Genomic DNA, 57,671 nt, shown 5'->3' with positions numbered 1-57,671 from the left:
GCGCTCTTCGCTCAGGTCCACCTGGCCGCGCAACGCACCGCCACGAAAGATCGGCTGCAACAGCGAGGCGCCGACGCTGGTGACCAGCCCCGCCGAGCTCAGCCCGGACAACGCGGCATCCTGCAGGCTGGCCGAGGCGCTCAACGACAGGCTGGGGAACAGCGCGGCGCGGGCCGCGCCGATGTTGGCGTTGGCGGCGCGCAGCTGGGTTTCGGCGCGGCGCAGGTCGGGACGGCGCAGCAGCAGTTCCGACGGCAGGCCGGTGGCGATCGGGTCCGGCAGCAGCAGATCGTGCAGCGAGCGGGCTTCGATGCGTTCGGCAATGCCCTGCGGGGCTTCGCCCAGCAGCAGCGCCAGCGCCGTTTCGGCGGTCGCCACCTGCTGGCGCAACCCTGGCAGCGCCGCGCGGCGCTGCTCGACCAGCGTCTGCTGCTGCACCCGTTCCAGTTCGGTACCGGCGCCCAGCCGCACCCGGGCCTCCACCACGGCCATCACCCGCTCGGCGCTGGCCAGGTTTTCCTCGGCCAGACGCAGGCGCTCGCGCAGCTCCAGCACCTTGAAGTAGCTGGTGGCCACCGAGGCATTCACGGTCAGCGCCACGCTGTCGCGCTCGTAGGCGGTGGCCCGGGCGCTCAGTTCGCTGCTGGTGCGGCTGTCACGGTTCCTGCCCCACACATCCAGCTCGTAGCTGGCGGACAGGCCGGCGCTGTAGCGGGTGCTGGCGGCCCCGCCCTCGCTGTCCGAATGCGTGCCGCCCAGGGTGCCGTTCAGGCTGGGCAGCAGGGACGCACCGGCGATGCGCGCCTGGATATCGGCCTGGCGCACCCGGCTCATCGCGGTGGCCAGGTCCAGGTTGCCGGTCTGGGCCTGGAGCATGAGCCGATCCAGCTCGTCGCTGCCGAACAGCTTCCACCACTCGCTGATCAGCGCCTGACCGCCCGCCACCGGCTGGCCCCAGTGGGCCGGCAGCCGCAGCTCGGGCTCGTCGAAGGTCGGCGCCAGGCTGCAGCCGGAGAGCAGGATGGCCGAGGCCAGCAGGGTGAGCAGCGGTTTGTGCACAGCGATACCTCTACGAAGTCGAGTCATGGCGTCAGTCCGAGGCCAGCGCCAGCACCGGGTCCAGGTGCGCGGCCTTGCGCGCCGGCATCAGGCCGAAGATCAGTCCGGTGGCGAAGGCGCAGCCGAAGGCCAGCAGCACCGGCGCCAGGGTGAACTGCACGGCGGTGCCCAGGCTGCCGATCAGCGCGGCGCTGCCCAACCCCAGCAGCACGCCCAGCACGCCGCCGATGGCCGACACCACCAGCGCCTCGGTGATGAACTGCTGGAGAATGTTGCCGGTGCGCGCGCCGGTGGCCATGCGGATGCCGATCTCGCGGGTGCGCTCGGTGACGTTGACCAGCATGATGTTCATCACCCCGATGCCACCTACCAGCAGCGAGATCGCCGCGATGGAGCCGAGCAGCACGGTGAGGGTGTCCTGGGTGGCGGTCACCGCCTCCAGCAGCGAGGCGGTATTGCGGATCTGGAAATCCTCCACGCCGTTGTGGCGCGCCAGCAGTGCCTGGCGGATCCGCCCCTCGGTTTCCTCGACGCGCGCAACGTCGGTGATGTAGGCGGTGATGCTCTGCACGTAGCGCTGGCCGAACAGCCGCAGGCTGCCGGTGGAGAACGGCACCAGGGCCACGTCATCCTGATCCTGGCCCCAGGGCGTGGCGCCCTTCGGGCTCATCACGCCGATCACCTGGAACGGCACGTTGCCGATCATCAGGTAGCGGCCCACCGGGTTGGCCTCATTCGGAAACAGGTTGCCGGCCACGGTCTGGCCCAGCACCACCACCGAGGCGTAGGCGCGTTCGTCCTCGGCACTGAAGAAGCTGCCCATGGCCAGCGGCCACTCGCGCACGCGCGGCATGCCGGCGTTGGTGGCGGTGATGCTGGTGCGGTAGTCGATGTTGCCGACGCGCAGGGTCGCCGAGCCCTGCAGCTCGCCGAGGGCGTCGCCGACATTGTTCAGTTGCGCCACCGCGCGGGCATCCTCCGGGGTCAGGGTGGCGATCACGCCGCTGGCCGAACGCGGCATGTTTGGCGCGCCGGGGCGCACGGTCAGCAGGTTGGTGCCCATGGCGCTGATGCGCTCCACCACCTGCTGGCGGGCGCCATTGCCCACCGCCAGCATGGCCACCACCGAGGCGACGCCGATGACGATGCCGAGCAGGGTGAGCACGGTGCGGAACAGGTTGGATTTCAGCGCGCGCAGGGCCATGCGCACCGCCTCGCCGGTGTCGGCCAGGGCGATGCGCGCCGGCTGGTCGTCGATGTCCAAGGCCTTGACCGAGCCGTCCGCCGCAGCCCGCGCGCCGGAGTCGGCGACGATCCGGCCGTCCTTGAGTTCGATCAGCCGGTCGGCATGGCTGGCCACGTCACGGTCGTGGGTGATGATGATCACCGTCTTGCCCTGGGCGCTCAGCTCCTTAAGCAGCGCCAGCACTTCCCGGCCGCTCTGGCTGTCCAGCGCCCCGGTGGGTTCGTCGGCGAGGATCACCTCGGCGTCGTTCATCAGCGCGCGGGCGATCGACACCCGCTGCTGCTGGCCGCCGGACAGCTGGCTCGGCCGGTTACCCAGGCGCTCGCCGAGGCCCAGGCGGGTCAGCAGCGCCTCGGCGCGCTCGTGTCGTTCACCCGCCGGGCGGCCGGCGTAGATGGCCGGGATCTCGACGTTCTCCACCGCGTTGGCGCTGGGGATCAGGTGGTAGCTCTGGAACACGAAGCCGAACGCCTCGCGGCGCAGGCTGGCCAACTGGTCGCGGCCCAGCTCGCCGACGTTACGACCGGCGAAGCGGTAGTCGCCGCGGGTCGGCCGGTCCAGGCAGCCGAGGATGTTGATCAGCGTGCTCTTGCCGGAACCGGAGCTGCCGATGATGGCGACGAACTCGCCGCGCTGGATGTCCAGCGACACGTCGTGCAGCACCTGCACGGCGAGTTCGCCGCGGTTGTAGATCTTGTCGATGTGGCGCAGCTGGATGAGGGGTGTGCTCATGTCCACGTCCTCAGAAGCGCGGGCCGCCGCCCGGCCCCATGCGCCGCTGGCCACCCGGGCCGCCGACGTTGGCCGCCACCGCCGGTGCGCCGGCCGGCAGCACCACCTGCTCGCCTTCACGCAGGCCGTCGCGAACCTCGACATGTACCCGGTCACGCAAGCCCAGATGCACCTCGCGCTCCACCGGCGTGCCGTTCTCCAGCACCTGCAGGCGGAACAGCGGGCCCTGCGGGTTGCGTTGCGGGCGCAGCCCCTGCACCGCCGAAAGCGGCAGCACCGGCACATCGCGGGCCTGGGCGTTGACGAAGAACACCTGGGCGCTCATCTGGGTCATCAGCCGGCCGTCCGGGTTGTCCACGTCGAACTGCGCGTTGTAGAGCACCACGTTGTTGATGACTTCCGGGGTCGGCAGGATCTGGCCGAGGGTGGCCTCCCAGCGCCGCTCCTGGCCGAGGGTGGTGAAGTACACCGGCATGCCGGCCCTGAGCCGGCCGATGTCCGCCTCGGAGACCTGGGTCTTGACGGTCATGCTCGACAGGTCGGCGATCTGCACGATCACCGGCGCGCTCTGGTTGGCGTTCAGGGTCTGGCCCTGCTTGGCCGACTGCGACACCACGGTGCCGCTCATCGGCGCATAGATCTTGGTGTATTCCAGGTTGGCCAGGTCTTCCTTGAGGCTCGCCTCGGTCTGGGCGATCTGCGCCTGCAGCGCCTCGATCTGCGCGGCGGTGATCTGCGCCTGGGCCTCGGCGCTCTGCAGCGCCTCCTCGCTGGTGGCCTGCGCGGCGAACAGCGCCTTCTGCCGCTGGTGCTGCAGGTTGGCCAGGCGGTTCTGCGCCTGCTGCTGCTTGAGCTGGGCACGCTGGCTGGTCAGCTGCGCGCGGGTGGCGTTGACCTTGGCCTCGAACAGCGTCGGGTCGATCTCGGCCAGCAACTGGCCCTGCTCGACCGGGTCGCCCAGTTCCACGTACAGCTTGCGCAGCTGGCCGGAGACCTGGGTGCCGACATCCACGTAGTCGCGCGGCTGCAGGGTACCGAGGGCGGTGATGCTGTCCTCGATATCACCCCGGCTGACGGTGGCGGTGCGCAGGTTGGCGTTGGCCTGGGCGTCGTTGCGCAGCACCCAGAACACGGCCAGGCCAGCAAGCAACAGGACGATCAGCGCCAGCCACCAGAAACGGCGGGAGCGCAGGACGGAGAAGGCAGACATGAGGGGTTCCTGACAGCGAACGAGAATGGTTCCGAACGGCCGCCATGGTAGGCAGTCGGGTGTCAGGGGGAAACAGGGAGGGGGTAAAAGGAAGGTAAAGGTTGGGTGACGGGGCCGTGGGAGCGGACTTGTCCGCGAGCTCTGGAGCAGGCCCCACCCAGAAGCTCGCGAACGAGTTCGCTCCCACCAGCGGGGAGCGAACTATCCGCGACGGGACTTAGATGTAGTAGGACTTCAGCGGCGGGAAGCCGTTGAATTCCACCGCGCTGTAGCTGGTGGTGTAGGCACCGGTGGAGAACCAGTACAGGCGGTCACCGCTGGCCAGGTTCAGCGGCAGGCCGTACTTGTAGTTCTCATACATGATGTCGGCGCTGTCGCAGGTCGGGCCGGCGATGATGACTTCTTCCATCTCGCCCTTCTTCTCGGTCCAGATCGGGAACTTGATGGACTCGTCCATGGTTTCGATCAGGCCGGAGAACTTGCCCACATCGGTGTACACCCAGCGCTCCACGGCGGTACGCGACTTGCGCGCCACCAGCACCACTTCGCTGACCAGGATGCCGGCGTTGGCGATCAGCGAACGGCCCGGCTCGAGGATGATTTCCGGCAGGTCGTCACCGAAGTCTTCCTTGAGGAAGCGGGTGATTTCCTCGGCGTAGGTCTGCAGATCGTTGGTCTTGGCGATGTAGTTGGCCGGGAAGCCGCCGCCCATGTTGATCATCTTCAGCTGGATGCCGTCTTCTTCCTTGAGACGCTCGAAGATCACCTTGACCTTGGCGATGGCGGCGTCCCACACGTCGATGTCGCGCTGCTGCGAGCCGACGTGGAAGGAGATGCCGTAGGGCTCGAGCTTCAGCTGCTTGGCGAGGATCAGCAGGTCCAGGGCCATGTCCGGGTTGCAGCCGAACTTGCGCGACAGCGGCCAGTCGGCGGAATTGGAACCTTCGGTGAGGATCCGCACGTAAACCTTGGAGCCCGGGGCGGCCTTGGCGATGTTGCGCAGGTCGGCTTCCGAGTCGGTGGCGAACATGCGCACGCCCTTCTCGTAGAAGTAGCGGACGTCGCGGGCCTTCTTGATGGTGTTGCCGTAGCTGATGCGATCGGGGCTCACGCCGGCCTTCATCACCTTGTCCAGCTCGTAGATGGAGGCGATGTCGAAGTTCGAACCCTTGTCGCGCAGCAGCTCGGTGATCTCGGTGGCCGGGTTGGCCTTCACCGCGTAATAGATCTTGGCGAACGGGAAGCAGCTGACCAGCTGGTCGTAGGAATCGGCGATAGTCTGCTTGTCGATGACGACAAACGGGGTTTCCTGCTGGTCGGCGAACGCCTTCATGCGTTGGAATGTGGCGCGCGGGTAATAGTCTTCGACCTTGATCGACATGCGTTGGGACTCCAAATGGCAAAACAAACAGAACAAATGTGTGGAATGGCCTCAAGGGCCGCGAACGCCGGACAGTTTCCCCACTTTGGTTCGCCTACTTCCCAAGGCATGTCGCCGAGAATTGCCACGCGGTGCGCCGCAACCTCTCGTCGTCAGTACTTGAGCCGGATGGATCGTTTCCAGCATGGGCGTTCGGGCGCGCACTTTAGGACCAAGGCGGGCCGAGATCAATCGAAAATTACCCCGGGAAGGTGACGGTTTTTCGGTTGTCAAGTTTTTCCCACAAGGCGGCCGGAATGCTGCACAAACGAGCGTATGCCCGGCGATCACGACGCCCACGCGACGAGGCGTTTGCCGCTATAATCGCGCCCTTTTCTGACAGACCGACACAATCGTCGACGGGTTCCTTTTCCGATGACCACTCAGGCCGCCGAAGTCGCGAAGCGCCGCACGTTCGCGATCATCTCCCACCCCGACGCGGGCAAGACCACCATCACCGAAAAGCTGCTGCTGATGGGCAAGGCCATCGAAGTGGCCGGCACCGTGAAGTCGCGCAAGTCCGACCGCCACGCGACGTCCGACTGGATGGAGATGGAAAAGCAGCGCGGCATCTCCATCACCACCTCGGTGATGCAGTTCCCCTACCGCGAGCACATGATCAACCTGCTCGACACCCCCGGCCACGAGGACTTCTCGGAAGACACCTATCGCACTCTGACCGCCGTGGACAGCGCGCTGATGGTGCTGGACGGTGGTAAAGGCGTCGAGCCGCGCACCATCGCGCTGATGGACGTCTGCCGCCTGCGCGACACGCCGATTGTCAGCTTCATCAACAAGCTGGACCGCGACATCCGCGACCCGATCGAGCTGCTCGACGAAATCGAGGCGGTGCTGAAGATCAAGGCCGCGCCGGTCACCTGGCCGATCGGCTGCTACCGCGACTTCAAGGGCGTGTATCACCTCAAGGACGACTACATCATCGTCTACACCCCGGGCCACGGCCACGAGCGCACCGAGGTGAAGATCATCGAGAAACTCGATTCCGCCGAAGCCCGCGCGCACCTGGGTGACGAATACGAGCGCTTCATCGAGCAGCTGGAACTGGTGCAGGGCGCCTGCCACGAGTTCGACCAGGAGGAATTCCTCAAGGGCCAGCTGACCCCGGTGTTCTTCGGTACCGCGCTGGGCAACTTTGGCGTCGACCATGTGCTCGACGCCATCGTCGACTGGGCGCCCATGCCGCTGGCGCGCACCGCCAACGAGCGCGTGGTCGAGCCGGTCGAGGAGAAATTCACCGGCTTCGTGTTCAAGATCCAGGCGAACATGGACCCCAAGCACCGCGACCGCATCGCCTTCATGCGCATCTGCTCGGGCAAGTACGAGAAGGGCATGAAGCTGCGCCACGCCCGTCTGGGCAAGGACGTGCGCATCGCCGACGCGCTGACCTTCTTCTCCAGCGAACGCGAGATGCTCGAGGAAGCCTGGGCCGGCGACATCATCGGCCTGCACAACCACGGCACCATCCAGATCGGCGACACCTTCACCGAGGGGGAAAGCCTGGGCTTCACCGGCATCCCGCACTTCGCGCCGGAACTGTTCCGCCGCGTGCGCCTGAAGGACCCGCTGAAGTCCAAGCAGCTCCGCCAGGGCCTGCAGGAACTGGCCGAGGAAGGCGCCACCCAGGTGTTCTTCCCCGAGCGCAACAACGACATCATCCTCGGTGCGGTGGGCGTGCTGCAGTTCGACGTGGTCGCCAGCCGCCTGAAGGAGGAATACAAGGTGGAGTGCGCCTACGAGGCGATCAACGTCTGGTCGGCGCGCTGGATCGAGTGCCGCGACGAGAAGAAGCTCAAGGAGTTCAAGGACAAGGCCTTCGAGAACCTGGCCGTCGACGGGGGCGGTCACCTCACCTACCTGGCGCCGACCCGGGTGAACCTGGCGCTGATGGAAGAGCGCTGGCCGGACGTGAAATTCCGCGCCACCCGCGAGCATCACTAAGGCTTCTTCTGTAGGGCCGGCTTTACGCCGGCCAGCGGAGCCAAATCCCCACTCCGGCTCCGCTCCAGCCACCGTCGGCCGGCGTAAAGCCGGCCCTACAGGGGTGTGGCCGCAGGCACCGGGTCTCGCGGAATTGTAGGGCCGGCTTTATGCCGGCCAGCAGAATCAAATCCCCACTCCAGCTCCGCCCTGTAAAACCGGCCCTACATTCCCTACCCCTCCAGATCCGCACATTTCACGCACTTCTCCGCCATCGGCAGCGCCTGCAGGCGCGCCGCGCCGATCGCCTCGCCGCAGCGCGCACATTGCCCGTAGCTGCCTTCCGCCAGGCGCTCCAGCGCATGGTTCACATCCCGCAGCCCGTGCTCGGCCTCCAGCAGCAGCGCCCGCAGCACGTCATCGTTCTGCCGCTCCTGGGCCTGCTCGGCGAAATCCGGGTCGCGCTGGCTGGCCAGGTCGCGACGGATCGCCTCGGCGCGCTTTTGGTATTCCTCGGCCAGTTGCTGCAGCCGCTCACGGGTTTCAACAGGATTCATGCTCGGGACTCCGATTCGGGGTGTTCGCTGAAGTGTGGCCGCTGTTGGCGGTGCGCGCGCTGACTTCGATCAGCTCCGCCGGCCGGCCTTGCATCCGGACAACTTGGACTAGTCTGATCCCGTAGCCTTCAGCGCAGGGACGGCCATGCCCAGGGCGATACGGATATTCGTACGCAGCATCGACGCACTCACGGGTTTCGTCGGGCGCTGTGTCATGTACCTGATCTTCGCCATCATCGGCGTGCTGTTCTATTCCATCTTCAGCAAGTCGTTCGCCGATCCGGCCATCTGGACCCTGGAAATGGCGCAGTTCCTGATGGTCGCCTACTTCCTGCTCGGCGGCGCATACGCCCTGCAGCAGGGCGACCATGTGCGCATGGACCTGTTCTACAGCCGCTGGTCGCCACGCACCCGCGCCGTCGTCGACCTGTGCACGGTCGGCCTGCTGCTGGTCTACCTGGGCTTCCTGCTCTACGGCGGCATTTCCTCGACCCTCTACGCCCTCGAATACAACGAGACCAGCTACTCCGCCTGGTCGCCGCGCATGGCGCCGATCAAGCTCCTCATGTGCCTGGGCGTGCTGCTGATGCTGCTGCAGGTGCTGGCCACCTTCTTCAAGGACCTGGCCACCGCGCGCGGGGAGACGCTGTAGATGGCCTACGAACACATCGCCCTGCTGATGTTCTCCTCGATGATGGTGCTGCTGATCACCGGCAAGCGGGTGTTCGGCGCCATCGGCTTCGTGGCGGTGGTGGCGGCCTTCTGGCTGTGGGGCCAGGGCGGTTCGGAAATCGCCTTCAGCGCGGCCATGAAACTGATGAAATGGTACCCGCTGCTGACCCTGCCGCTGTTCGTGTACATGGGCTACATGCTTTCCGAGTCCGGGCTGGCCGAGGACCTGTACCGCATGTTCCATGTGTGGATGGGGCCACTGCCCGGCGGCCTGGCGCTGGGCACCCTCGGCCTGATGGTGGCGATCTCGGCCATGAATGGCCTGAGCGTCGCCGGCATGGCCATCGGCGCCAGCATCGCGCTGCCCGAGCTGCTGCGTCGCGGTTACGACAAGCTGATGGTCACCGGCGTGGTGCAGGCCGGCAGCTCGCTGGGCATCCTGGTGCCGCCCAGCGTGGTGCTGGTGCTCTACGGCATGATCGCCCGCCAGCCGGTCAGCCAGCTGTGGCTGGCCGGTGCGCTGCCTGGCCTGCTGATGGCCAGCCTGTTCGCCCTCTACGTGGTGATCCGCTGCCGCATCAGCCCACGCCTCGGGCCGCCGATGGCCGCCGAGGAGCGCCGCCGCGTCACCCGCCGCGAAAAACTCGCCTCGCTGCGGTCCGGCATCGCCCCGCTGTTCATCTTCTTCAGCATGACCGGGCTGTTCCTGCTCGGTTTCACCAGCCTGGTGGAAAGCGCCGCGGTCGGCGCGGTCGCCGCCACCCTGGTGGCGCTGGCCAAGCGCCGACTGAGCCGGGCGGTGCTGGAAGCCACACTGCGCAAGAGCCTGGGCATCACCTGCATGTTCATGTGGATCATCCTCGCCGCGCTGTGCTTCGGCGCGGTGTTCGATGGCCTCGGCGCGGTGACGGCCATCGAGAGCCTGTTCGTCGAGCGCCTGCAACTGAGCCCCTGGCAGATCCTGGTGCTGATGCAGCTCTCCTTCATCGTCATGGGCATGTTCCTGGACGACACCGCCATGCTGGTGATCGTCGCGCCGCTGTACATCCCGCTGGTCGGCGCGCTGGGCTTCGACCTGGTGTGGTACGGCGTGCTCTACACCATCACCTGCCAGATCGCCTACCTGACCCCGCCGTTCGGCTACAACCTGTTCCTGATGCGCGCCATGGCGCCACCCGGCATCGACCTGGGCGACATCTACCGCTCGGTCCTGCCCTTCGTGCTGGTGATGCTGCTGGCCCTGGCGCTGGTGATGGTCTTTCCGCAGATCGCCCTGTGGTTGCCGCAGTGGTACGCGGCCTCGGGAGGTGGCGACCTGTAACGAAACGCGGCTGCGCGCCGCGCCTGCAGTTGGAGTTGTTGCACCCCACTTTCCGGAGAACGCCATGACAACACGACGCAGTTTCCTCACCGGCGCCACCGCGCTGGCCGGCACCGCCGCCCTGGGCTCGGCGCACATCTATGCCCAGGAACCGAAGAAGATCACCTGGCGCCTGCAGACCTACGCCGGTCCGGCGCTGGGCGAGCACGTCATCAAGCCGTCCATCGAGGCCTTCAACAAGGCCGCCAACGGCGAAATGGAGATCAAGCTGTACTACGCCGACCAGCTGGTGCCCACCGGCGAGCTGTTCCGCGCCATGCAGCGCGGCACCATCGACGCGGTGCAGAGCGACGACGACTCCATCGCCGCGCCGGTGGACGTCTCGGTGTTCGGCGGCTACTTCCCGTTCGCCACCCGCCACAGCCTCGACGTGCCGGCGCTGTTCCACAACTGGGGGCTGAACGAGATCTGGGCCGAGGCCTACGGCGAGGTGCAGGGCGTCACCTGGCTGGGCAGCGGCGCCTGGGACCCCTGTCATTTCGCCACCCGCGAGCCGGTGCGCCGCCTGGCCGACCTCAAGGGCAAGCGCATCTTCACCTTCCCCACCGCCGGCAAGTTCCTCACCCGCTTCGGAGTGATTCCGGTGACGCTGCCCTGGGAAGACGTCGAAGTGGCACTGCAGACCGGTGAGCTGGATGGCATCGCCTGGTCGGGCATCACCGAGGATTACACGGTGGGCTGGGCCAACGTCACCAAGTACTTCCTCACCAACAACATCTCCGGCGCCTGGATCGGCTCCTACTTCGCCAACTCGGCCAAGTGGAACGAAGTGCCCGAGCACCTCAAGACCCTGTTCCGCCTGTGCATGGACAGCTCGCACTACTACCGCCAGCACTGGTACTGGGCCGGCGAGGCGCGCCTGCGCGTGGAAGGCCAGAAGCTGGAACTGACCTCCATCCCCGCCGAGGAATGGAAGACCGTGGAGGACGAGGCGCACAAGTTCTGGGACGAGATCGCCAAGACCAGCCCGCGCTGCGCCCGGGTGGTGGAGATCTTCAAGCAATACAACGCGCTGATGGCCAAGGCCGGCACGCCATACCGCTAGCCGCATAGCGCAGCACTCAACCACTTCCGCATCCGGGGGCCGTATGCTCGATCCACGCAATGTGAAGACCGTCGAGGACGCCAGGCGCATCGTCGAAGAACGCGGCCTCAGCCACGTCAAGGTGGGGCTGTTCGACATCGACGGGGTGATGCGCGGCAAGTACATCAACCGCAGCAAGTTCCTCTCGGCGCTGGAGCACGGCAGCGGCTTCTGCGACGTGGTGCTCGGCTGGGACGTCAAGGACAAGCTCTACGACAACACCAGCTACACCGGCTGGCACACCGCCTACCCGGACGCGCCGGTGCGCATCCTGCCGGCCAGCTGCCGGGAGATTCCCTTCGAGGACGGCATGTTGCTGTTCCTCGGCGAATTCGCCGAAAAGGCCGAGGCGGTGTGCCCGCGCAACACCCTGTTGCGGGTGATCCAGCGCTGCCAGGCGATGGGCTTCGACCCTTTCGCCGCGCTGGAGTACGAGTTCTTCCTGTTCGACGAAACCCCCAACTCGGTGCGCAACAAGGGCTTTCGCAACCTCAAGACCCTGACCCCGGACTGGTTCGGCTACTCGACCCTGCGCAACTCGGTGCATGCCGAGCTGTACCACGAGATTCTCGACCTCGGTCAGCGCATGGACTTTCCCATCGAAGGGCTGCATTCGGAGACCGGCCCCGGGGTGGTCGAAGCGGCGATCGCCGTCGACCAGGCCGAGGCCGCCGCCGACAAGGCGGCGCTGTTCAAGACCTTCATGAAGGTGCTGGCCCAGCGTCGCGGCTGCATGGCCACCTTCATGGCCAAGTGGTCGGAGGATTACCCCGGACAGAGCGGGCACATTCACCTGTCGCTGCGCGAGCGCGCCACCCAGAACGCGGCCTTCCATGATCCCGCCGACCCGCACGGCATCAGCACCCTGCAACGCCAGTTCATCGCCGGCCAGCAGCGCCTGATGCCGGAGTTCCTCAGCCTGGTGGCGCCCACGGTGAACAGCTACCGGCGCCTGATTCCCGGCTACTGGGCGCCTACCGACGCCACCTGGGGCGTGGAGAACCGCACCACCGCGCTGCGGGTAATTCCCGGCGGGGCCAAGGCGCAGCGGGTGGAGTACCGCCTGGGCGCGGCGGACGCCAATCCTTACCTGGCCCTGGCCGCCGCGCTGGGCTCGGGGCTGTACGGCATCCAGCAGGGCTGGGAGCCCACCGCACCGATCAGCGGCAATGCCTATGCCGTCCAGCATCCCGCCGAGCTGGCCTTGCCGCACACCTTGTGGGACGCGGCCCAGCGCCTGAAAACCTCCCAGGCCGCCCGCGAGCTGTTCGGTGACGCCTTCGTCGAGCATTTCGCCGCCACCCGCGAATGGGAGGAACGCGAGTTCCGCAAACATGTCAGCGATTGGGAGCTGGACCGCTATTTCGAAATCATCTGATCAGACAGGCTCCTTCATGAAGACTCTGCAATGCGTCTCCCCCATCGACGAATCCGTGTACGTGGAACGCCCGCTGGCCGAGGCGCGCGACATTGCCGCCGCCCTGGAACGTGCCGAGGCCGCGCGCGCCAGCTGGAAGGCCACGCCGCTCTCCGAACGCATCGCGCTGACCCGCGAGGCGCTGCGGCTGTTCGCCGCCCGCGAGGACCAGCTCGCCGAGGAGCTGTGCTGGATGATGGGCCGCCCGATCCGCTACGCCCCCGGCGAGATCCGCGGCTTCGTCGAGCGCGCCAGCCATATGGCGGAAATCGCCGAACAGGCGCTGGCCGACATCCGCCTGCCGGACAAGCCCGGCTTCACCCGTTTCATTCGTCGCGAGCCGCGCGGCCCGCTGCTGGTCATCGCGCCCTGGAACTACCCGTACCTGACGGCAGTGAACGCCGTGGTGCCGGCGCTGCTGGCCGGCAACCCGGTGCTGCTCAAGCATTCGGCGCAGACGCCGCTGTGCGCCGAGCGCATGGTCGAGGCGTTCCATGAAGCAGGCATGCCCTCGGGCGTCTTCCAGTTCCTGCACCTGGACCATGCCGACACCGAGCGGCTGATCCAGGCGCCGCAGATCCGCCACGTGGCCTTTACCGGCTCGGTGGCCGGCGGGGCGATGGTCGAGAAGGCGGCGGCCGGACGCTTCATCGCCACCGGCCTGGAGCTGGGCGGCAAGGATCCGGCCTATGTGCGCGCCGACGCCGACCTGGCCCACGCGGTGGAAACCTGCGTGGACGGCGCCTTCTTCAATTCCGGGCAGTCGTGCTGCGCCATCGAGCGCATCTATGTGCACGAGGCGCTGTACAGCGATTTCCTGGAACGGGCCATCGCCCTCACCCGTCACTACCGCCTGGGCCGCCCCGATACGCCGAAGACCAGCCTCGGCCCGCTGGTACGCCCGGCGGCGGCGGACTTCGTGCGCGGGCAGATCGCCGAGGCGGTGGCCGAGGGCGCCATCGCCCACATCGACCCGGCGGACTTCGACCTGGACTGCCCCGGCACGCCCTACCTGGCGCCACAGATCCTCAGCAACGTGCATCACGGCATGCGCCTGATGCGCGAGGAAACCTTCGGCCCGGCGGTGGGCATCCAGAAGGTGCGCGACGACGAGGAAGCCCTGGCGCTGATGAACGACAGCGTCTATGGGCTGACGGCGGCGATCTTCAGCCAGGACGCCGACGCCGTCCTGGCGCTGGGCGACCGCCTGGAGGCCGGCACGGTATTCCTCAACCGCTGCGATTACCTGGACCCCGCGCTGGCCTGGACCGGCGTCAAGCAGTCCGGACGCGGCTGCACGCTATCGGCGCTCGGCTATGAACAGCTCACCCAACCCAAATCCTTCCACTTCAAGACCGAGACCTGAGTCATGGACGCATCGCGCTACCGGATGAACTGGAACTACCCGACCACCATCCGCGTCGGCCCCGGCCGGCTGGCCGAGCTGCCGGAAGCCTGTCGCGAGCTGGGCATGCATGCGCCGCTGCTGATCACCGACCCCGGGCTGGCCGGGCTGCCGATGGTCGAAGAGGCCCTGGCGGAATGCCGGGCCTTCGGACTGCGGCCCGGACTGTTCTCAGCCATCAAGGGCAACCCGACCGGGCGGAACGTCAGCGACGGCGTGGCCGCCTTCAAGGCCGGGCGCCACGATGGGGTAATCGCCTTCGGCGGCGGCTCGGCGCTGGATGCCGGCAAGGCGGTGGCGCTGATGGTCGGCCAGGATCGGCCGCTGTGGGATTTCGAGGACGTCGGCGACAACTACCTGCGCGTCAACGTGACCCGCATGGCCCCGGTGGTGGCGGTGCCGACCACCGCCGGCACCGGCTCGGAGGTCGGCCGCGTTGCGGTGATCACCGACGAACAGGCGCAGCTCAAGCGGCTGATCTTCCATCCGCGCCTGCTGCCTTCCATCGTGATCCTCGACCCGCAGCTGTGCCTGGGCCTGCCGCCAAAGGTGACCGCCGCCACCGGCATGGACGCGCTGTCCCACTGCCTGGAGGCCTACTGCTCGCCACTGTTCCACCCCCTGGCCGAAGGCATCGCCCTGGAAGGCATGCGCCTCATCCACGATCACCTGCCGCGCGCGGTGGCTGATGGCAGCGACCTGGAAGCCCGCCTGCACATGCTGGTCGCCTCGACCATGGGCGCCACCGCCTTCCAGCGCGGCCTGGGCGCCATGCACGCGCTGGCCCATCCGCTCGGCGCGCTGTACGACTGCCACCACGGCCTGCTCAACGCCATCCTCATGCCCTACGTGCTGCAGGCCAACCGCGTCGCCATCGAGCGGCCCCTGTCGCGCCTGGGCCGCTACCTGGGCCTGGCGCGCTGCGATGCCCAGGGGGTGCTGGAATGGATCCTGCGCCTGCGCGAGCAGATCGGCATTCCGCACAGCCTGGCCGAAATCGGCCTGGATGACAGCCAGGCCGAGCGCATCGCGCAGATGGCCGAACTCGACCCGTCGGCGGCCACCAACCCGATCGCCTTTACCCGTGGAGAATACCGGCAGCTGTTCGAACGGGCGCTGCGCGGCACCCTGTAAGGCACGCACCCGGGGGCCACACTGGCTCAGAGAGATTGATCCAGAGCGGTTGCTCGCGTCTGTCGGCTCCCTATAATCGCCTCCCCGATGTATGGAGGCACTATGACATTACGCGCAATCATGACCGGCAGCGCCCTCAAGGGACGCCTGAACCAACTGGACCACCGCGAGCTGCGCAGCTCCGCCTACTGGCTCACCAACGCCCTGATGATCGTGGCCACCGTGCTGGGCGTTTTCCTGGCCGCCCGGGTGGGTCTGCAGCAGGCGATCGTGTTCGACGAAATCAACGGCCTGAAGCAGAGCTACAACCTGCAATCGACGCTGGCGGACGAGCTGGCCGAAAACCTGGAAGTCCTGCGCCACTACAACACCAACTACCTGAGCCGCGCCCTGCCGCAGCAGGAACTGCTGCTCAACAACCCCGGCATCAGCCATTTCGTCTGGGACACCATGAAGGCCTCCCCCCAGACCCTGGAAACCCCCGGCTATTTCCTCAACGAAGTGCAGCGCTTCTACCGCACCACCGAGCGCATCATTCAGGGGCGCGAGCAGCAGCGCTACGGCGCCAGCCAAGCCGGCAAACTGCTGACCGAGCAACTGGACCACATGGAACAGCAGGTACTGCCCCGCCTGCGCGGCAACATTCAGAACATCGGCCGGACCCTGGCGGGGTACGACGTAGTGGTCGCCGAGGAGGCGCCCCGTGCGCCGTAAGGTCTGCCCGCACTGCAAGACGTCATTCCTGACACCGACCTTTCATCAGGACACCGAGATCGACCTGTGCCAGTCCTGCGGCGGACTCTGGTTCGAACGGCAGAAACTGAACGAGCTGCTCTCTGCCCAGACGCCCGCGGCGGAGCCGGTGGACTACACCCGGCATCTGGGCGACCGGCTGGGACCGGCCGGCCTCAAGTGCCCGGACTGCCGTGGCCCGCTCAAGCACCAGCACCTGCTGCAGGACTTCGCGTTGGAAGTGGATGTCTGTGCGACGTGCCAGGGCGTCTGGGTGGAACATGACGAGATCGAGGCCGTCCAGCATTCGCCGCGCCTGCACGACGCCCTCGCCCGGGTCAACCGCAAGACCGGCGCGGTCGGCTGGCTGTTCCAGTTCCTGGCGCATCTGCCCGTGGAGTACAACATTCCGCCGCACCGCACCCCCTGGGTGACCTGGGCCCTGATCCTGCTCAACGTGCTGATCTTCGCCAGCTACGCCAACCACCCGGAGCTGATGGAGAGCCTCATCGTCCAGTTCGCCAACCGCCCCAATCTGATGGCGCATGGCGAACAGCTCTGGGGCCTGCTGACCTCGACCTTCCTGCACGGCAACCTGCTGCACCTGGCGGCCAACATGTATTTCCTGTGGCTGACCGGTGACAACATCGAGGACGCCCTGGGCCGCTGGCGCTTCCTCGGCCTGTACCTGCTGTGCGGCATCGGCGCGTCCGCCGTTTCGCTGCTGTTCAACTGGGGCAGCGAGATTCCCAGCCTGGGCGCCAGCGGTGCCATTGCCGGCCTGTTCGCCATGTACGGCCTGTGGTTCCGCCACGCCAGCCTGACCTTCATGATCTTCATCTGGCAGACCAAGCTGACGCCGATCTACTACATGCTCATCTGGCTGGGCCTGAACCTGTTCGGCATGCTGGTGGGCGAGGACGGCGTCGACTACTGGGGGCACCTTGGCGGCTTCGCCGTCGGCATGGTCATCGCGCTTTTGCTGCGTCGCCGGGTCATCGAGCACAACCCGCTGGTGCGTCTGATGTCGTCACCCTACGCGCGCATCCGCCGCTGAGGGGCTGACCGCAGGCGCCGCCCAGCGGCAGTCTGGCGGACCCCACGCTGGACCTCGGTTTTTTTCATGCCGCATGTGAATCAAAGGCCCTGATAACAAACTACGGCAAAGCTCGATCCAGAAAAATGAAGACATGTTCGCTGATTTTGATTTTCGCCCTGATTGGCAGCAAGGTCGCCCATGCCGACTCGCATTCGCCAGACAATCAAGCCGTGGAGCACGCAAGCTGTTATGGACATCTGACCGAGCTGGTCAGAAGCAGTGACTTCCCGTTTGGCCAGGTGGGCAACAGAAACGTCAATCTGATTATTGATAATGACACTGGAAACAGCGTGCTGGCCAAGCTGTTTTTTGACACGCACGGCACGGGCACAATCGGATGGATTGAGTACCATGTCGACGAACGAAAACTCTTCAATGTCTCGGCTTATCTGGATGAGCCTGAACGCCTTAACTTCAGCGAAGCTCACGCGGTCGAATACGAAGAATGCACTGATTAGCTCACCCGTCCCGCGGTTATCCAACCCAGCTTCGCTACCTGACCACGCCGCCGCCAAACAAAAAGGCCCGTGCATCGCTGCACGGGCCTTTTCAATATCGGCGAACACAGCCGGGTGGTTATTGGAAAGGAAAGAATATCGGCATCGCTGACCTCAATGCCATTGCGCAGAAAACCAGGGGATTTCGCAGAGATCAACCAAGCGTTGGAGGAAAAAAACCATGGCCAGAATCAGCCAACTTTCCCCAGCGAGAAGAAATGACGACGAAAGCTTTATTCAGCAAGCCCATATGCCTGCATAGCTATTATGGAAAAAAGTACTGGCCGCCGAGGAAATGTGCGCAGACCAAATAATCTGGGAAGTGCCTTAAAATCGGCAGCCGCACAAAAATTACAGCACCTGAACGTTCCGATACGCTGCTGCCGTATATCGCGCCGCAGCCATGACGACTGCGATCAGTCTTCGACCCGGGGTCCAAAAGGCAAGCAGCGGATGCAAGCGGGTCACCAGCTGGAAGCACTCCGTCCTGAACAACACGGCCGACACACCTGGCGACGGGTGCACCCCAACACATTCGAACTTTAAAAATGAAAATGAAAAAATACGCTCTCCCAATTTCATACCTTATCATTTTAGGACTCAGCTTTTTCAGCCTGACAGAAGAACTTTATCATCGCCAGCCGAGCGCAATCGTTATAAGTAAATCTGGCGATTACTTGATAGAGCACGTGCGTGCGACCGGAATTCTAAATCCACTCGGCGACATGTCCTATTTAAAAATAACCCGCATCTCCTCTCCAAAGAAAAGCTACCGAACCCCACTATTTAGATCATCCTATCTCGACATGCGCCCACATGAAAATGATCAGGCCATTGGCATAACCTGGATCGACTTCATTAAAGAAAAGAAGGCGTTTGAAATAGGCATACCCGAATGGAAAGAGCACTGGCTAAATATATTCATCAGTGACACGCCCTACGCAATACTTCCAAATTAGCCCTACAAACCAAGCACAAAGCACAAAGCACAAGCAAGTGTCGCTGTGTCATTCAATCACTGCTACCAGAGCGAGCTCACAGCGCTGCGCCGGTTCGGCGCCGAGCACCAGCACAGGCAACCCGACGATACCAAGCCTCCCCACCATTCAGCCTCTATTTAATATGAATGCATATCGAAAGAATATAATCTCTACAGCCTTATCCATATCAGCCATCACCCTATCCCAAGCAGCGGAGTCTCAGCCAACTCTGTGCCTGGCCAGTGAAAAAATCATATTCCAATTCGAAGTTCTACCCAGCAGAAAAATTGCCGCCATCTGCCAAGGCGGATCCGAACAATACTTGACATACCGATTCGGACAGCCATACAAAATCGAACTCCAGCACCCGAACAAATTGAACAACACAGCCTGGCAGGAATTCGAATTCGACGGATATTCCAGAGGAGGCGGTATCGAAAACGAAGCGATGGGGTCCTACCAGCTATCATTCTCCAAAAAAGACACCACATACACGTTATTCCAGGACTGGCATCTACCTACAGGCGAGTACAACATTGGGATCTTTATCCATTCGCCAAAAGGTAGATTCGTCCTGCGCGGCGATCAGAAAAGTCAAATCGGAGCACTGACCACGCTTGAAACCCAGCACCGATTAAAAGCGAAGCCCGATCCAGAAGAGCCGCTCTAGAGCAGCAATATTATTTATCTCGATGGGCGCTATTTCTGCAGTTCAAGCAGACCGGGCCTTGGCAGAAAGAAAGCGTTCTCTGCGATAGATCCGGAAGGGGGAAATGCAGGGTTGCGATTCGTTCTGGATAGCAACTAGGTCTGCCTCACTGGGGTGACATCCAGACGTACCGATCGATCGCCTCCGGGGAGTTCTGTTTCCTTCTGGAGGGCGACCGCTTCACGGGCTTCCGGACCACTTAAATGGACCAGCCCAGCTCCCGACTACTATGCCACCCCAAATGAAAAGGCCCGTGCATCGCTGCACGGGCCTTTTCGCTTACCGGCGGGGAGTGGTGATCAGACCACGCCCTGGGCCAGCATGGCGTCGGCAACCTTCACGAAGCCGGCGATGTTGGCGCCCTTCACGTAGTTGACGAAGCCGTTCTCTTCGCGGCCGTAGCTCACGCAGGCGTGGTGGATGGACTGCATGATGGCATGCAGGCGCTCGTCCACTTCACCGGCGGTCCAGGACAGACGCATGGCGTTCTGGGTCATTTCCAGACCCGAGGTGGCCACGCCGCCGGCGTTGGAAGCCTTGCCCGGCGCGTAGAGGATGCCGGCCTCGATGAACAGGTCCACGGCTTCCAGGGTCGAAGGCATGTTGGCGCCTTCGGCGACGCAGAAGCAGCCGTTCTTCAGCAGGATGCGGGCATCGTTGGCGTCCAGTTCGTTCTGGGTGGCGCACGGCAGGGCGATGTCGCACGGCAGGTTCCACGGACGCTGGTCGACCAGGAACTGCAGACCGAAGTGCTCGGCCATTTCGCGGATGCGACCACGACGGACGTTCTTCAGGTCCATCAGGTAGTCCCACTGCTCGTCGGTCAGGCCGGCCTCGGCATACAGGGTGCCTTCGGAGTCGGACAGCGAGATCACGTTGCCGCCCAGGTCCATGACCTTGCGCGCCGCGTACTGGGCGACGTTGCCCGAGCCGGAGATGGCCACGCGCTTGCCGTCCATGCCGCCCTTTTCCTGGTCCTTGAGCATCTCCTCGGCGAAGTACACGCAGCCGAAGCCGGTGGCTTCCGGACGGATCAGGCTGCCGCCGTAGCTGATGCCCTTGCCGGTCAGCACGGAGGTGGCTTCGTTGGCCAGGCGCTTGTATTGGCCGTACAGGTAGCCGATCTCGCGGCCGCCGACGCCGATGTCACCGGCCGGCACGTCGCAGTCAGCACCGATGTGGCGGTACAGCTCGGTCATGAAGGACTGGCAGAAGCGCATCACTTCGTTGTCGCTCTTGCCCTTCGGGTCGAAGTCCGAACCGCCCTTGCCGCCGCCCATGGGCAGGGTGGTCAGGGAGTTCTTGAACACCTGCTCGAAGGCCAGGAACTTCAGCACGCCCAGGTTCACCGAGGGGTGGAAGCGCAGGCCGCCCTTGTACGGGCCGATGGCGCTGCTCATCTGCACGCGGAAGCCACGGTTGACGCGGGTACGGCCCTGGTCGTCGACCCACGGTACCCGGAACAGGATGGCGCGTTCCGGCTCGACGATGCGCTCGATGATGCCGGCTTCGAGGTAGTGCGGGTTGGCCTCCAGGAAGGGCCACAGGCTGCGCAGCACTTCCTCGACCGCCTGGTGGAATTCGGGCTGGTCAGGGTCGCGACGCTTAAGACGCTCAAGGAAGGAATCTACAGTGATGCTCATAATGCGACGTCCGATGAAAAGGCAAGGCGTGGATTTTTGAGGGGCGTGACTTTATCAAGCGCGCCAGCACCACGGAAGTGCGAAATGTCGTTTTTATGAAACTTTTTGGTGCGAACTTATAAATCGGCACCCGTACCATCCCTTGCGGAGCAGCGCTCTACGCGCCGGGAGGCGGGAGGTTGTAGCGGGGAGTGCGGCAAAAACGCACACGAGCGAGGAAAGGACCAAAATGGGGCCGTGATGGCCCCATTTTTGTGCACGCCGGACCGTCTGTCAGGCGAGCTTCTTGTAGCGCACGCGGTGCGGCTGCGCGGCCGCCTCGCCCAGGCGCTTCTTGCGATCGGCTTCGAACTCGGTGTAGTTGCCTTCGAAGAACACCACCTTGCCGTCGTCCTCGTAGGAGAGGATGTGGGTGGCGATACGGTCGAGGAACCAGCGGTCGTGGGAAATCACGATGGCCGAGCCGGGGAAGTCCAACAGGGCTTCTTCCAGCGCGCGCAGGGTTTCCACGTCCAGGTCGTTGGACGGTTCGTCGAGCAGCAGCACGTTGCCGCCCTGCTTGAGGGTCAGCGCCAGGTGCAGGCGACCCCGCTCACCACCGGACAGGTCCTTGACGAACTTCTGCTGGTCGGCGCCCTTGAAGTTGAAGCGACCCACGTAGCCGCGCGACGGCACTTCGTAGTTGCCCACCTTGATCATGTCGAAGCCGTCGGAGACCTGCTCCCAGACGGTCTTGTTGCCTGCCAGGTGCTCGCGGCTCTGCTCGACGCTGGCGATCTGCACGGTTTCGCCGATCTCGATGCTGCCGCTGTCCGGCTGCTCCTTGCCGGTGAGCATGCGGAACAGGGTGGACTTGCCCGCGCCGTTGCCGCCGATCACGCCGACGATGGCGCCCTTGGGAATGCTGAACGACAGGTCGTCGATCAGCACGCGGTCACCGTAGCTCTTGCACAGGTTCTTCACCTCGATGACCTTGTCGCCCAGGCGCGGACCGGCGGGGATGTAGATCTCGTTGGTCTCGCTGCGCTTCTGGAATTCCTGCGACTGCATTTCCTCGAAACGCTGCAGGCGGGCCTTGGACTTGGCCTGGCGCGCCTTGGCGCCCTGGCGCACCCATTCCAGTTCGGCCTTCATGGCCTTGGCGTGGGAGGCTTCCTGCTTGGCTTCCTGGGCCAGGCGCGCGGACTTGGACTCCAGCCAGCCGGAGTAGTTGCCCTCGTAGGGGATGCCATGGCCACGGTCCAGCTCGAGGATCCAGCCGGCGACGTTGTCGAGGAAGTAACGGTCGTGGGTGATGGCCACCACGGTGCCGGGGAAGTCGTGCAGAAAGTGCTCCAGCCAGGCCACCGAGTCGGCGTCCAGGTGGTTGGTCGGTTCGTCCAGCAGCAGCATGTCGGGCGCGGAGAGCAGCAGGCGGCAGAGGGCCACGCGGCGCTTCTCGCCACCGGACAGGTGTTCGATCTTCGCATCCCAGGCCGGCAGGCGCAGCGCATCGGCGGCGACTTCCAGCTGGCGCTCCAGATTATGGCCGTCGGCGGCCTGCAGGATGGCTTCCAGCTTGGCCTGTTCGGCGGCCAGCGCGTCGAAGTCGGCGTCCGGCTCGGCGTAGGCGGCGTACACCTGATCCAGGCGCGCCTGGGCGTCCTTGATCTCGCCGACCGCTTCCTCGACGATCTCGCGCACGGTCTTCTGCGGGTCGAGCTGCGGTTCCTGGGGCAGGTAGCCGACCTTGATACCGGGCATCGGGCGGGCTTCGCCGTCGATCTCGGTGTCCACCCCGGCCATGATGCGCAGCAGGGTCGACTTGCCGGCGCCGTTCAGGCCCAGCACGCCGATCTTGGCGCCGGGGAAGAACGACAGGGAAATGTCCTTGAGGATTTCACGCTTCGGGGGGACGACCTTGCTGACCCGATGCATGCTGTAAACGTACTGAGCCATGACTGACCTTGGATGAAAGAAAGAAATTCAGGGGAGTTGAGTGACGGATGGGGCCGGTGAATCGACCCTCCGCCCGGATACGGCGCTTGCCACCGCATCTGCTGCCGGCTCAAAGGGCCGGAAAGGGCTGCGCGTGGCGGCAAAGCTACCGGAATGCGACGTGCAGAGCAAACCAGCGCCCTACTGGCACTCCGCTTCCAGTCAGGGCATGCTAGCCGCCCTCGAACTCAGCCATCCACCGCGCCGTGCCCGACGACCGACCGCCCCCGCGCCTCGCCGCCCGCCTGTTCACCACGCCCCTGCGTCGCCTCGGCTGGCTTCTATTGCTGACGGCCCTGCCCGCCGCGCTGTTCGTCGAGATGCCAGCCCTGTTGCTGGGCATGCTGGGCCTGGCGCTGCTGCTGCGCCGGCCGGTGCCGGCCTGGCGGCAGCTCGACGGCGTGCTCGGCGCCGTCGAGGAACGGCTGCTGGTCAGCGATTTCAGCGGTCGCCTGAGCTACGCCAACCGCCCAGCCGCTGAACTCTTCGGCCTCACGCCCCGACAGATCAGGGGCCGCCAGTTGTCGGAGCTGATCCCGCAGCTGCACGACCTGCTCGGCAACCCCGGGGAGCAGCATTTGTGCGCTTCGCAACTGCTGCAGTTCAACCTGAACGGGGAATCGCGCCGCTTCGCCGCCAGCCGCAGCCGACTGCGTGCCGATCACGGTCAGGATGGCTACGTGTGGGTGCTGCGCGATGTCACCGCCGAGCAGCGCGACCTGCGTCTGCTCAACGAAACCCGCCAGCGCTACCAGGACATCTTCGCCAGCACCGGGGTGGCGTTGTGCGTGTTCGACCTGCGCGCCCTGCGCAACCACCTGCATGAGCACCAGCTGCAGGACGCCGACAGCCTGGCCGCTTGGCTGGATGCGGACGCCGAACGCCACCAGACCCTCAGTCGCCTGCTGCGCCTGACCGAGGTCAACCACATCGCCCTCGACCTGCTGGGCGTCGAGAACGTCGAGCAGGCCTGGACCCGCCTGGTCGGCAACCACCCGATCCACCGCTCGGGCAACCGGTTCAGATTCATTGTCGCCCTGCTGGAGGAGCGGCCCTACCTGGAGCTAGACGCCCATCTGATCAACGGCCAGGGCGTCGAACGCCACCTGTGGATGGTGGCCAGCCTGCCGGCCAGCGGTGCGCCACTCGACGCCATTCCGCTGAGCATCGGCGACATGACCACGCGCAAGCGCCTGGAACTGTCGCTGGCCGAGCGCGAGCGCTACTGGGCGCAGATGCTGCGCGCGATTCCCGATGCCATCTACGTGCTATCGATGCGCCGGCGCACGCTGCAGTTCAGCAACGATCGGCTCAGCCGGCTGCTCGGTTACACGGAAAAAGAGCTGCTGTTATCCGGGCGCAACGGCCTGCTGCCGCTGGTGCACCCCGACGATGCCGAGTTGTACCTGCGCCTGGTCAGCCAGCGCCAGGTGCTGCAGCCGGGACGGCTGCTCTCCGCCCAGCTGCGCCTGCGCCACCGCGACGGCTCCTGGCGCTGGCTGGAAATGCGCATGCAGACCCTCACCCAGGAAGAAGGCCGCACCGAACAGCTGCTGTGCATCGCCAAGGATGTCACTGGCCAGCTGGAATTCAGCGAATCGCTGCGCGACAGCGAACGCCGCTACCGGCTGCTGGCGGAAAACATGCGCGACGTGCTGTTCATCCTCGATGACGAGATGCAGCCCAGCTACATCAGCCCCTCGGTCCAGCAGCTCGCCGGGCATTCCGCCGACTGGCTGCTGCGCAACGGCGTGCAGCGCCTGATGGCCAACCCCGACCAGCTGGCGGAACTGCGCCAGCGCCTCGCCGAACTGCGCCGCCAGTTGGCCAATCCTCGGCAGCGCGCCGCCCTGCGCCACGAAAACCCGCAACAACGCTATCTGTTCGACTGCCTGTGCCAGGACGGCCGTCTGCTACCCATCGAGCTGCGCACCAGCCTGATGTGGAGCGCCGCCGGACGCTTCGAGGGTGTGCTCGGCGTGTGCCGGGACGTCAGCCAGCAGCGCCAGACCGAGCAGGAGCTGCGCATGGCCGCCACGGTGTTCGCCAACTCGACGGCGGCGATCCTGGTCGCCGACCGGCAAGGCAACATCGTCCAGGTCAACGAAACCTTCAGCCGCATCAGCGGCTACGCCGGCCAGGAAGTGCTGCACCGCCACGCCACCCTGCTGACCGCCAGCCGCCACGAGGCCGAGCACCTGGCCGAGCTGCTCGAACAGCTTGATCAGGACGGTCGCTGGGAGGGCGAGCTGACCCTGCAGCGCCGCTCGGGGGAAAGCTTCTCCGCCTGGCTGGGCATCGCCGCGGTGCCCGACGGCGCCGGCGCGCTGGCCAACTACGTGTGCTTCTTCAACGACATGAGCGAGCGCAAGGCCAGCGAACAGCACATCCACCGCCTGGCCTACTATGACGCGCTGACCCTGCTGCCCAACCGCACACTGTTCCAGGAACGCCTGCAGCAGGCCCTGCAGACCGCCGCCCGGCAGCGGCACTGGGTGGTGCTGATGTTCCTCGACCTGGACCGTTTCAAGCCGATCAACGACTCCCTCGGCCACGCCGCCGGCGATCTGCTGCTCAAGGATGTCGCCCTGCGCCTGTCGGCCTGCGTGCGCCATGACGACACGGTGGCGCGCATGGGCGGCGACGAGTTCACCCTGCTGCTCAGCCCGTTGGAAGACGAAGTCGAGGCGCGCCGACGGGCCATCGCGGTCGCCCAGCGCATCCTCGCCAGCCTGTCCCACCCGTTCCTCATCCACGGTCGCGAGTTCTTCATCAGCGCCAGCATCGGCATCGCCCTCAGTCCACAGGACGGCAGCCGCTCCAGCCAGTTGATGAAGAATGCCGACACCGCGATGTATCACGCCAAGGACCAGGGCAAGGACAACTACCAGTTCTACCAGGCCAACATGAACGCCACGACGCTGCAGCGCCTGGAGCTGGAAAGCGACCTGCGCCACGCCCTGGAGGAAGGCCAGTTCCTGCTGTATTACCAGCCGCAGCTGGATACCCGGGCACACCGCCTGACCGGGGTCGAGGCGTTGCTGCGCTGGCAGCATCCGCGCCGCGGCCTGGTCTCGCCCGGCGAGTTCATTCCCGTGCTCGAAGAGCTCGGCCTGGTGGTGCAAGTCGGCGAATGGGTGCTGGCCGAAGCCTGCCGGCAGATTCACACCTGGCAGCAGCAGGGCCTCATGGTGCCGAAGGTCTCGGTCAACCTGTCCGCCCGTCAGTTCGCCGACGGCATGCTCGGCACACGCATCGCCGACATCCTGGCCAGCAGCGGCCTGGCGCCCGCCTCGCTGGAACTGGAACTCACCGAAAGCATCCTGATGCGCGACGTCGGCGCCGCCATGCAGGTGCTCACCGTGCTCAAGCAGATGGGCCTGTCGATCGCCGTGGACGACTTCGGCACCGGCTACTCCTCGCTCAACTACCTCAAGCAGTTCCCGATCAACGTGCTGAAGATCGACCGCAGCTTCGTCGACGGCCTGCCGGACGGCGAGCAGGACGCGCAGATCGCCCGCGCCATCATCGCCATGGCGCACAGCCTGAACCTCTCGGTGATCGCCGAGGGCGTGGAAACCCGCGAACAGCTGGAATTCCTGCGCGAGCATGGCTGCGACGAGATCCAGGGCTTCCTGCTGGCCCGCCCGCTGAGCGCCCAGGCGCTGGAAGAGAAGCTGCGCAGCGGCGCGGTCACCCGCCTGGAACAGCACGCCGAGCTGGCGGTCTGAGCCAACCCGGACGGAATTGATACGCAACGTGAACCCCGCTCACGATGCTCCGCCGGCGCATACCCGAGGGCGCGCGGATGGGGTAGAATCCGCGCCTTCCTTACACCGCCCAGCTGATTCCCAGGGGACCGCCATGTTCAGCCGTGATTTGACCCTCGCCCGTTTCGACGCCGATCTGTTTGCCGCCATGGAGCAGGAAGCCAAGCGTCAGGAAGAACACATCGAGCTGATCGCCTCGGAAAACTACACCAGCCCGGCGGTCATGGAAGCCCAGGGCAGCGTGCTGACCAACAAGTACGCCGAAGGCTACCCGGGCAAGCGCTACTACGGCGGCTGCGAATACGTCGACGTGGTCGAGCAGCTGGCCATCGACCGCGCCAAGCAGCTGTTCGGCGCCGACTACGCCAACGTCCAGCCGCACGCCGGTTCCCAGGCCAACGCGGCCGTTTACCTGGCCCTGCTGAACGCCGGCGACACCATCCTCGGCATGAGCCTGGCCCACGGCGGTCACCTGACCCACGGCGCCAAGGTCTCCTCCTCCGGCAAGCTGTACAACGCCATCCAGTACGGCATCACCGACGAAGGCTTCATCGACTACGACGAAGTCGAGCGTCTGGCCGTCGAGCACAAGCCGAAGATGATCGTCGCCGGCTTCTCCGCCTACTCCCAGGTGCTGGACTTCGCCCGCTTCCGCGCCATCGCCGACAAGGTCGGTGCCTACCTGTTCGTCGACATGGCCCACGTGGCCGGCCTGGTCGCCGCCGGCGTGTACCCGAACCCGGTTCCGTTCGCCGACGTCGTCACCACCACCACCCACAAAACCCTGCGTGGTCCGCGTGGCGGCCTGATCCTGGCCAAGGCCAACGAAGAGATCGAGAAGAAGCTGAACTCCGCCGTGTTCCCGGGCGCCCAGGGTGGCCCGCTGGAGCACGTGATCGCGGCCAAGGCCGTGTGCTTCAAGGAAGCCCTGCAGCCCGAGTTCAAGGCCTACCAGCAGCAGGTGGTGAAGAACGCCCAGGCCATGGCCGAAGTGTTCATCCAGCGCGGCTTCGACGTGGTTTCCGGTGGCACCCAGAACCACCTGTTCCTGCTGTCGCTGATCAAGCAGGACATCACCGGCAAGGACGCGGACGCCGCCCTGGGTCGCGCCTTCATCACCGTGAACAAGAACAGCGTGCCGAACGACCCGCGCTCCCCGTTCGTGACCTCCGGTCTGCGTATCGGCACCCCGGCCGTCACCACCCGCGGCTTCAAGGAAGCCGAGTGCCGCGAGCTGGCCGGCTGGATCTGCGACATCCTGGCCGATGTGAACAACGAAGCGGTCATCGACGCCGTGCGTGCGAAGGTCCAGGCCATCTGCGCCAAGTTCCCGGTGTACGGCAAGTAAGCGTCCACGCAATGCAAAAAGCCTGGCAAATGCCGGGCTTTTTTGTTTGTGTCTTTCGTAGGGCCCGGCGCCACCGCTGGACCCTGTAGGAGCGGCTTCAGCCATCAGGTGCGGGCCGGCACCAAAAGCATCGCGGCTGAAGCCGCTCCTACAGAATTCGCGCACCCGGCTTCTGTGGTGGGGACGATGCCGTGGTAGGACGCGAATCCGTCGGCCGCATAAAGCCGGCCTTACCGATTTACTCGAACAGCGCATCCAGCGCCTGCTCCAGGCGCGTCACGGCGATGACCTGCAAGCCGGCCGGCGCCTCCTTCGGCGCATTGCCCTTGGGCACGATCGCGCGCTTGAAGCCGTGCTTGGCCGCCTCCTTCAGGCGTTCCTGGCCGCTGGGCACCGGGCGTACCTCGCCGGACAGGCCGATCTCGCCGAACACCAGCAGGTCGTGGGGCAGCGGCCGATTGCGCAGGCTGGACATCACCGCCGCCATCAGCGCCAGGTCGGAGGCGGTTTCCAGCACCTTCACTCCGCCGACCACGTTGAGGAACACGTCCTGATCGTGGGTGGGAATGCCGCCGTGGCGATGCAGCACCGCCAGCAGCATGGCCAGGCGGTTCGGGTCCAGACCCAGGGTGACCCGGCGCGGGTTGGCCAGGTGGCTGGTATCGACCAGCGCCTGCACCTCCACCAGCATCGGCCGCGAACCTTCCCAGGTGGCCATCACCACGCTGCCGGGCACGGATTCCTGGGCACGGGTGAGGAAGATCGCCGAGGGGTTGGAGACTTCCTTCAGCCCCCGATCGGTCATGCCGAACACGCCCAGCTCGTTGACCGCGCCGAAGCGGTTCTTCACCGCGCGCAGCAGGCGCAGGCGGCCGTCGGACTCGCCCTCGAAATACAGCACCGTATCGACCATGTGCTCCAGTACGCGCGGGCCGGCCAGCGCGCCTTCCTTGGTGACGTGACCGACCAGGAAGATCGCCGTGCCGCTCTGCTTGGCGAAGCGCACCAGCAGCGCCGCGCTCTCGCGCACCTGGGCCACGCCGCCGGGGGCGGACTGCAGCTGCTCGGTGAAGATGGTCTGGATGGAGTCGATCACCATCACCCGCGGCTTTTCCTGGCGGGCGGTGGCGATGATGGTTTCGATGCAGGTCTCGGTCATCACCTTGAGGCGATCCTGCGGCAGTTCCAGGCGCCGGGCGCGCATGGCCACCTGCTGCTGGGATTCCTCGCCGGTGACGTAGAGGGCGGGCAGGCGCTGGGCGATGTTGCACAGGGTCTGCAGCAGGATGGTGGACTTGCCGATGCCGGGGTCGCCGCCGATCAGCACCACCGAGCCGTCCACCAGGCCGCCGCCGAGCACGCGGTCCAGCTCGCCGGAAGCGGTGGAGAAGCGCGGCACCTCCTCGACGCTGACCTCGGCCAGGGTCTTGAGCTGCGCCTGATCGCCGGCCCAGCCACTACGCCCGCTGGCGCCGCTCGGTGCGCTTTCCACCAGGGTCTCCACCAGCGTGTTCCAGGCGCCGCATTCGCCGCATTGCCCGGCCCACTTGGGGAAGGTGGCACCGCACTCGGTGCAGCCGTACATGCGTTTGGCCTTGGCCATGACCCGTTCACTCCCTCGTCAGCGATGACGGGGGATCATACGAAAAGACTGGATATATTTACAGCGATCAAAGGGCCTGGAAATGTGCGCTCGCGACAAACAGCACGACCAGGCCGGCCAGGGACAGGTAGTTACGCATGGGCGAATTCCTCGGGTGGGATCAACGGTGCGCAGCCTATGCCGCGTAATGTCTTGATGCCATTAAGATTTCCCAAAGCGCCCAATAGTCACATTTGCATGCGACACAACGCTCGGCAGGCTGGCAGCGCAGCGGCTATAACCAACTCACCCGTACCTTCACACTTCGAGGACAGCCGCATGAAATTCATGAGTGAATTCAAGGCGTTCGCCGTTCGTGGCAATGTCGTGGACATGGCCGTCGGCATCATCATCGGCGCCGCCTTCGGCAAGATCGTCTCGTCGTTCGTGGCCGACGTGATCATGCCGCCGCTGGGGGTGGTAATCGGCGGCGTGGATTTCAGCGACCTGGCCATCGTGCTCAAGGACGCCGTCGGTGAGACGCCGGCGGTGGTACTCGCCTACGGCAGGTTCATCCAGAGCGTCATCGACTTCCTCATCATCGCCTTCGCGATCTTCCTGGCCATCAAGTTCATCAACCGCCTGCGTCGGCAGGAAGAAGCCAAGCCAGAGGTTCCGCCGGCGCCGACCAAGGAAGAAAGCCTGCTGACCGAGATCCGCGACCTCCTCAAGAGCCGGCAGGACCGGCTCTGAATCGGTAGGGTGGGCAACTCGCGCAGCGATTGCCCACCACGGGATGCCTCCTGAAACGCATCGCGGCTGAAGCCCCTCCCACAAAGCCATGCACCGCACGGACCTGTAGGAGCGGCTTCAGCCGCGATGCTGTTCAGCGGGGGTGCCGGCTCCGCCGATGCCCCCGCCAGGCTGGCCGTTACATCGCCTCGGCCGCTACGGGCCGCAGCTCCACCTTGCTGACCCGGCGATCCCGCACCTCGCTCACCGTCACTTCCCAGCCCTGGGCTTCCACCCGGTCGCCGACCACCGGCAGGCGGTTGAGCAGGCTCATCACCAGCCCCGCCAGGGTCTGGTATTCCTCGGTCGGGTCGATGGAGAAGCCGACGGTCTGGCACAGCACCGCCAGGTTCAGCGAACCGCTCACCCGGTAGCCGCCGTCCAGGGTTTCGATGTCCGGGCTGTCCATTTCGCTGGCATCGGGCAGCTCGCCGGCGATGGCCTCGAGAATGTCGGTCAGCGTGACCATGCCTTCGAAGGCGCCCAGCTCGTTGATCACGAAGGCCACGTGGGTCGAGGCCTGGCGCATCTGCTCCAGCGCACTGAGCACCGAGACGCTTTCCGGCAGGCTCAGCGGCGTGCGCAGCAGGGCCTGGATGTCCGGCTCCTGGCCGGCCAGCAGCGCGTTGAGCAGTTCCTTCTTGTGCAGGTAGCCCAGCGGCTCGTCCACGGCATTGCCACGAATCACCGGCAGGCGCGAGTGCGGGGATTCCAGCAGCACCTGGCGGATGGTCTCGCGGTCCTGGTCCAGGTTGATGCGGTCCACCTGCATGCGATCGGTCATCGCCGTGCGCACCGATTGCTCGGCCAGGTTCAGCACGCCGCGGATCATCAGCCGCTCGCGACGCTGGAAGGGTTCGTGTCCCGGGGTGCCGTTGCCCACCAGGTCGACGATGGCCTCACCCACCTGGTCCGCCTCGACCCGGCCGCCCAGCAGGCTGAGCACCGCATCGGCGGTGCGCTCACGCAGCGGACGCTCGCTCTGCAGGTTGTGCTGACGGCGCGAACGGGCCAGCTGGTTGAACACCTCGATGAGGATCGAGAAGCCGATGGCCGCGTACAGGTAGCCCTTGGGAATGTGGAAACCCAGGCCTTCGGCGGTCAGGCTGAAGCCGATCATCATCAGGAAGCCCAGGCACAGCATGATCACCGTCGGACGGGCGTTGACGAACGCCGTCAGCGGCTTGCTCGCCACCATCATCAGGCCCATGGAGATGACCACCGCCGCCATCATCACCGGCAGCTGCTCGACCATGCCCACGGCGGTGATCACCGCGTCCAGGGAGAACACCGCGTCCAGCACGATGATCTGTGCCACCACCGGCCAGAAGCGCGCGTAGCCCTTGCTGCCGGAGGTCTGGTGCAGGTGCCCTTCGAGGCGCTCGTGCAGCTCCATGGTGGCCTTGAACAGCAGGAACACACCACCGAACAGCATGATCAGGTCACGACCCGAGAAGCTCATGCCGAGCACCTCGAACAGCGGCTCGGTGAGGGTCACCAGCCAGGCGATGCTGGCCAGCAGGCCCAGGCGCATCAGCAGCGCCAGGCTCAGGCCGATCAGCCGCGCGCGGTCGCGCTGATGCGGCGGCAGCTTGTCAGCCAGGATGGCGATGAACACCAGGTTGTCGATGCCCAGCACGATCTCCAGGATGATCAGGGTCAGCAGACCCAGCCAGACGGTGGGGTCGAGGAACAGTTCCATCAGGGGTTAACGCTCATGTGACAGGAAACGGGAACGCACGGACGCGCGCCGGCGGAGGCCGGCACGCGACAGACACGGGATGCGGAGATGGGCGGCACGGCGGCGCCAGGTGCGCCGCGCGGGGAGGAGCGTCCCCCGGGGAGGCCGGGGGAGGTCGAGAGTCGGTGTCCATATAACCCGAGGGTTGAAAAACGAATCGCGGAATTTACGGCAAGCGCGGCACGCTGCAAATAGCCATTCGTAACCACTTCTTACCAGTAATTCTCCACCGCGACCTGGCCAGGGCGCCGCGTGAGGCTCAGCTGCAGGTCGCGCGCCTTGAGCAGCAGCCGGGTGTCCTCGATCATCTGCGGGTTGCCGCAGAGCATGATGCGCGAGTGTTCCGGGCTCAGCCGCAGACCAGCGGCGCGCTCCAGTTCGCCCGTTTCCAGCAGGGTGGTGATACGCCCGTGCAGCGCACCCGGCCGCTGCTCGCGGGTGATGGTCGGCAGGTAGGTGAGCTTGTGGGCGTGTTCGGCCAGGTAGTCGCGCCCCGCGAAGCCCTTGATCAGCTCCTGATAGGCCAGCTCGCGCGCCTCGCGCACGCTGTACACCAGCACGATGCGTTCGAAACGCTGCCAGGCCGCGAAGTCCTGCAGGATCGACAGGAACGGCGCAATTCCAGTACCGGTCGCCAGCAGCCACAGGTCGCGACCGTCCGGGAAGCGGTCCAGGGTCAGGTAACCGAACGGCTGGCGCTCCACCAGCAGTTCGTCGCCAGGGCCGAGGCGGCGCAGCTCGCTGGTGAATTCGCCGTCCGGCACGACTACCGAGAAGAAGTCGAGGAAGTCGTCGTGGGGGGCGGAGACCATCGAATAGGCGCGCCACACCAGGCTGCCGCTCGGCTTGCGCACCCCCAGGCGGGCGAACTGCCCGGCCTGGAAGCGGAAGCCCGCATCGCGCGTGGTGCGCAGGGTGAACAAGCTGGGCGTCAGGGTCTCCACCGCCAGCAGCCGCTGGCGGGTGAACTTCTCTTCGCTGGCCGTCATACTGCGCACCTCCGCGTGGTCCGGTTCGTTTTCAGACTACGCCTAATCGGCTCCCGGAAAACCCGCCAGTCTTCATGCCTATTCTCGACACGCCCTTCGCCCGCCTCGACCTGATCCGCCAGCCTGAACAGCAGAACGAACCCCTGCAGGCGTTCGACGCCGCCGACGAGTACCTGCTCACCCATCTGCACGAACAGGGACTGGGCGCCGATGAGCGGGTGCTGATCCTCAACGACGGCTTCGGCGCGCTGGCCTGCAGCCTGGCGCCCCATGCCCGGGTGACCAGCAGCGGCGACTCGCACCTGGGCCATCTGGCCCTGGAGAAGAACCTGCAACGCAATGGCATCACCGCCGCGCCGCTCTTCGTGCCGGCCAGCGCCACCCCCGAAGGCCCGTTCGATGTGGTGCTGATCCGCATCCCGAAGACCCTGGCGCTGCTGGAGGAACAGCTGATCCGCCTGCACGGCCGCCTGGCGCCGGGCGCGCGGGTGATCGCTGCGGCCATGATCAAGCACCTGCCGCGCGCCGCCGGCGATCTGCTGGAGCAATACATCGGCCCGGTACAGGCCTCGCTGGCGGTGAAGAAGGCGCGCCTGCTGTTCGCCACACCCGAGGCGCGCCCGGCGCCGGTATCGCCCTACCCGACCCGCTACCGGCTGGATCAGCCGGCCATCGAACTGCTCAACCACGCCAACCTGTTCTGCCGCGAAGGGCTGGACATCGGCACTCGTGCCTTCCTGCCGCACCTGCCGAGCGGACTGGGTACGGCACGGGTCGCGGACCTCGGCTGCGGCAACGGCATCCTCGGCATCGCCTGCGCGCTGGCCAATCCCGAGGCGCAACTGACCCTGGTGGACGAGTCCTACATGGCCGTGCAGTCGGCCGCCGAGAACTGGCGGGCGATCCTCGGCGAACGCCCGGTGGAGATCCGCCCCGGCGACGGGCTGGCCGAACAGCCGGCCGACTCGCTGGACCTGGTGCTGTGCAACCCGCCCTTCCACCAGCAGCAGGTGGTCGGCGACTTCCTCGCCTGGCGCATGTTCCAGCAGGCGCGCCAGGCGTTGGCCAGCGGCGGGGAACTGTGGATCGTCGGCAACCGCCACCTGGGCTATCACGTCAAGCTCAAGCGGCTGTTCGAGCGCGTCGAGCAGGTGGCCGCCACGCCAAAATTCGTGATTCTTCGCGCGATTCGCCGCTGATCCTCGCCCATTCACGCCCTGCGCCCAGCTGGTATCATGCGCCGCGTTTGCGGGCCGCCTGTCCAAGGGGCCCGAGCAGGCGCAGACGGGCGAAGACTCGCTCGCGCCTGCATACAGACCTCCGCTTGTCACCTGCCGCACAGTCAATCATGGCGAATACCGCCTTTGGGGAACCCATCATGCTGGAGAAGCTGTTCCAACTGCGTGCCCATAACACCACCGTGCGCACCGAGATCCTGGCCGGTCTCACCACCTTCCTGACCATGGCCTACATCCTGTTCGTCAACCCGTCGATGCTGGCCTCCACCGGCATGGACCAGGGCGCGGTGTTCGTCGCCACCTGCCTGGCCGCCGCCATCGGTTCTTCCCTGATGGGCCTGCTGGCCAACTACCCGATCGCCCTGGCGCCGGGCATGGGCCTGAACGCCTTCTTCACCTACACCGTGGTGCTGACCATGGGCTACACCTGGCAGGTCGGTCTGGGCGCGGTGTTCCTGTCCGGCGTGCTGTTCTTCCTGCTGTCGGCCTTCAAGGTCCGCGAATGGATCATCAACAGCGTGCCGCTGCCGCTGCGCGCCGGCATCGGCGCCGGTATCGGCCTGTTCCTGGCGATCATCGCCCTGAAGAACGCCGGCATCGTGGTTGACCACCCGGCCACCCTGGTGGGCCTGGGCGACCTGGGCGCCGGCGGTCCACTGCTGGCCTGCCTGGGCTTCTTCCTGATCTCCGCGCTGGCCTACCGCAAGATCACCGGCGCGGTAATGATCGGCATCCTCGCCGTCACCGCCCTGTCCATCCTGCTCGGCCTGTCCGAACTGCAGGGCGTGGTCTCCGCGCCGCCGTCGCTGATGCCGACCCTGCTGGAACTGGACATCATGGGCGCGCTGGATATCGGCCTGGTCAGCGTGGTCTTCGCCTTCCTGTTCGTCGACCTGTTCGACACCTCCGGCACGCTGATCGGGGTTTCCCAGCGCGCCGGCCTGGTCGACAAGAACGGTCATATGCCGCGCCTGGGTCGCGCCCTGCTCGCCGATAGCACCGCCACCATGGCCGGCGCCGCGCTGGGCACCTCGACCACCACCAGCTACGTGGAATCCGCCGCCGGCATCGGCGCCGGTGGCCGCACCGGCCTGACCGCCTGCGTGGTCGCCCTGCTGTTCCTGCTCAGCCTGTTCTTCTCGCCGCTGGCCAGCTCGGTGCCCGCCTACGCCACCGCGCCGGCGCTGATGTTCGTCGCCGTGCTGATGCTCAGCAGCCTGGCCAACATCGATTGGAACGACCTGGCCGTCGCCGCCCCGGTGTCCATCGCCGCGCTGGCCATGCCGCTGACCTTCTCCATCGCCAACGGCATCGCCTTCGGCTTCATCGCCTGGACCGCCATCCACCTGCTGGCCGGTCGCTGGCGTGAACTGAGCCCGGCCATGTGGGTGCTGTCGGCGCTGTTCGTGGTCAAGCTGGCGCTGTTCTGATCCCAGCCCATCGCGGCTGAAGCCCCCCTGGCTTCAGCCGCGAGGGTTCAGCTACCGACGGCCGGTCCCCCCGGCCGTGCATTCGGCTCCGGATCGGTGGAAAATCGCCGCGCGAATTTTTCATCCTGCGGCCCTGCCGTCCTTACCCACACGAGTTGCCCATGATCCGTCCGCAAGACGCCGCCGCCTATTCCGCCCAGCTTGCCGACAAGCAGGCCCGCCTGCGCGAGCTGCTGGCGCCCTTCGCTGCCCCGACCCCCGAGGTGTTCGATTCGCCCCTGAGCCATTACCGGCTGCGTGCCGAATTCCGCCTGTGGCGCGACGGCGAGCAGCGCCACTACGCGATGTTCGAGCCGGGCGACAAGCGCGCGCCGATCCTGCTCGACGACTTCCCCATCGCCAGCCCGCGCATCAACGAACTGATGCCACGCCTGAAGGCCGCCTGGCAGGCCAGCGAGACCCTGGGCCACAAGCTGTTCCAGGTGGAATTCCTCACCACCCTGTCGGGCGACGCGCTGATCACCCTCGCCTATCACCGCCCGCTGGACGATGCCTGGGAGCAGGCGGCCGAGCCGCTGGCGGCGATCCTCGGCGCCAGCATCGTCGGCCGCTCGCGGGGCCAGCGCCGGGTGGTCGGTCGCGACTACGTCAGCGAAACCCTCTGCGTGGCGGGCCGCGAGTTCCGTTACCGGCAGCCGGAAGGCGCCTTCAGCCAGCCCAACGGCGCGGTCTGCCAGAAGATGCTCGGCTGGGCCTACGAGGTGCTGGGCGAGCGCGACGACGATCTGCTGGAGCTGTACTGCGGCAACGGCAATTTCACCCTGCCGCTGGCCACCCGCGTGAACAAGGTGCTGGCCACCGAGATCAGCAAGAGTTCGGTGAATGCCGCGCTGGCCAATCTGGCCGACAACGGCATCGACAACGTCACCCTGGTGCGCCTGTCCGCCGAGGAGCTGACCCAGGCGCTCAACAAGGTCCGTCCGTTCCGCCGCCTGGCCGACGTCGACCTGGACAGCTACCGCTTCGGCACCGTGTTCGTCGACCCGCCGCGCGCCGGCATGGACCCGGACACCTGCGAGCTGACCCGGCGCTTCGAGCGCATCCTGTATATCTCCTGCAACCCGGAAACCCTGGCGGCCAACATCGCCCAGTTGCACGACACCCACCGCGTCAGCCGCTGCGCGCTGTTCGACCAGTTCCCCTGGACGCACCACATGGAAGCCGGGGTTCTGCTGGAAAAGCGCTAAAAAACGTAGGAGCGGCTTCAGCCGCGATGCTCTTTCGCAACATGAGCCCAAAGCATCGCGGCTGAAGCCGCTCCTACGAAAAGCAGGCGAAAATCTCCGCCCAATGAAAAAGCCCGCCAATCGGCGGGCTTTTTCATTCCGGGGGAAGCGCTTACTGCTGCGGCGGCAGCAGGGTGATTTCCACGCGACGGTTCTGCTGACGGCCGGCAGCGGTGCTATTGCTGGCGATCGGCTGGTTCGGGCCGGCGCCGTAGGCGGAGATACGGTTGGCCGCCACGCCGTTGGCGGTCAGGTAGTTGGCCACGCTCATGGCGCGGTTGTTGGACAGGGTCTGGTTCAGCTGCAGCGAACCGGTGCTGTCGGTGTGGCCGACGATCTGGATGCCGTTCTTGTTGAACTCCTTGAACACCAGCACCAGCGAATTCAGGGTGTCGTAGAAGCTGGCGGAGATGTCGGCGGAGCTGGAGGCGAAGGTGATGTTGCCCGGCATGATCAGGATCAGGTTGTCCCCCTCACGCTGGACCTGCACACCGCTGTTGACCAGGGTCTGACGCAGCTTGGCTTCCTGCTGGTCGACATAGGCGCCGTAGCCACCGGCGGCCAGGCCGCCCACCGCGGCGCCGATCAGCGCGCCCTTTTTGCGGTCCTTCTTGCTGGAGGTGGCGGCGCCAACGGCAGCACCGGCCACGGCGCCGAGGCCACCATAAACACCCACCTTGCCCGCCTGTTGTTCGCCGGTGTAGGGGTTGGTGGTGCAACCCGCCAGCAGCGCGACGCTGGCGGCAATGGCGGTCAGGGTACGCCAGTTTCTCATGATGGATTTTCCTTTGAATTCAGATGGTTGGGTTGGCCCCGCGCTTTGAGGGCAATCGGCACCAAAAGTTCCGCGCCAGATTATCCGCCTGACAATCGGCAGGCAGCTCCCGGGCTGCGCCAGTGTCGATTGCCGCACAGTAATCACCGGCTCGCGGACGACTGGCGGGATACCCCCTCTCACCCAGCCCCTCTCCCGCAAGGGGCGAGGGGAGAAAGGAACCGTAGGGTGGGTTAGCCGCACAGCGGCGTAACCCGCCAGGGATGCCGCTGGGCCAAACGGTGGGTTACGGCCTGCGGCCTGACCCACCCTACGCAAGCTGTAGGGCCGGCTTTACGCCGGCCAGCGGACTGCGGCCGGCGCACCGGCGGCAATCCCACCGCTGACGGCCGGGATAAACCCGGCCCCACCGGGGTCGGCGATTCCGTCTCACCGCTCAATCAGCCAGGCCGACCAACCGGGCCAGCTCCACGGTGCGGTTGGCGTAGCCCCATTCGTTGTCGTACCAGGCGTAGATCTTCACCTGGGTGCCGTTGACCACCATCGTCGACAGCGCGTCGACGATCGACGAGCGCGGGTCGGTGCGGTAGTCGATGGACACCAGCGGGCGCTCCTCGTAGCCGAGGATGCCCTTCAGCTCGCCGTCGGCGGCAGCCTTGAGCAGTTGGTTGACCTCCTCGACCGTGGTGGCGCGTTCCACTTCGAACACGCAGTCGGTCAGCGAGGCGTTGGCCAGCGGCACGCGCACCGCGTGGCCGTTCAGCTTGCCGCGCAGCTCCGGGAAAATCTCGGCGATCGCGGTGGCCGAGCCGGTGCTGGTCGGGATCAGGCTCAGCAGCGAGGCACGGGCGCGACGCAGGTCCTTGTGCGGCTGGTCGAGCAGGCTCTGCGAGTTGGTCGGGCCGTGGATGGTGGTGATCGAGCCATGGCGGATGCCGAGCGCTTCGTGGATTACCTTGACCACCGGGGCCAGGCAATTGGTGGTGCAGGACGCGGCGGTGACGATGCGGTGCTGTGCCGGGTCGAACAGCCGGTCGTTGACGCCCATCACCACATTGAGCACGCCCGGTTCCTTGACCGGCGCGCTGACCACCACGCGCTTGACGCCCTGATCCAGGTAGCCCTGCAGCACGGCCACGGTCTTCATCTTGCCGCTGGCCTCGATCACCAGATCGCAGTCCGACCAGTCGGTGTCGGCGATGGCCTTCTTGTGGGTCACCGGAATGCGCTGACCCTCAATGACGATGTTGTCGCCGTCGCTGCCCGCCTCGTGCTGCCAGCGGCCGTGCACCGAGTCGAAATTCAGCAGGTGGGCGTGGGTTGCCGCGTCGGCGGCCGGGTCGTTGATGCGCACGAACCGCAGTTCCGGCCAGTCCCAGGCGGCGCGCAGCGCCAGCCGTCCGATGCGGCCGAAACCGTTGATGCCTACGTTGATGGTCATGCCGGATTCCCCAGAGTCGGATGGATGGGTAGCGATTGCCGGCGCCGTCCGGCTTCACGCCGGGCCCGGAGCCACGACACCCGCGCGGGGCAGGCGGGAGATCTGGCTGGCATTAAAACGGCCCACCCCGACCCTCTGGCACCCTGCCGGAGGGCCGGGGCGAACCGGCGGGACTCAGACGGCCAGCTCGCCGCCGTCGATGCGCTGGATCACCACGGTCGCGGCGCGCGGCCGTACCTTGCTGCCGGCCGGCGTGACCTGGGTGGCGTCATCGCTGTAGGGCCAGTTCCCCGGGTGCTGGATGTTGACGAACATCGTGCGGTTGTCCGGGGTGAAGGCCAGGCCGGTGACTTCGCAGCCATTGGGACCGACGAAGAAGCGCCGCAGTTCCCCCTGGTTCTGCACGTTCACCGGCACCTCGCGGCCCTGCGGGTCGATCAGGTTGGCGGGAATCACCGCCAGCATCTGGTCGTTGGTGTAGTCGGTGAGGGTCTTCTCGCCGTTGTCGGTCTGGATCCACAACACGCCGCGGCTGTCGAAGACCAGGCCGTCCGGGCTGGCGAACTGGTTCAGGTCGGTGAGGCCGGAACGGTTCAGGCTCGGGTCAGCGGCGGCGTGGGCGCCGAACACGAAGATGTCCCAGCGGAAGCCCCGCTGATCGGCGCTGTCGTGCCAGCGGATGATGTGGCCGTGGCGGTTCTGGGTGCGCGGGTTGGCGGCGTTGGGCTCGGTACGGCTGCTGTTGTTGGTCAGCGTCAGGTACACGTCGCCGTTCAGCGGGTTCACCGCCGTCCATTCGGGACGATCCATGGGCGTGGCGCCCAGCGCGTCGGCGGCGCCACGGGTGTTGAGCAGGATGCCGGCCAGGTCGCCGAACAGGGCACTGAGCGGGATGCCCTCGGGCGTCAGGCTGTCCGGGGTCAGCGGCAGCCAGACACCGCCGCCGTCGTCATTGAAGCGCGCCACGTAGAGGGTGCCGCGATCCATGTACTTGGCGCCGGTGGCCAGGCGGTCGAGGGGGTTCGCGTCGGCCGGGTCCCACAGGGCAGCGGAGACGAACTTGTAGAGGTACTCGTTCTGCGCGTCGTCGCCGCTGTAGAACACCACCGGCTGACCGGCCTGCGCCTTGGCCGGCCAGCAGCCCTCGTGACGGAAGCGGCCCAGGGCGGTGCGCTTCACCGCGCGGGTGGTCGGATCGTGCGGGTCGATCTCGACGATGTAGCCGTAGGTGCTGGCCTCGTTGCGGTAGTCGTCCCGCGCGCTGGCGCCGCGCGGGGTGATGTCGAAGCGGGCGAATTCCTCGTCCACCTCGCTGGCGTCGCCTGCGGCGGTTTCCCAGGCGTAGCTGGTCCTGGCGGTGGAAATGCCGATGCGGCGCTGATCCTCCGGCAGGCCGGCGTCGCGGTTGATGAACACGTTGGGCCAGTTTTCCTCGCAGGCCAGGTAGGTGCCCCACGGGGTGAAGCCGTTGCCGCAGTTGTTGTTGGTGCCGCGCGTTACGGTGCCATCGGGCGAGAAGCGCGTCTGCACGTGGGCGCTGCCGCGCAGCGGGCCGGACAGGTCCATCACGCTGGCGGTGGTGAAGCGGCGATTGAGCGGGTCGTTGTCCATCACCTGCCAGCGGCCACCGACCTTGCGGATGCGCAACACGCCGACGCCGTGGGCGTTGATCTCCTTGCGCACCTCCTCGGCGGGACGCCGGCCGTCGGCATCGCGGGTCGGACCATTCGGGTGCAGGGCCTTCTGGTCGATGTACTCGTAGTTCACCACCAGCAGGCCGTCTTCGGAGCTGCCGTTGAGGGGGAAGAAGTGCATGCCGTCGTGGTGCATGCCCACGGCATTGGCCTGATCGTCGGCGCTGTTGCCGCCATCGGCCTGCCAGGCACGCGCGGCGCTGTTCAGCGGCGTGCCCCAGGGCGCCAGCACGTAGGCGCTGTAGCCGGGCGGCACCACGCAGGCATCGGTGCGCGAGCCGGGAATGGAATCGAAGCCGAGCCGCAAGGGGTCGGGCTGGGTGGGCTGCGGTTGCGGCCGGGGCGGACGCGGGCGGCCGTCCTTGTCGAGGCAGCCGCTCAGGCCGACGCCGGCCATCATGGCGATCGCCGCGCCCAGGCTGCCGCGCAACACGCTGCGGCGGCTGAGGTAGCGGTCCATCACCGCCCCCATGGGCTCGTTGGGGCTGAGATTGCGCTGCAGGTTGTCGCCGGTTTCTCGACTCATGGGGGGCAGGTCCTTCTGAAGGGAAGCCAAGACTGTAGAAAGGCACTGTGATGATTGCGTGTCAGCGCCATGAAGAAATCGCGGCAGGCACCCGCCATCGGTGCGTGGCAGGCGTGCCGGCGAGGCTGAGATCTTCGCCGTCAGGTTACACTGCGCGACCTGTCACCCACGCGAGCCCTTCCCATGAGCGATTGCTGCAAGACCTGTAGTTGCACCGCAGAGGAAACGCCCAGCCCGCCACCGGCCGAGGTGCGGGCCGAGCTAGTCAGCGAGTTCAGTGTGGCGAAAATGGATTGCGCGGCCGAGGAGCGCCTGATCCGCATGGCCCTGGAACCGCTGGCCGAGGTGCGCGGCCTGCACTTCGATCTGGGCAAGCGTCGGCTGCGGGTGTGGCACGACGCCGATATCGCGCCGGTGGCCCGCACGCTGGAATCGCTTGGCCTGGGCGCGCGCCTGGACGGCACCACGGCAGCCAGCGAAGCGGCGCCCGCGGCACCGGATGCCGACCGCCAGGCCTGGGTGTTGCGCTGGTTGCTGGGCATCAATGCGCTGATGTTCGTCGTCGAGCTGACCAGTGGCTGGCTGGCCCAGTCCACCGGACTGCTGGCCGACTCGCTGGACATGTTCGCCGACGCCGCCGTGTACGGCGTGGCGCTGTACGCGGTCGGGCGCGCGGCGCACCTGCAGCTCGGCGCCGCGCGGCTGGCCGGTGTCATGCAGGTGCTGCTGGCGCTGACCGCGCTGGCGGAAGTGGCGCGGCGCTTCCTGCTCGGCAGCGAGCCGCAGTCACTGTCGATGATGGGCATCGGCCTGCTGGCGCTGGCGGCGAACGTCGCCTGCCTGCTGTTGATCCACGGCCAGCGCGACGGCGGCGTGCACATGCGCGCCAGCTGGATCTTCTCCGCCAACGACGTGCTGGCCAACCTCGGCGTGATCCTCGCCGGCGCCCTGGTGGCCTGGACCGGCTCCGCCTGGCCGGACCTGCTGATCGGCACGGCGGTGGCGCTGCTGGTGCTCAACGGCGCGCGGCGCATCCTGGCGCTGAAGGCCTGAGAACGACGACTGCCGGGGCGACTCAGGCCCGCCGCCACCACCGCCGACGGGTCGGCGGCTCGGGCCAGCTCAGCGGCTTGCTCTCGCAGCGCACGATGCCGCCGGCGCCCAGGCGCAGAGTCCAGCGCTGCGCGACGCTGCCGGCCTGCCCCGGCTCGCGGTGGACCAGCAGCAGGTTGTAGTCATGCTGCTTCTCGATGGGGTGCGCCTGCACGCCCTCCTCTTCCTTCCATTCGAACAGCTGCTGGTGGCTGGCCTGGATCATCGCGCACAGCGGCTCGCAATCCAGGGTCAGGCGCTCCTGGATTTCGTCCTGAGTCAGCGCCGCCTTGTCCAGATGCAGCCGTGAGCGGTAGCAGACGATCTGCCGTTCCTCGTTGCTGGCCCATTTGCCGGAATGCTCACGCACCGGCGGGCTCAGCTCGGCGAGCTTGCGGTAATCGAGCCAGGCCAGCTGCTGGGCCAGCACCTTCTGGGTGTAGGGCATCTGCTGACGGATCTTCCAGCGCGGCTTGCCCTGGCGCAGCCAGCGCGTGACGGTGTCGATCAGGTCGTCGCGCAACAGGTCGCGCAGCGCATAGATCAGCGCGATGCCCAGCAACAGGGCCAGCGACAGCTGCTGACTGGCGTCGCGCACGTTGAACAGGAAATAGGTGAACACCGACATGATCAGCACGGTGGAGGTCGCCTTCACCAGCTTGCGCGTGCCGGCACCCAGTTCGGTGATCTTCTGGCGCAGCACCACCGGGTACTCCAGCAGGCGCAGGTACAGGCCCATGCGGTTCCACACGCGGGTCGGCGTGCCCTGGAAGTCGCTCAGGTAATCGCGCTCGCGGCGATAGCGGTGTTCCTGGCGCAGGAAGTCCTGGAGGGACTGCCGCAGTTCCTCGTCGAGTTCATCGAAGCCCTCCAGGGTCATGCTCTCCAGCACGAACTGTTCGGCCAGCCAGGAGTAATAGATGTCGAGCTGGCGGAAGTAGCGCAACTGCTTGCTCTGCTTCGGTTCCGCCTTGCGCAGGCGCTGGGCGAAGTTCTGACTGAGGCGCAGGGCGCGGGCCAGCGGCTCGCCCACCGCCCGGCCCTGCAGCTGCTGGCGCAGCCGGTCCAGGGAGGCCTGGTACTGGAAGAAGCCGGCGCCGTACATGATCTCGTAGTGCGGCGAGAGCAGCGAGTAGGAGGTGTCGTGCTTGCTGGCGCGATCCTGGGCCGGCAGGCCAAGCAGGCGGTACCGGTGGACCAGCGCGGTGTGGAAGAACTGATCCTCCGACAGGGTACGGGCGGAGAGGTTGCTTTCATGGGGCGTGAACAGGTACAGCTCGACCGAGTGACGCCCCGGCCGGGTCAGCGTGCGGGTCAGTTGCAGGCGAAAATCGCCCTGGCGCTTCAACGAGAACACGGCACCTCCAACAACAAATGGCCCGGCGAGCATATCCGAAGCCGGGAGCGGCGGCGCTTCGACCGGCAATCCGTGGCGCGCCCGCCTCGGTCGGCCGGGGTAAACCCGGCCCCACAAAAAAGGATCGGCGCCGTGGTCCTGTGGGGCCGGCTTTACGCCGGCCAGCGGTGTTTCGACCGGCACAGCCGTGGCGTTCCCGCCCTCGTCGGCCGGGGTAAACCCGGCCCCACAAAAAGGATCGGTGCCGCGACCCTGTGGGGCCGGCGTTACGCCGGCCAGCGGTGTTTCGACCGCCACAGCCGTGGCGTTCCCGCCCTCGTCGGCCGGGGTAAACCCGGCCCCACAAAAAGGATCGGCGCCGTGCCCCTGTGGGGCCGGCTTTACGCCGGCCAGCGGTACTTCGACCGGCACATCCGTGGCGCTCCCGCCCCCATCGGCCGGGGTAAACCCGGCCCCACAAAAAGAATCGGCGCCATGGTCCTGTGGGGCCGGCTTTACGCCGGCCAGCGGTGTTTCGACCGGCACAACCGTGGCGTTCCCGCCCTCGTTGGCCGGGGTAAACCCGGCCCCACAAAAAGAATCGGCGCCGTGACCCTGTGGGGCCGGCTTTACGCCGGCCAGCGGTACTTCGACCGGCACATCCGCGGCGTTCCCGCCCCCATCGGCCGGGCGGGCCCGGCCCCACCCAGATTTCCGGCCTGCTAGACTGCGCCTCCTTATTGCATCCCTCCACCCTCCATGACCGACGCCCCCGCCAAGCCCTGGTTCGTCTATCTGGTACGTGCCGCCAACGGCGCGCTCTATTGCGGCATCAGCGACGATCCGCAGCGCCGTTTCGCCCAGCACCGGAGCGGCAAGGGCGCGCGCTTCTTCCACTCCAGCCCGGCGCAGGCGCTGGTGTTCGTGGAAGCCTGCGCGGACAAGAGCGCGGCCCTGAAGCGCGAGCGGGCCATCAAGGCGCTGCGCAAACCGGCCAAGGAGGTGTTGGCGGCTGGCAGTTCGGCAATGTCGGCAACCGTCACGGACTGCTAGTTTCGCCCCGCACCTTTCCAGCGGAGCCTGACCATGCACAACACCCTGATCCTGCACCACTACCCCGAGTCGCCCTTTGCCGAGAAGGCCCGGCTGATGCTCGGTTTCAAGCAGTTGTCCTGGGGTTCGGTGTACATCCCGCGCATCATGCCCAAACCTGACCTCACCGCACTGACCGGCGGTTATCGCAAGACCCCGGTGCTACAGGTCGGCGCGGACATCTATTGCGACACCGCGCTGATCGCCCGCCGCCTGGAGGCCGAGAAGGCCACGCCCACGCTGTTTCCAGAGGGCCAGGAATGCGTGGTCGCCGCCTTCGCCCAGTGGGCCGATTCGCTGGTGTTCCAGACCGCCATCACCCTGAGCTTCCAGCCGGACGCCCTGGCGGCGCGCATGGCCCAGTTCCCCCCGGCGGCGGTACAGGCCTTCCTGGCCGATCGCGCCGCGCTGTTCAAGGGAGGCTCGGCACCGCGACTCTCGGCCGAGCAGGCCCGCAGCACCTGGACGGTGCTGATGGCGCGCCTGGAGCAGCAACTGGCCCGCGAGTCCGACGACTTCCTGTTCGGCGCACCCTCGGTGGCCGATTTCGCCATGGCCCATCCGCTGTGGTTCCTCAAGAACGGGCCGGCCACCGCATCGCTGGTCGAATCTTCACCGCAAATCAGCGCCTGGCTGGCTCGGGTGCTCGACTTCGGCCACGGCTCCGCGCAGCGCATGGAGGCGGAGCAAGCCCTGGAGATCGCCCGTCAGGCCGAACCGGCACCGCTGCCCGCCGAGGCATTTACCGATCCCAACGGCTTCCAGCCCGGCCAGCGGGTGACCATCCGCGCGGTGGATTACGGCGTCGATCCGGTCGAGGGCGAACTGCTGTACGCCGGCCGGGAGGAACTGATCCTGCGCCGCGAGGATGAGCGGGCGGGCCTGGTGCATGTGCACTTCCCGCGCCTGGGGTTCCAGATCGAGGCGCTGTAAACGGCCAGAGGTCCGCACGGAGCCGCTTTTCGTGGGAGCGGCTTCAGCCGCGATGCTTTGGACAGGCCGTAGCCAGAAGCTCGCGACTGAAGTCGCTCCTACAGGCCCGCGCGGGTGCCGCCTTTCGTGGGAGCGGCTTCAGCCGCGATGCTTTGCCCCAGGCCACAGCCAAAGGCTCGCGACTGAAGTCGCTCCTACAGAAAGCGGCTGTGCTCCCAGCCTCAATGCAGCGCCGAGGTCACCAGGAAATTCACCAGCGTCGGGTCGTCGGGCAGCTCGATCTCGCGGGACGGTCGCGGTAGCTCTTCGACCACCGATTGCCAGAACGCCTGCGCCACGTCGTCCTGCTGGTGGAAGCGCACCAGCCAGGAGTGGCGGGTATCGCTCAGCGCATGCAGGGCCACGGCCCGGCCGATGCCCTGGCGGCGGTATTTCTTGAGGATGAACAGGTCGGCGAACTCCAGCGCGTCGATGCCGGGCACCTCGCTGCGCTCGATCAGCACGAAGCCGGCAATGCAGCCTTCGACCACCACCAGCTGCGCGCTCCAGTCCGGCTCCTGCCAGTAGCGGGCCAGGTACTCCTCGTGGATGTAGAAGCAGCCATCGGCGTCCACGTCCTCCTGCTCCCAGTCGGAGGTTTCGTAGGCGTAGAACTGGTAGAGGTTGCGAATCAGATGGGTCTGGTCCGCCTGGGTGGGAAGCAGTTCGAGAGTCACGGTGGTCATGGGCTACACGGCATGAATCGAGGCGCGGCGCGCCCCGAAGGAAAACGAAAGCGCCCCGGACGAGCCCGGGGCGCATGAACAGGCGGGCGCGGACTCAGCGGCGCTTGAGCTGATCCTTCAGCTGGGTGGGCACCTGGCGGATGGTCAGGGTGTCGGTGGTCTCGTCGTATTCCACCCGCGAGCCCAGCAGGTGGGCCTCGAAGCTGATCGACAGGCCCTCGGCGCGGCCGGTGAAGCGGCGGAACTGGTTGAGAGTGCGCTTGTCAGGCGGAATCTCCGGGGCCAGGCCGTAGTCGCTGTTGCGGATGTGGTCGTAGAAGGCGCGCGGCTTGTCCTCGTCGAGCAGGCCGGAGAGTTCTTCCACGGTGATCGGCTCGCCCAGGCGCGCCTGGGTGCTGGCGTAGTCCACCAGGGTCTGGGTCTTCTCGCGGGCCTGCTCCTCGGCCAGGTCCTCCTGCTCGACGAAATCGCTGAACGCCTTGAGCAGCGTGCGGGTTTCGCTCGGCGCATCGACGCCTTCCTGGCAGCCGATGAAGTCGCGGAAGTAGTCGGAGACCTTCTTGCCGTTCTTGCCCTTGATGAACGAGATGTACTGCTTGGACTGACGGTTGTTCTGCCATTCCGAGAGATTGATGCGCGCCGCCAGGTGCAGCTGGCCGAGATCCAGGTGCTTGGCCGGCGCCACTTCCAGCGCCTCGGTGACCGTCACGCCTTCGCTGTGGTGCAGCAGGGCGATGGCCAGGTAGTCGGTCATGCCCTGCTGGTAGTGGGACAGCAGCACGTGCCCGCCTGTGGACAGGTTGGATTCCTCCATCAGCTTTTGCAGATGCTCGACGGCCTGACGACTGAAGGCGGCGAAGTCCCGCTCGTTGTCCAGATAGCCCTTCAGCCAGCCGCTGAACGGGTAGGCGCCGGACTCGTCATGAAAGAAACCCCAGGCCTTGCCCTGCTTGGCGTTGTAGCTGTCGTTCAGGTCGGCCATGAGGTTCTCCATGGCCTGATTGACCGGCAGCTCGGCGTCGCGGGCATGCAGCACGGCGGGCGAGCCGTCGGGTTTCTTGTCGATGAAATGGACGATGCAGTGACGAATCGGCATGGAACTCTCGGGGCGGGTGAAACAGGCGCGCTAGTGTAAAGCATCGGGGGGCAAAACTTGTGGGGCCGGGTTTATCCCGGCCGACGGGGGCGGGAACGCCGCAACGGTGCCGGCCGGCGTGAAGCCGGCCCCACAGAAAAGCTGCAAGCCGCAGGGTTTGTCACAGCTTCGCAATCACTCAACCAGCTCCGGCTGCGCCAGCGGCTTGCCGCTCCTCGGCTGGTCGCGCAGGAACTCCAGGCGCTTGATCATGTAGCGCACGTGCACGTGCAGGTCGTACAGCTCGCCGGAATAGGACAGCGGCACCTCGATGCGCGCCAGTTCGAGGCCGAGGTCGATCAGGTGATCGATCTCCTGCTGCGGATCCTGCAGCTTGCCCAGGTACAGCTGACGGTCGATCTCGCGCAGGTGCTTGTACCAGCGGTAGATGCGCGAACGGATCTGCCAGCGGTACAGCGGACCGACCACCTTGATCAGCGGAATCAGCAGCACCAGCAGCGGGATGGCGAGGATGATGTAGCGGTCGGCCAGCGAGGCGATGCGGAACGGCAGGTAGCGCTGCAGGATCGGCAGGCCCTTGCTGTAGAAATAGTCGGCCTCGTCCAGCGTGGCGAAGTTCGACGAGGCCGGCGCCGGGAAGCGCCCGGCGGCATCCAGCAGGTTGCCGTCCTTGAGCACTTCGCGGGCGGCGGCCAGGATCAGCGGGGTCAGCGAGGGATGGAACGCTTCGCTGGCCACCAGCGTGGCCAGCGGGCCGACGGTTTCCAGCGGGCGATCGGGCACATTGCGTTCCAGGCTGACCAGCCCCTCGCCCACGTCGACGCGGTTCAGGTACGGCAGGCGCGCCTGATACGCGGCGCTGCGCCCCAGGTTGAGCAGTTGGAGGTTCGGATCGCCGGCCAGGCGCTGCACCAGGCCATTCTCGGCCGGGCCGATGAAGAAGGCCGCGTCGATATTGCCGGCCTGCAGCTCGCGGGCGGCGCGGGCGCCGCCGTACTCGTGCCAGCCCGCCGGCAGGTTCTGCAGGGCGATGCCGTTGGCGCCGAGCAGGGCATCGGTGACCGAGCGGGTGCCACTGCCCGGGCTGCCGATCGCCACGCGCAACGCCGCCAGTTCGCCAAGGCGGGCAACCGTCACCTCCTGGCGGGCGAACAGCCACACCGGCTCCTGGAACAGCACACCCAGGCCGTACAGCTCGGCGCGCTGTTCGCTGTTCAGGCTCAGCTCCTGGCCGCTCTGCACCAGCGCCAGCTCCACCTCGCCGGCGCGCAGCTTGGCGAGGTTGTCCACCGAGCCCTGACTGTTCACCAGCTCCAGCGTGAACCCTTCCTTGGCCAGCTCGGCCTGCAGGCGCAGGCCGAAGCTGTGATAGCCGCCGCTCGGGCCGCCGGTGGCCAGGCGCGCTTCCATCGGCGGCGGCGGCGCCACGAAGGAGAACAGTGCCCAGACCAGCGCGGCCACCACCGGCACGATCCACAGGTTGGCGAGCACGAAGATTTTCAGATCGTTGAAGACACGGCGCATGGCAGATTTCCGAAGCGGTTTCGGCGGCAGAGGATAGCCGCTGCGCTCTTAGCCGCGCGAGAACCGCCGGGCGCGCCGCTCGCGCCAGAGGGCGATCAGCGTCAGCACCGCCAGCAGGCCGAGCGCGTACAGCGCATCCCAGCCGAGCGCCAGCAGCACCAGCAAGCAGAGCAGCGTCGCCAGCGCGGCGACTCCGCGCCAGAGCCCGCGCAGCAGCAGGACCCCGGCGGCCATGCTGAGCAGGTAGACGATGATGAAGTTGCCGTTGGCGTAGCGGATCAGATCGTCCACCGACAGCTGCAGCGCCTGGGCCAGCGCGGCGCACAACGCGCACACCGCCACCACCAGCAGCAGCGCCGGACCCGGCACGCCATGCCGGTTGCGCCCGGCCAGGCGTGCCGGCAGCTTGCCCTCGTCGGCCAGGCTCCAGATCAGCCGGGCGAAGCCCTGCACATAGACGTTGATCGAGGCGAAGCAGGCCAGGTAGCCGAGCAGCGCCACCAGCCAGCGGCTGCGCTCGCCGAACAGCTGGTCCATCAGTTGCGGCAAGGCGGTGGCGTCGCGCTGCGCGTCGCCGTATACGCCAAAGCTCAGCACCGCCACCGAGAAGGCCCAGTACACCAGCCCGGCCAGCAGTACGCCGAGCAAGAGCGCCAGCGGGAAATCACGGCGGGGATTGCGGAACTCCTCGCCCAGATGGGTGAACGCCTCGATGCCGACGAAGCACCAGAACATCACCCCGAGGGCCGCCGGCAGGCGCGACCAGTCCGCGCCGCTGGTTGGCAGCAGTGGCTGGCTGGCGCGCGGCAGCTCGCCGGCCCACCAGATCAGCGCCACCGCGCCGATGATCGCCACGGCGATCAGCCCCTGCACCAGGCTGGAGGCGCGCGGCGGTCGCTGGCCGAGCAGCAGCATGGCGCCGAGGGTGGCCAGCTGGATCAGCAGCACCTCGCCCGCACCGAGCGGCAGCACCGCCTGCCAGAAGCCGGTGGCGATGTTCAGCGCCGCCGGCAAACCGACCGGCAGCACGGCCAGGAACAGCAGCGCGATCAGCCGCTCGCTGCGCGCGCCGAAGGCCAGGCCGATCAGGTGCGGCGCGCCGCCGGCATGGGGAAAGCGCCGGCCCAGCTGGGCAAAGGTGAAGGCCACCGGCAGCACCAGGGCGATGAGGATCAGCCAGGCCCACAGCGAAACGGAACCGGCGGCGCTGGCGGCCAGCGCCGGCACCACGAAGATGCCGGTGCCCAGCAGCGAGGTGCTGAGCAGCGCGACGCCCTGCCCCAGCCCCAGTTCCTTGTTCAAACGACTCATCGGGTATGCTCGCGCCCATTCGAAAGGGTCGCCATGATACGCCCGCGACCGCTTCTCCACCCGCTTCTGGAGCCCGACACCCGTATGAGTCTGCGTCTGCTGCACACCTCCGACTGGCATCTCGGCCAGCACTTCATGGGCAAGAGCCGCCAGGCCGAACACCAGGCCTTCTGCGCCTGGCTGCTGGAACAGGTGCGCCTGCACGCGGTGGACGTGGTGCTGATCGCCGGCGACATCTTCGACACCGGCGCACCGCCCAGCTATGCCCGCGAGCAGTACAACCGCTTCGTGGTGGCGCTGCGCGACACCGGCGCGCGGCTGGTGGTGCTGGGCGGCAACCATGATTCGGTGGCCATGCTCGGCGAGTCCCGCGAGCTGCTGGCCTGCCTGGACACCTGGGTGGTGCCGGCAGCGATGGAGAATCCCGCCGATCAGGTGCTGCTGCTACCCACCCGCGACGGCGAGCCGGGCGCGCTGCTCTGCGCGATTCCCTTCCTGCGCGCCCGCGACCTGCTGCGCAGCGAGGCCGGGCAGAGCGCCGAGGACAAGCAGCGCTCCCTGCAGGACGCCATCGCCGAGCACTACCGGCAGTGCCACGCCCAGGCCGTGAGCTTGCGCCGCAAACACGGCGCGCTGCCGATCGTCGCCAGCGGCCATCTGACCACCGTGGGCGCCAGCGCCAGCGAATCGGTGCGCGAGATCTACGTCGGCAGCCTGGAAGCCTTTCCCACCCGCGACTTCCCGGACGCGGACTACATCGCCCTGGGGCATATCCATCGTCCGCAGAAGGTCGGCGGCCAGGAACATATCCGCTACAGCGGCTCGCCGATTCCGCTGTCCTTCGACGAGGCCAGCCAGCGGAAGGAAGTGCTGCTGGTGGACCTGGACCGCATCGGCCTATGCGGCATCACCCCGCTGCCGGTGCCGCGCTTCCAGCCGCTGCTGAGCCTGCGCGGCACGCTGGAACAGATTGCCCAACAACTGCCCGAGGCCGCCGCCGCGGGCACGCCGGAGTGCCCGGCCTGGCTGGAAGTGCAGGTGGTCAGCGATGACTACCTGAGCGACCTGGGCGCACGACTGGCCGAGCTCACCCGGGACCTGCCGGTGGAAGTGCTGCGCATCCGCCGCGAACGCAACGGCGCCAGCGCCGCGCTGCTCAGCGACAGCCGGGAGACCCTGGACGAGATCGACCCGCTACAGGTGTTCCAGCGCCGCCTGGAGCAGGAAACCCTCGATGACGCGCTGCGCGAGCGCCTGACCCAGCTGCACCAGCAGGTGCTGGCCGACCTGCAGGAGGTGCCGGCATGAGAATCCTCACCCTGCGCCTGAAGAACCTGAACTCGCTGAAGGGCGAGTGGAAAATCGACTTCACTTCCGAGCCGTTCAAGGACAACGGCCTGTTCGCCATCACCGGGCCCACCGGGGCGGGCAAGACCACCCTGCTGGACGCCATCTGCCTGGCGCTCTACCACCGCACGCCGCGCATGGACACGGTCAGCGCCGGCGGCAACGAGCTGATGACCCGCCACACCGCCGACTGCCTGGCCGAGGTGGAATTCGAGGCGCGCGGCGAACGCTACCGGGCCTTCTGGAGCCAGCGCCGCGCCCGCGACAAGGTGGACGGCGCCCTGCAGCAGCCCAAGGGCGAGTTGGCCAAGGCCGATGGCACCCTCCTGGCCGAGAAACTCGGCGACAAGCTGGGCCTGGTCGAACAGCTCACCGGCCTGGACTACGCGCGCTTCACCCGCTCGATGATGCTGGCCCAGGGCGGCTTCGCCGCCTTCCTCAACGCCAAGGCCGCCGAACGCGCGGAACTGCTGGAGCAGCTGACTGGCACCGAGATCTACGGGCAGATCTCCATGCAGGTGTTCCAGCGCGCCCGGGAGCAGAAGGACGTGCTGGAACGGCTGCAGGAACGCGCCGAGGCGGTGGAACTGCTCGACGAGGCGGCGCGCGCCGCACTGGAGGCCGAGGCCGCCAGCCTGGCCAGCGACGAAACCGCCCGGCGCGAGGAACAGCAGGTGCTGCGTGCCCAGCAACAGTGGCTGCAGCAGCGCGACCAGGCCCAGAGCCAACTGAGCAGCGCGCAAGCCCGCGAACAGGCCGCCCGTGCGCAACTGGAACAGGCCGCCGCCGATCTGCAGCGCCTGGCCGCCAGCGAACCGGCCGAACAGTTGCGCCCGGTCTTCGACGCGCGCCTCCAGGCCGAACAGGCCTTGCTGGCCACCGAATCCAGCCTGCAGCGCCTGCAAGACGAACAGCACCAACACCAACAGGCTCGCCAGCAGGCGCTGTGGCACGGCCACTGGGCCAGCGAGCAGCAACGCAGCCAGGCGCACACGGCGCTGACCGCCCTGGAAGAACGCAGCATCGCACTGGAACTGCGCCTCAAGGAAACCGCGGGCCATGCGCTGATCGCCGGCCAGCTGGGCGGCTGGAAGCTGCGTTTCGCCGAGTGCGAGCAGCTCGACAGCGATCTGGTGCAACTGGACAGGCGTCGGCAGGCCATCCAGCAGCGCCTGGCCGCGCATGCCCAGCGCCGTGAGCAGGCCGAGCAGCAGTTGCAGGTCGCCCAGGCGGAGCTGGAAACGGCCCGGACTCAGCTCGCGCAGCGCGAACAACAGCATCAGGCCCTGCTCGGCGAGCGCGACGAAGCCGGTTGGCGCAGCCATTGGCAGACGCTGTTGCAGCGCAAGGGCCATCTGGAACAGTTGCAGCAGTTGCTCGACCAGCGCCAACAGCAAGCCACGCTGCTGCACAAACACGGCACGCGCAAGGAAAAGGCCGAGGCCGTGCAGGCCACTCGGCAGACCGAGCTGACCGCCCTGCGCGATCTGTACCGCCGGGTGAAAAGCCAGGTCGACGACAAGGAGCGCCTGCTGCAACAGGAGCATCTGCTGCAGGCCCGCGCCGAACTGCTGCCCGGTTCGCCCTGCCCGGTGTGCGGCGCCTGCGAGCACCCCGCCGCCGGGCATTACGATCCGCTGGATATTGCCAGCACCCAGCAGGCGCTGACGGAGCTCAAGGCCGAACAGGAGCAACTGACCCTGCGCGGCCAGACCCTGAACGCCGAAAAGGCCCGGGTGGAAGGCGAGCTGGAGGAAATCCACCACCAGCTGCAGGCCGCCCAGGCACAACATGAACAATTGGGCGCCAGCATCGGCCAACTGCTCATCCAATTAGGGCTGAGCGAACCGCTGGACCTGCAGGGCGAACACACCCGTCTACTCGCCGAGCAAGCGGCTACGCAGCAGCGGCAGTCCGAACTGGAGGCGCTGAAGAAAGCCCTGGGCGAGGCGCAGCAGCGGGTCTTCGCCCTCGCCCAGCAGGACGGCGAACAGCGCCAGCAGCTGCAGCTGATCGACAAGGATCGGCAGGCCGATACCCAGGCGCTGGGCGAGCTGGACGGCGAACAGCAGCGGCTGCTGGCGCGCCTGCGGGACGTGCAGCAGGCGCTGCGCGACGAACTGACCACCCTCGGTTATGCCATGCCCGACGACACCGCCGCCTGGCTGGCCGCGCGCGAGCACGACGCCCGGCAATGGCAGCAGGCCGAGGCGCAACAACAGAGCCTGCGCGATGAATTACGCGAGCAGGAGCATCGCCTGGACCATGCGGCGGCCGTGGCCCAGCGCTGGCTGGAGCGCTGGCAGGCCGCCGAGCAGCCGCGCTTCGATGCGCCGAGCGGCGCGTGCGACGTCCTGCTGGCCACCGCAGATCAGCAGCTCGAAGAAGCGGAACGCGCCCTGCTGCAACTGGCCGGCCAGCGGCGCAGCCTCGGCGAGCGCCGCGAACAGCAGACGCAGCAACTGGCGGAACGCCAGGCGCACTGGGAAGCCGCGCTGCGCGACAGCCCGCTCGGCAACGAAGCGGACTATCTCGCCGCCTGCCTGCCGCTGGCCGAGCGCCAGACGTTGCAGGCGCGCAAGCAGCAACTGGACACCGCGCTGACCGAGGCAGCCGCGCTGTACCAGTCCGCCCGGCAGACGCTGGAACAGCTGCTTGCCCACCCGCTGACCGAACAGGACGCCGACACGCTGGCCGCGCGCCTGGCGGAGCTGGACGCCGAGCTGCGCCAGATCGGTCTGCGCCAGGGCGAGTTGCGCGCCACGCTGCAGGGCGATGCGCAGCGCCGCCAGAGCCAGCAGGCGCTACGGGCGCAGATCGAACAGCAACAGGCGCACAGCGACCTCTGGCAGCACCTGGCCAGCCTGATCGGTTCCGCCGACGGCACCCGTTACCGCAAGTTCGCTCAGGGGCTGACGCTGGATCATCTGGTGCATCTGGCCAACCGTCAGTTGCTGCGCCTGCATGCCCGCTATCAGCTCGCCCGCCGCAAGGGCGGCGACCTGGAACTCGACGTGCTGGACACCTGGCAGGGCGATATCGCCCGCGACACGCGCACCCTGTCCGGCGGCGAAAGCTTTCTGGTCAGCCTGGCGCTGGCCCTGGCCCTGTCGGACCTGGTCAGCCAGCACACGCGCATCGACTCGCTGTTCCTCGACGAAGGCTTCGGCACCCTGGACGGCGAAACCCTGGAGGTGGCCCTCGACGCGCTCGACCAGCTCAACGCCAGCGGCAAGATGATCGGCGTGATCAGTCACGTCGAGGCACTCAAGGAGCGCATCCCGGTGCAGATCCGCGTCGACAAGGGCGTCGGCCTGGGCCACAGCCGGCTGGACGGGCGCTTCGCGGTGGCCGGCTGATGGCGCCCTGCGGCGGGCCCTTTCCCGCGCTCAAACGCTAAGCCTTTGAGCGATAAATGAATTTTCTTGCCCCTGTCGGAAAAAAAATCCGCCGCATGTGTTGACAGCGAAATCTCGCTGCGTAAAATGCGCGCCACTGCAACGGGGTTTCCGGTTTTACTGGAAGTTGCAGTTGGAAGTACCGAAGTTCCGCGATAGCTCAGTCGGTAGAGCAAATGACTGTTAATCATTGGGTCCCTGGTTCGAGTCCAGGTCGCGGAGCCAACTTCCAGCCGGGGTATAGCGCAGCCCGGTAGCGCGCCTGCTTTGGGAGCAGGATGTCGGGAGTTCGAATCCCCCTACCCCGACCATATTTTGGGTCGTTAGCTCAGTGGTAGAGCAGTTGGCTTTTAACCAATTGGTCGTAGGTTCGACCCCTACACGACCCACCACACAAGGCTTCATCGAAGCCAGAAAAACGGGAAGCTCCGCAAGGAGCTTCCCGTTTTTTCATGCCTGCGGAAAACCAGGGCGCTTTCGTGCAGGCCGACGCAAAAAGCTCGCGACTGAAGCCGCTCCTACAGGTTCGGGCACACGCCACTTTTGTAGGAACGGCTTCAGCCGCGATGCCCTTCAGACCATCAGCACCAGCTGCGCGATGCTGTAGCCGATCAGCGCGCCGCACAGCACATCGCTCGGGTAGTGCAGCCCCAGCACCGGCCGCGACAGCGCCACCAGTGCGGCGAAGGGCACCAGCAGCACCGCCAGCTGCGGAAAGTAGGCCAGCGCCAGAGTAGTGAAGGACACCGCGTGCAGCGTATGCCCGGACGGAAAGCTGAAGCGGTCCAGCGGCGGGCAGCCGCAACGGATGTCCTGGAAGGTGATGAAGGGCCGTTCGCGCACCAGGCGATGCTTGAGCTGCCGGTAGATCAGCAGGCCACCCAGCCCGGCGATACCCATGCGCAGGGCCGCCTCGCGCCCCGCCTCGCCGGCGAACAGGGCCAGCGCCGCCATCAGGCAGTACCAGAACACCCCGTCACCCAGCCGACTGACCGTGCGGAACAGCCGGTGCATGGCCTGCCGCCGCGAGAGGCGGTTGATGTTGATGCAGAGTCGATATTCCAGCCGTCCCAGGCGCGCCAGGACCGGCAGGGTCAGGTCTTCCGTCTTCAGCGTGATCTTGTCCATGTCTGGCAGACTAGGCGGCGCGTTCGACAACACTGTGAATCTCTCGTGGCAGTTCGATGACCGCCCCGCCGTCATCGAAACGTCATGCACCTGTCACGCAGGCTTAAGGCCGATGATGCCCAATGGCAGCCATGAAGATCGTCATCTGCACCGATGCCTGGCAGCCCCAGGTCAATGGCGTGGTCACCACGCTCAGCCGCACCCGCGACGCCCTGCGCGCCATGGGGCATGAGGTGGAGGTCATCGGCCCGGAGCGCTTTCACAGCGTGGCGCTGCCCGGCTACGCGGAAATCCGCCTGGCGCTGCTGCCGTATCGCCGCATGCGGCGCCTGCTCGACGCGCTGCAAGCCGACCATATCCACATCGCCACGGAAGGTCCGCTGGGCTGGGCGGCGCGTCGCTACTGCCTGCAGCGCGGCCTGCGCTTCAACAGCTCGTACCACACGCAGTTTCCGGAATACGTGCATGCCCGCTACCCCTTCATACCGCTGGCCCTGGGTTATGCACTGATGCGCCGCTTCCACCGCCCGGCGGAGCGCACGCTGGTGGCCACCGAGCACATGGAGCGCCTGCTGCGCGAGCGGGGCTTCACGCACCTGGCGCGCTGGGGACGCGGCGTCGACATCGAGCTGTTCCGCCCGCAGGACCGCCAGCCGGCGCAGCTGCCGACGGACCTGCCGCGCCCGCTATGGGTGTATGCCGGGCGGCTGGCGGTGGAAAAGAACCTGCCGGCGTTCCTGGAACTGTCGTTGCCGGGCAGCAAGCTGGTGATCGGCGACGGCCCGGCGCGCCGCGAGCTGCAGGCGCGCTTTGCCGAGGCCCACTTCGTCGGCTATCGCTTCGGCGAGGAACTGGCGGCTTATCTCGCCGCCGGCGACGTGTTCGTGTTTCCCAGCCGCACCGACACCTTCGGCCTGGTGATGCTGGAAGCCATGGCCTGCGGCCTGCCGGTGGCGGCCTTCCCGGTGACCGGACCGCTGGACGTGGTGCGTCACGGCGAAACCGGCTGTCTGCACGAGGATCTGCAGCAGGCCTGCCTGGGCGCGCTGGCATTGTCGCCGGAGGCCTGCCGGCGCCAGGCCGAGGCGATGAGCTGGGAGGCCTGCACGCGGCAGTTCCTGGCGGCGTGCAGGCCGACGTCGGACGCTCGCGAATGAATTCGCTCCCACAGGGTCAGCGCAGGAC

Annotated in this window: 43 protein-coding genes and 3 tRNA genes (1 of these 46 running past the window's edge); 26 read left to right on the top strand and 20 right to left on the bottom strand. The window is 66.5% G+C overall.

Features of this window, described 5'->3' with window-relative positions; translation table 11 throughout:
* From VL129_RS04015 to VL129_RS04000, 4 genes are all read right to left on the bottom strand, one after another.
* Positions 1-1,059, bottom strand: partial view of an efflux transporter outer membrane subunit gene (locus VL129_RS04015; protein ID WP_325410319.1) — the 5' portion only. It extends 315 nt beyond the left edge of the window; the window shows 1,059 of its 1,374 coding nt (coding positions 1-1,059); its start codon is at positions 1,057-1,059; the stop codon falls past the left edge of the window.
* A 31-nt stretch (positions 1,060-1,090) separates the two neighbouring features.
* Positions 1,091-3,037, bottom strand: coding sequence for a MacB family efflux pump subunit (locus VL129_RS04010; protein WP_325410317.1), 1,947 nt, complete (start codon positions 3,035-3,037; stop codon positions 1,091-1,093).
* A gap of 10 nt (positions 3,038-3,047) precedes the next feature.
* The gene (locus VL129_RS04005) at positions 3,048-4,247 is read right to left on the bottom strand and encodes an efflux RND transporter periplasmic adaptor subunit (RefSeq protein ID WP_325410315.1); all 1,200 of its coding nucleotides are present in this window, start codon (positions 4,245-4,247) and stop codon (positions 3,048-3,050) included.
* Between the two features lie 217 nt (positions 4,248-4,464).
* Positions 4,465-5,628 carry a type III PLP-dependent enzyme gene (locus VL129_RS04000; protein ID WP_325410313.1) on the bottom strand — a complete coding sequence of 388 codons (1,164 nt, stop codon included), beginning with the start codon at positions 5,626-5,628 and terminating at the stop codon, positions 4,465-4,467.
* Positions 5,629-6,042: 414 nt separating this feature from the next.
* Between VL129_RS04000 and VL129_RS03995 the strand changes: the two genes are divergently transcribed.
* Complete coding sequence (locus VL129_RS03995; protein ID WP_325410311.1) at positions 6,043-7,626, top strand: peptide chain release factor 3; 1,584 nt, start codon at positions 6,043-6,045, stop codon at positions 7,624-7,626.
* Between the two features lie 212 nt (positions 7,627-7,838).
* On the opposite strand, the gene VL129_RS03990 is transcribed toward VL129_RS03995, so the two are convergent.
* Positions 7,839-8,162, bottom strand: coding sequence for a TraR/DksA family transcriptional regulator (locus VL129_RS03990; RefSeq protein ID WP_325410309.1), 324 nt, complete (start codon positions 8,160-8,162; stop codon positions 7,839-7,841).
* A gap of 214 nt (positions 8,163-8,376) precedes the next feature.
* Between VL129_RS03990 and VL129_RS03985 the strand changes: the two genes are divergently transcribed.
* From VL129_RS03985 to VL129_RS03950, 8 genes are all read left to right on the top strand, one after another.
* Positions 8,377-8,814: a TRAP transporter small permease subunit gene (locus tag VL129_RS03985; RefSeq protein WP_414705130.1), complete on the top strand. Its 438-nt coding sequence runs from the start codon at positions 8,377-8,379 to the stop codon at positions 8,812-8,814.
* The gene (locus VL129_RS03980; protein WP_325410305.1) at positions 8,815-10,155 is read left to right on the top strand and encodes a TRAP transporter large permease; all 1,341 of its coding nucleotides are present in this window, start codon (positions 8,815-8,817) and stop codon (positions 10,153-10,155) included.
* 64 nt (positions 10,156-10,219) lie between these two features.
* Complete coding sequence (locus VL129_RS03975) at positions 10,220-11,260, top strand: TRAP transporter substrate-binding protein (protein WP_325410303.1); 1,041 nt, start codon at positions 10,220-10,222, stop codon at positions 11,258-11,260.
* Between the two features lie 43 nt (positions 11,261-11,303).
* Entirely contained in the window at positions 11,304-12,677 is a 1,374-nt protein-coding gene (locus VL129_RS03970) for a glutamine synthetase family protein (RefSeq protein ID WP_325410301.1), read from the top strand.
* Positions 12,678-12,693: 16 nt separating this feature from the next.
* Positions 12,694-14,082: an aldehyde dehydrogenase family protein gene (locus VL129_RS03965; protein ID WP_325410299.1), complete on the top strand. Its 1,389-nt coding sequence runs from the start codon at positions 12,694-12,696 to the stop codon at positions 14,080-14,082.
* Positions 14,083-14,085: 3 nt separating this feature from the next.
* Positions 14,086-15,255, top strand: a complete 1,170-nt coding sequence (locus VL129_RS03960) for an iron-containing alcohol dehydrogenase (RefSeq protein WP_325410297.1) — start codon at positions 14,086-14,088, stop codon at positions 15,253-15,255.
* Between the two features lie 102 nt (positions 15,256-15,357).
* On the top strand, positions 15,358-15,969 hold the full coding sequence (locus VL129_RS03955) for a hypothetical protein (protein WP_325410295.1): 612 nt from the start codon (positions 15,358-15,360) through the stop codon (positions 15,967-15,969).
* Positions 15,959-17,044: a rhomboid family intramembrane serine protease gene (locus tag VL129_RS03950; protein ID WP_325410293.1), complete on the top strand. Its 1,086-nt coding sequence runs from the start codon at positions 15,959-15,961 to the stop codon at positions 17,042-17,044. Before VL129_RS03955 ends, VL129_RS03950 begins: the two co-directional genes overlap by 11 nt.
* Before the next feature lie 80 nt (positions 17,045-17,124).
* Here VL129_RS03950 and VL129_RS03945 read toward each other — a convergent pair whose 3' ends face one another.
* Positions 17,125-17,652: a hypothetical protein gene (locus tag VL129_RS03945; protein ID WP_325410291.1), complete on the bottom strand. Its 528-nt coding sequence runs from the start codon at positions 17,650-17,652 to the stop codon at positions 17,125-17,127.
* Positions 17,653-18,131: 479 nt separating this feature from the next.
* Between VL129_RS03945 and VL129_RS03940 the strand changes: the two genes are divergently transcribed.
* Together VL129_RS03940 and VL129_RS03935 are read left to right on the top strand one after the other, a co-directional pair.
* A complete protein-coding gene (locus VL129_RS03940) occupies positions 18,132-18,542 on the top strand; it encodes a hypothetical protein (RefSeq protein WP_325410289.1) in 411 nt (136 codons plus the stop codon).
* Between the two features lie 163 nt (positions 18,543-18,705).
* The gene (locus tag VL129_RS03935; protein WP_325410286.1) at positions 18,706-19,233 is read left to right on the top strand and encodes a hypothetical protein; all 528 of its coding nucleotides are present in this window, start codon (positions 18,706-18,708) and stop codon (positions 19,231-19,233) included.
* Between the two features lie 338 nt (positions 19,234-19,571).
* On the opposite strand, the gene gdhA is transcribed toward VL129_RS03935, so the two are convergent.
* Both gdhA and ettA read right to left on the bottom strand, forming a co-directional pair.
* Positions 19,572-20,915 (bottom strand): NADP-specific glutamate dehydrogenase, encoded by a 1,344-nt coding sequence (gene gdhA, locus VL129_RS03930; RefSeq protein WP_325410284.1) that lies wholly within the window; start codon positions 20,913-20,915, stop codon positions 19,572-19,574.
* 273 nt (positions 20,916-21,188) lie between these two features.
* Positions 21,189-22,853: an energy-dependent translational throttle protein EttA gene (ettA, locus tag VL129_RS03925; protein WP_325410282.1), complete on the bottom strand. Its 1,665-nt coding sequence runs from the start codon at positions 22,851-22,853 to the stop codon at positions 21,189-21,191.
* 245 nt (positions 22,854-23,098) lie between these two features.
* Between ettA and VL129_RS03920 the strand changes: the two genes are divergently transcribed.
* The gene (locus VL129_RS03920) at positions 23,099-26,623 is read left to right on the top strand and encodes an EAL domain-containing protein (protein WP_325410280.1); all 3,525 of its coding nucleotides are present in this window, start codon (positions 23,099-23,101) and stop codon (positions 26,621-26,623) included.
* Between the two features lie 133 nt (positions 26,624-26,756).
* On the top strand, positions 26,757-28,010 hold the full coding sequence (gene glyA, locus VL129_RS03915; protein ID WP_325410278.1) for a serine hydroxymethyltransferase: 1,254 nt from the start codon (positions 26,757-26,759) through the stop codon (positions 28,008-28,010).
* Between the two features lie 238 nt (positions 28,011-28,248).
* On the opposite strand, the gene radA is transcribed toward glyA, so the two are convergent.
* Complete coding sequence (gene radA, locus VL129_RS03910; protein ID WP_325410276.1) at positions 28,249-29,613, bottom strand: DNA repair protein RadA; 1,365 nt, start codon at positions 29,611-29,613, stop codon at positions 28,249-28,251.
* 318 nt (positions 29,614-29,931) lie between these two features.
* Here radA and mscL point away from each other — a divergent pair, with 318 nt between their 5' ends.
* Positions 29,932-30,345 carry a large-conductance mechanosensitive channel protein MscL gene (gene mscL / locus VL129_RS03905; protein ID WP_325410274.1) on the top strand — a complete coding sequence of 138 codons (414 nt, stop codon included), beginning with the start codon at positions 29,932-29,934 and terminating at the stop codon, positions 30,343-30,345.
* 178 nt (positions 30,346-30,523) lie between these two features.
* On the opposite strand, the gene VL129_RS03900 is transcribed toward mscL, so the two are convergent.
* Positions 30,524-32,086 carry a TerC family protein gene (locus VL129_RS03900; protein WP_325410272.1) on the bottom strand — a complete coding sequence of 521 codons (1,563 nt, stop codon included), beginning with the start codon at positions 32,084-32,086 and terminating at the stop codon, positions 30,524-30,526.
* 251 nt (positions 32,087-32,337) lie between these two features.
* Entirely contained in the window at positions 32,338-33,114 is a 777-nt protein-coding gene (locus tag VL129_RS03895; RefSeq protein WP_325410270.1) for a ferredoxin--NADP reductase, read from the bottom strand.
* Between the two features lie 74 nt (positions 33,115-33,188).
* Here VL129_RS03895 and VL129_RS03890 point away from each other — a divergent pair, with 74 nt between their 5' ends.
* The 3 genes from VL129_RS03890 (at position 33,189) to trmA (ending at position 37,029) form a co-directional block, all read left to right on the top strand.
* Positions 33,189-34,313, top strand: a complete 1,125-nt coding sequence (locus VL129_RS03890) for a class I SAM-dependent methyltransferase (protein ID WP_325410268.1) — start codon at positions 33,189-33,191, stop codon at positions 34,311-34,313.
* Positions 34,314-34,492: 179 nt separating this feature from the next.
* Positions 34,493-35,782 carry an NCS2 family permease gene (locus tag VL129_RS03885; RefSeq protein ID WP_325410266.1) on the top strand — a complete coding sequence of 430 codons (1,290 nt, stop codon included), beginning with the start codon at positions 34,493-34,495 and terminating at the stop codon, positions 35,780-35,782.
* Between the two features lie 161 nt (positions 35,783-35,943).
* Complete coding sequence (trmA, locus tag VL129_RS03880; protein ID WP_325410264.1) at positions 35,944-37,029, top strand: tRNA (uridine(54)-C5)-methyltransferase TrmA; 1,086 nt, start codon at positions 35,944-35,946, stop codon at positions 37,027-37,029.
* A gap of 151 nt (positions 37,030-37,180) precedes the next feature.
* On the opposite strand, the gene VL129_RS03875 is transcribed toward trmA, so the two are convergent.
* The 3 genes from VL129_RS03875 to VL129_RS03865 all read right to left on the bottom strand — a co-directional run bounded on the left by VL129_RS03875 (position 37,181) and on the right by VL129_RS03865 (position 41,504).
* Positions 37,181-37,843, bottom strand: coding sequence for a YiaD family glycine zipper/OmpA-like lipoprotein (locus VL129_RS03875; RefSeq protein WP_325410261.1), 663 nt, complete (start codon positions 37,841-37,843; stop codon positions 37,181-37,183).
* A gap of 436 nt (positions 37,844-38,279) precedes the next feature.
* Positions 38,280-39,284, bottom strand: coding sequence for an ArsJ-associated glyceraldehyde-3-phosphate dehydrogenase (locus tag VL129_RS03870; protein WP_325410259.1), 1,005 nt, complete (start codon positions 39,282-39,284; stop codon positions 38,280-38,282).
* A gap of 174 nt (positions 39,285-39,458) precedes the next feature.
* A complete protein-coding gene (locus tag VL129_RS03865; RefSeq protein WP_325410257.1) occupies positions 39,459-41,504 on the bottom strand; it encodes a PhoX family protein in 2,046 nt (681 codons plus the stop codon).
* Positions 41,505-41,687: 183 nt separating this feature from the next.
* On the opposite strand from VL129_RS03865, the gene VL129_RS03860 reads away from it, so the two are divergent.
* On the top strand, positions 41,688-42,557 hold the full coding sequence (locus tag VL129_RS03860; protein WP_325410255.1) for a cation efflux transmembrane domain-containing protein: 870 nt from the start codon (positions 41,688-41,690) through the stop codon (positions 42,555-42,557).
* A gap of 22 nt (positions 42,558-42,579) precedes the next feature.
* On the opposite strand, the gene VL129_RS03855 is transcribed toward VL129_RS03860, so the two are convergent.
* Positions 42,580-43,953, bottom strand: a complete 1,374-nt coding sequence (locus tag VL129_RS03855; protein ID WP_325410253.1) for a hypothetical protein — start codon at positions 43,951-43,953, stop codon at positions 42,580-42,582.
* 738 nt (positions 43,954-44,691) lie between these two features.
* Between VL129_RS03855 and VL129_RS03850 the strand changes: the two genes are divergently transcribed.
* Both VL129_RS03850 and VL129_RS03845 read left to right on the top strand, forming a co-directional pair.
* The gene (locus tag VL129_RS03850) at positions 44,692-44,985 is read left to right on the top strand and encodes a GIY-YIG nuclease family protein (protein WP_325410251.1); all 294 of its coding nucleotides are present in this window, start codon (positions 44,692-44,694) and stop codon (positions 44,983-44,985) included.
* A gap of 33 nt (positions 44,986-45,018) precedes the next feature.
* The gene (locus tag VL129_RS03845) at positions 45,019-45,957 is read left to right on the top strand and encodes a glutathione S-transferase family protein (RefSeq protein ID WP_325410249.1); all 939 of its coding nucleotides are present in this window, start codon (positions 45,019-45,021) and stop codon (positions 45,955-45,957) included.
* Between the two features lie 221 nt (positions 45,958-46,178).
* Here VL129_RS03845 and VL129_RS03840 read toward each other — a convergent pair whose 3' ends face one another.
* The 4 genes from VL129_RS03840 to yjeH form a co-directional block, all read right to left on the bottom strand.
* Positions 46,179-46,682, bottom strand: coding sequence for a GNAT family N-acetyltransferase (locus VL129_RS03840; protein ID WP_325410247.1), 504 nt, complete (start codon positions 46,680-46,682; stop codon positions 46,179-46,181).
* Positions 46,683-46,776: 94 nt separating this feature from the next.
* Positions 46,777-47,778, bottom strand: coding sequence for a nucleoid-associated protein YejK (gene yejK / locus VL129_RS03835; RefSeq protein WP_325410245.1), 1,002 nt, complete (start codon positions 47,776-47,778; stop codon positions 46,777-46,779).
* A gap of 174 nt (positions 47,779-47,952) precedes the next feature.
* The gene (locus tag VL129_RS03830) at positions 47,953-49,302 is read right to left on the bottom strand and encodes a TAXI family TRAP transporter solute-binding subunit (RefSeq protein WP_325410243.1); all 1,350 of its coding nucleotides are present in this window, start codon (positions 49,300-49,302) and stop codon (positions 47,953-47,955) included.
* 48 nt (positions 49,303-49,350) lie between these two features.
* On the bottom strand, positions 49,351-50,613 hold the full coding sequence (yjeH, locus tag VL129_RS03825; protein ID WP_325410241.1) for an L-methionine/branched-chain amino acid transporter: 1,263 nt from the start codon (positions 50,611-50,613) through the stop codon (positions 49,351-49,353).
* Between the two features lie 90 nt (positions 50,614-50,703).
* On the opposite strand from yjeH, the gene sbcD reads away from it, so the two are divergent.
* The 5 genes from sbcD (at position 50,704) to VL129_RS03800 (ending at position 55,750) form a co-directional block, all read left to right on the top strand.
* Entirely contained in the window at positions 50,704-51,921 is a 1,218-nt protein-coding gene (gene sbcD, locus VL129_RS03820) for an exonuclease subunit SbcD (protein ID WP_325410557.1), read from the top strand.
* Positions 51,918-55,319 (top strand): exonuclease subunit SbcC, encoded by a 3,402-nt coding sequence (sbcC, locus tag VL129_RS03815; RefSeq protein WP_325410239.1) that lies wholly within the window; start codon positions 51,918-51,920, stop codon positions 55,317-55,319. Before sbcD ends, sbcC begins: the two co-directional genes overlap by 4 nt.
* Positions 55,320-55,507: 188 nt before the next feature.
* Positions 55,508-55,583, top strand: a tRNA-Asn gene (locus VL129_RS03810).
* 9 nt (positions 55,584-55,592) lie between these two features.
* Positions 55,593-55,669 (top strand) — tRNA-Pro (locus VL129_RS03805).
* A 6-nt stretch (positions 55,670-55,675) separates the two neighbouring features.
* A tRNA-Lys gene (locus VL129_RS03800) sits at positions 55,676-55,750 on the top strand.
* Positions 55,751-55,931: 181 nt separating this feature from the next.
* Here the strand turns inward: VL129_RS03800 and VL129_RS03795 are convergent.
* Positions 55,932-56,486, bottom strand: coding sequence for a phosphatase PAP2 family protein (locus VL129_RS03795; RefSeq protein WP_325410237.1), 555 nt, complete (start codon positions 56,484-56,486; stop codon positions 55,932-55,934).
* Positions 56,487-56,617: 131 nt separating this feature from the next.
* Between VL129_RS03795 and VL129_RS03790 the strand changes: the two genes are divergently transcribed.
* A complete protein-coding gene (locus tag VL129_RS03790; protein ID WP_325410235.1) occupies positions 56,618-57,643 on the top strand; it encodes a glycosyltransferase family 4 protein in 1,026 nt (341 codons plus the stop codon).
* The last annotated feature ends 28 nt before the right edge of the window (positions 57,644-57,671 follow it).

Source organism: Pseudomonas sp., from assembly GCF_035497915.1.
Lineage (GTDB): Bacteria > Pseudomonadota > Gammaproteobacteria > Pseudomonadales > Pseudomonadaceae > Serpens.
This window is presented reverse-complemented; position numbering and strand designations above follow the sequence as displayed.

Excerpts from the sequence above, each read along its gene's own strand:
- VL129_RS03870 (WP_325410259.1), bottom strand. The coding sequence starts at position 39,284 with ATGACCATCAACGTAGGCATCAACGGTTTCGGCCGCATCGGACGGCTG.
- radA (WP_325410276.1), bottom strand. The coding sequence starts at position 29,613 with ATGGCCAAGGCCAAACGCATGTACGGCTGCACCGAGTGCGGTGCCACC.
- glyA (WP_325410278.1), top strand. The coding sequence starts at position 26,757 with ATGTTCAGCCGTGATTTGACCCTCGCCCGTTTCGACGCCGATCTGTTT.
- VL129_RS03790 (WP_325410235.1), top strand. The coding sequence starts at position 56,618 with ATGAAGATCGTCATCTGCACCGATGCCTGGCAGCCCCAGGTCAATGGC.
- ettA (WP_325410282.1), bottom strand. The coding sequence starts at position 22,853 with ATGGCTCAGTACGTTTACAGCATGCATCGGGTCAGCAAGGTCGTCCCC.
- VL129_RS03900 (WP_325410272.1), bottom strand. The coding sequence starts at position 32,086 with ATGGAACTGTTCCTCGACCCCACCGTCTGGCTGGGTCTGCTGACCCTG.
- VL129_RS03865 (WP_325410257.1), bottom strand. The coding sequence starts at position 41,504 with ATGAGTCGAGAAACCGGCGACAACCTGCAGCGCAATCTCAGCCCCAAC.
- yjeH (WP_325410241.1), bottom strand. The coding sequence starts at position 50,613 with ATGAGTCGTTTGAACAAGGAACTGGGGCTGGGGCAGGGCGTCGCGCTG.
- VL129_RS03965 (WP_325410299.1), top strand. The coding sequence starts at position 12,694 with ATGAAGACTCTGCAATGCGTCTCCCCCATCGACGAATCCGTGTACGTG.
- VL129_RS03830 (WP_325410243.1), bottom strand. The coding sequence starts at position 49,302 with ATGCGCCGTGTCTTCAACGATCTGAAAATCTTCGTGCTCGCCAACCTG.
- VL129_RS03970 (WP_325410301.1), top strand. The coding sequence starts at position 11,304 with ATGCTCGATCCACGCAATGTGAAGACCGTCGAGGACGCCAGGCGCATC.
- VL129_RS03890 (WP_325410268.1), top strand. The coding sequence starts at position 33,189 with ATGCCTATTCTCGACACGCCCTTCGCCCGCCTCGACCTGATCCGCCAG.
- VL129_RS03980 (WP_325410305.1), top strand. The coding sequence starts at position 8,815 with ATGGCCTACGAACACATCGCCCTGCTGATGTTCTCCTCGATGATGGTG.
- VL129_RS03840 (WP_325410247.1), bottom strand. The coding sequence starts at position 46,682 with ATGACCACCGTGACTCTCGAACTGCTTCCCACCCAGGCGGACCAGACC.
- VL129_RS03960 (WP_325410297.1), top strand. The coding sequence starts at position 14,086 with ATGGACGCATCGCGCTACCGGATGAACTGGAACTACCCGACCACCATC.
- trmA (WP_325410264.1), top strand. The coding sequence starts at position 35,944 with ATGATCCGTCCGCAAGACGCCGCCGCCTATTCCGCCCAGCTTGCCGAC.
- VL129_RS03935 (WP_325410286.1), top strand. The coding sequence starts at position 18,706 with ATGAATGCATATCGAAAGAATATAATCTCTACAGCCTTATCCATATCA.
- yejK (WP_325410245.1), bottom strand. The coding sequence starts at position 47,778 with ATGCCGATTCGTCACTGCATCGTCCATTTCATCGACAAGAAACCCGAC.
- VL129_RS03875 (WP_325410261.1), bottom strand. The coding sequence starts at position 37,843 with ATGAGAAACTGGCGTACCCTGACCGCCATTGCCGCCAGCGTCGCGCTG.
- mscL (WP_325410274.1), top strand. The coding sequence starts at position 29,932 with ATGAAATTCATGAGTGAATTCAAGGCGTTCGCCGTTCGTGGCAATGTC.
- VL129_RS03795 (WP_325410237.1), bottom strand. The coding sequence starts at position 56,486 with ATGGACAAGATCACGCTGAAGACGGAAGACCTGACCCTGCCGGTCCTG.
- VL129_RS04000 (WP_325410313.1), bottom strand. The coding sequence starts at position 5,628 with ATGTCGATCAAGGTCGAAGACTATTACCCGCGCGCCACATTCCAACGC.
- VL129_RS03975 (WP_325410303.1), top strand. The coding sequence starts at position 10,220 with ATGACAACACGACGCAGTTTCCTCACCGGCGCCACCGCGCTGGCCGGC.
- VL129_RS03860 (WP_325410255.1), top strand. The coding sequence starts at position 41,688 with ATGAGCGATTGCTGCAAGACCTGTAGTTGCACCGCAGAGGAAACGCCC.
- VL129_RS03955 (WP_325410295.1), top strand. The coding sequence starts at position 15,358 with ATGACATTACGCGCAATCATGACCGGCAGCGCCCTCAAGGGACGCCTG.
- gdhA (WP_325410284.1), bottom strand. The coding sequence starts at position 20,915 with ATGAGCATCACTGTAGATTCCTTCCTTGAGCGTCTTAAGCGTCGCGAC.
- VL129_RS03850 (WP_325410251.1), top strand. The coding sequence starts at position 44,692 with ATGACCGACGCCCCCGCCAAGCCCTGGTTCGTCTATCTGGTACGTGCC.
- VL129_RS03895 (WP_325410270.1), bottom strand. The coding sequence starts at position 33,114 with ATGACGGCCAGCGAAGAGAAGTTCACCCGCCAGCGGCTGCTGGCGGTG.
- VL129_RS04005 (WP_325410315.1), bottom strand. The coding sequence starts at position 4,247 with ATGTCTGCCTTCTCCGTCCTGCGCTCCCGCCGTTTCTGGTGGCTGGCG.
- VL129_RS03940 (WP_325410289.1), top strand. The coding sequence starts at position 18,132 with ATGAAAATGAAAAAATACGCTCTCCCAATTTCATACCTTATCATTTTA.
- VL129_RS03990 (WP_325410309.1), bottom strand. The coding sequence starts at position 8,162 with ATGAATCCTGTTGAAACCCGTGAGCGGCTGCAGCAACTGGCCGAGGAA.
- VL129_RS03845 (WP_325410249.1), top strand. The coding sequence starts at position 45,019 with ATGCACAACACCCTGATCCTGCACCACTACCCCGAGTCGCCCTTTGCC.
- VL129_RS03995 (WP_325410311.1), top strand. The coding sequence starts at position 6,043 with ATGACCACTCAGGCCGCCGAAGTCGCGAAGCGCCGCACGTTCGCGATC.
- VL129_RS03985 (WP_414705130.1), top strand. The coding sequence starts at position 8,377 with ATGTACCTGATCTTCGCCATCATCGGCGTGCTGTTCTATTCCATCTTC.
- VL129_RS03885 (WP_325410266.1), top strand. The coding sequence starts at position 34,493 with ATGCTGGAGAAGCTGTTCCAACTGCGTGCCCATAACACCACCGTGCGC.
- VL129_RS04010 (WP_325410317.1), bottom strand. The coding sequence starts at position 3,037 with ATGAGCACACCCCTCATCCAGCTGCGCCACATCGACAAGATCTACAAC.
- sbcC (WP_325410239.1), top strand. The coding sequence starts at position 51,918 with ATGAGAATCCTCACCCTGCGCCTGAAGAACCTGAACTCGCTGAAGGGC.